Origin of the sequence: Neobacillus sp. YIM B06451, from assembly GCF_032667185.1 — a bacterium.
In the GTDB taxonomy this organism is placed as follows: domain Bacteria; phylum Bacillota; class Bacilli; order Bacillales; family Cytobacillaceae; genus Bacillus_D.
The window spans coordinates 115,344-173,014 of the sequence record NZ_JAVFKJ010000002.1 but is presented as its reverse complement, the minus strand read 5'-3'; the positions used below and the strand labels follow the sequence as shown (position 1 = coordinate 173,014).

At 40.7% G+C, this 57,671-nt stretch carries 52 protein-coding genes (2 of these 52 cut by a window edge); 46 read left to right on the top strand and 6 right to left on the bottom strand.

What is annotated here, in order from left to right:
- From rfbB to RB160_RS05280, 18 genes are all read left to right on the top strand, one after another.
- On the top strand, window positions 1–536 hold the 3' portion of the coding sequence (rfbB, locus tag RB160_RS05365) for a dTDP-glucose 4,6-dehydratase (RefSeq protein ID WP_316569204.1). It extends 502 nt beyond the left edge of the window; only the last 536 of its 1,038 coding nucleotides appear in the window; the start codon falls outside the window, past its left edge; it ends in the stop codon at window positions 534–536.
- A 94-nt stretch (window positions 537–630) separates the two neighbouring features.
- Complete coding sequence (gene galE, locus RB160_RS05360) at window positions 631–1,689, top strand: UDP-glucose 4-epimerase GalE (protein ID WP_316569203.1); 1,059 nt, start codon at window positions 631–633, stop codon at window positions 1,687–1,689.
- A gap of 1 nt (window position 1,690) precedes the next feature.
- A complete protein-coding gene (locus RB160_RS05355) occupies window positions 1,691–2,293 on the top strand; it encodes a sugar transferase (protein WP_316569202.1) in 603 nt (200 codons plus the stop codon).
- A gap of 110 nt (window positions 2,294–2,403) precedes the next feature.
- A complete protein-coding gene (locus RB160_RS05350; protein ID WP_316569201.1) occupies window positions 2,404–3,585 on the top strand; it encodes a DegT/DnrJ/EryC1/StrS family aminotransferase in 1,182 nt (393 codons plus the stop codon).
- Window positions 3,586–3,819: 234 nt separating this feature from the next.
- Entirely contained in the window at window positions 3,820–5,013 is a 1,194-nt protein-coding gene (locus tag RB160_RS05345; protein WP_316569200.1) for a nucleotidyltransferase domain-containing protein, read from the top strand.
- A gap of 60 nt (window positions 5,014–5,073) precedes the next feature.
- Window positions 5,074–6,888, top strand: coding sequence for a right-handed parallel beta-helix repeat-containing protein (locus tag RB160_RS05340; RefSeq protein WP_316569199.1), 1,815 nt, complete (start codon window positions 5,074–5,076; stop codon window positions 6,886–6,888).
- 42 nt (window positions 6,889–6,930) lie between these two features.
- Complete coding sequence (locus tag RB160_RS05335) at window positions 6,931–7,986, top strand: acyltransferase family protein (protein WP_316569198.1); 1,056 nt, start codon at window positions 6,931–6,933, stop codon at window positions 7,984–7,986.
- 36 nt (window positions 7,987–8,022) lie between these two features.
- The gene (locus RB160_RS05330; RefSeq protein WP_316569197.1) at window positions 8,023–9,285 is read left to right on the top strand and encodes a polysaccharide pyruvyl transferase family protein; all 1,263 of its coding nucleotides are present in this window, start codon (window positions 8,023–8,025) and stop codon (window positions 9,283–9,285) included.
- 35 nt (window positions 9,286–9,320) lie between these two features.
- A complete protein-coding gene (locus tag RB160_RS05325) occupies window positions 9,321–11,258 on the top strand; it encodes a lasso peptide isopeptide bond-forming cyclase (RefSeq protein WP_316569196.1) in 1,938 nt (645 codons plus the stop codon).
- A gap of 14 nt (window positions 11,259–11,272) precedes the next feature.
- A complete protein-coding gene (locus RB160_RS05320; protein WP_316569195.1) occupies window positions 11,273–11,416 on the top strand; it encodes a paeninodin family lasso peptide in 144 nt (47 codons plus the stop codon).
- Between the two features lie 131 nt (window positions 11,417–11,547).
- A complete protein-coding gene (locus tag RB160_RS05315) occupies window positions 11,548–12,417 on the top strand; it encodes a metallophosphoesterase (RefSeq protein ID WP_316569194.1) in 870 nt (289 codons plus the stop codon).
- An 81-nt stretch (window positions 12,418–12,498) separates the two neighbouring features.
- The gene (locus RB160_RS05310) at window positions 12,499–13,431 is read left to right on the top strand and encodes an HPr kinase/phosphorylase (RefSeq protein WP_316569588.1); all 933 of its coding nucleotides are present in this window, start codon (window positions 12,499–12,501) and stop codon (window positions 13,429–13,431) included.
- Window positions 13,428–13,718 carry a lasso peptide biosynthesis PqqD family chaperone gene (locus RB160_RS05305; protein WP_316569587.1) on the top strand — a complete coding sequence of 97 codons (291 nt, stop codon included), beginning with the start codon at window positions 13,428–13,430 and terminating at the stop codon, window positions 13,716–13,718. The genes RB160_RS05310 and RB160_RS05305 overlap by 4 nt, the downstream gene beginning before the upstream one ends.
- Before the next feature lie 18 nt (window positions 13,719–13,736).
- A complete protein-coding gene (locus tag RB160_RS05300) occupies window positions 13,737–14,183 on the top strand; it encodes a lasso peptide biosynthesis B2 protein (protein ID WP_396954673.1) in 447 nt (148 codons plus the stop codon).
- A gap of 46 nt (window positions 14,184–14,229) precedes the next feature.
- Window positions 14,230–16,026: an ABC transporter ATP-binding protein gene (locus RB160_RS05295; RefSeq protein WP_316569192.1), complete on the top strand. Its 1,797-nt coding sequence runs from the start codon at window positions 14,230–14,232 to the stop codon at window positions 16,024–16,026.
- 142 nt (window positions 16,027–16,168) lie between these two features.
- Window positions 16,169–17,092, top strand: coding sequence for a beta-1,6-N-acetylglucosaminyltransferase (locus RB160_RS05290; RefSeq protein WP_316569191.1), 924 nt, complete (start codon window positions 16,169–16,171; stop codon window positions 17,090–17,092).
- Between the two features lie 21 nt (window positions 17,093–17,113).
- A complete protein-coding gene (locus RB160_RS05285; RefSeq protein ID WP_316569190.1) occupies window positions 17,114–18,430 on the top strand; it encodes a type III PLP-dependent enzyme domain-containing protein in 1,317 nt (438 codons plus the stop codon).
- 23 nt (window positions 18,431–18,453) lie between these two features.
- Window positions 18,454–19,413 carry an ATP-grasp domain-containing protein gene (locus RB160_RS05280; protein ID WP_316569189.1) on the top strand — a complete coding sequence of 320 codons (960 nt, stop codon included), beginning with the start codon at window positions 18,454–18,456 and terminating at the stop codon, window positions 19,411–19,413.
- Window positions 19,414–19,698: 285 nt separating this feature from the next.
- Here RB160_RS05280 and RB160_RS05275 read toward each other — a convergent pair whose 3' ends face one another.
- Together RB160_RS05275 and RB160_RS05270 are read right to left on the bottom strand one after the other, a co-directional pair.
- Entirely contained in the window at window positions 19,699–20,526 is an 828-nt protein-coding gene (locus tag RB160_RS05275; protein ID WP_316569188.1) for a zinc ribbon domain-containing protein, read from the bottom strand.
- A 33-nt stretch (window positions 20,527–20,559) separates the two neighbouring features.
- Entirely contained in the window at window positions 20,560–22,032 is a 1,473-nt protein-coding gene (locus tag RB160_RS05270) for a zinc ribbon domain-containing protein (protein WP_316569187.1), read from the bottom strand.
- Between the two features lie 489 nt (window positions 22,033–22,521).
- Here RB160_RS05270 and RB160_RS05265 point away from each other — a divergent pair, with 489 nt between their 5' ends.
- Window positions 22,522–23,430 carry a nuclease-related domain-containing protein gene (locus tag RB160_RS05265; protein WP_316569186.1) on the top strand — a complete coding sequence of 303 codons (909 nt, stop codon included), beginning with the start codon at window positions 22,522–22,524 and terminating at the stop codon, window positions 23,428–23,430.
- A 1,928-nt stretch (window positions 23,431–25,358) separates the two neighbouring features.
- Here the strand turns inward: RB160_RS05265 and RB160_RS05260 are convergent.
- Together RB160_RS05260 and RB160_RS05255 are read right to left on the bottom strand one after the other, a co-directional pair.
- Window positions 25,359–25,754, bottom strand: coding sequence for a secondary thiamine-phosphate synthase enzyme YjbQ (locus RB160_RS05260; RefSeq protein WP_316569185.1), 396 nt, complete (start codon window positions 25,752–25,754; stop codon window positions 25,359–25,361).
- A 57-nt stretch (window positions 25,755–25,811) separates the two neighbouring features.
- A complete protein-coding gene (locus tag RB160_RS05255) occupies window positions 25,812–26,717 on the bottom strand; it encodes a DMT family transporter (RefSeq protein WP_316569184.1) in 906 nt (301 codons plus the stop codon).
- A 231-nt stretch (window positions 26,718–26,948) separates the two neighbouring features.
- Here RB160_RS05255 and RB160_RS05250 point away from each other — a divergent pair, with 231 nt between their 5' ends.
- From RB160_RS05250 to RB160_RS05225, 6 genes are all read left to right on the top strand, one after another.
- Window positions 26,949–28,589 carry a helix-turn-helix domain-containing protein gene (locus RB160_RS05250; protein WP_316569183.1) on the top strand — a complete coding sequence of 547 codons (1,641 nt, stop codon included), beginning with the start codon at window positions 26,949–26,951 and terminating at the stop codon, window positions 28,587–28,589.
- Between the two features lie 85 nt (window positions 28,590–28,674).
- Window positions 28,675–30,126 (top strand): aldehyde dehydrogenase family protein, encoded by a 1,452-nt coding sequence (locus RB160_RS05245; protein WP_316569182.1) that lies wholly within the window; start codon window positions 28,675–28,677, stop codon window positions 30,124–30,126.
- 28 nt (window positions 30,127–30,154) lie between these two features.
- Window positions 30,155–31,033 carry an NAD(P)-dependent oxidoreductase gene (locus RB160_RS05240; protein ID WP_316569181.1) on the top strand — a complete coding sequence of 293 codons (879 nt, stop codon included), beginning with the start codon at window positions 30,155–30,157 and terminating at the stop codon, window positions 31,031–31,033.
- A 16-nt stretch (window positions 31,034–31,049) separates the two neighbouring features.
- Window positions 31,050–32,243 (top strand): M20 family metallopeptidase, encoded by a 1,194-nt coding sequence (locus RB160_RS05235; protein ID WP_316569180.1) that lies wholly within the window; start codon window positions 31,050–31,052, stop codon window positions 32,241–32,243.
- 51 nt (window positions 32,244–32,294) lie between these two features.
- A complete protein-coding gene (locus RB160_RS05230) occupies window positions 32,295–33,113 on the top strand; it encodes a DUF3100 domain-containing protein (RefSeq protein ID WP_316569179.1) in 819 nt (272 codons plus the stop codon).
- A 6-nt stretch (window positions 33,114–33,119) separates the two neighbouring features.
- The gene (locus RB160_RS05225; RefSeq protein ID WP_316569178.1) at window positions 33,120–33,575 is read left to right on the top strand and encodes a hypothetical protein; all 456 of its coding nucleotides are present in this window, start codon (window positions 33,120–33,122) and stop codon (window positions 33,573–33,575) included.
- 86 nt (window positions 33,576–33,661) lie between these two features.
- On the opposite strand, the gene RB160_RS05220 is transcribed toward RB160_RS05225, so the two are convergent.
- Complete coding sequence (locus RB160_RS05220; protein WP_316569177.1) at window positions 33,662–34,531, bottom strand: D-psicose 3-epimerase; 870 nt, start codon at window positions 34,529–34,531, stop codon at window positions 33,662–33,664.
- Window positions 34,532–34,828: 297 nt separating this feature from the next.
- On the opposite strand from RB160_RS05220, the gene RB160_RS05215 reads away from it, so the two are divergent.
- The 19 genes from RB160_RS05215 to RB160_RS05125 all read left to right on the top strand — a co-directional run bounded on the left by RB160_RS05215 (window position 34,829) and on the right by RB160_RS05125 (window position 54,380).
- Window positions 34,829–35,575, top strand: a complete 747-nt coding sequence (locus tag RB160_RS05215; RefSeq protein WP_316569176.1) for a GntR family transcriptional regulator — start codon at window positions 34,829–34,831, stop codon at window positions 35,573–35,575.
- Between the two features lie 68 nt (window positions 35,576–35,643).
- Window positions 35,644–37,158 carry a xylulokinase gene (gene xylB, locus RB160_RS05210; RefSeq protein WP_316569175.1) on the top strand — a complete coding sequence of 505 codons (1,515 nt, stop codon included), beginning with the start codon at window positions 35,644–35,646 and terminating at the stop codon, window positions 37,156–37,158.
- Between the two features lie 44 nt (window positions 37,159–37,202).
- The gene (locus RB160_RS05205; RefSeq protein ID WP_316569174.1) at window positions 37,203–38,081 is read left to right on the top strand and encodes a class II fructose-bisphosphate aldolase; all 879 of its coding nucleotides are present in this window, start codon (window positions 37,203–37,205) and stop codon (window positions 38,079–38,081) included.
- A 30-nt stretch (window positions 38,082–38,111) separates the two neighbouring features.
- Entirely contained in the window at window positions 38,112–39,608 is a 1,497-nt protein-coding gene (locus RB160_RS05200; RefSeq protein ID WP_316569173.1) for a xylulokinase, read from the top strand.
- A 15-nt stretch (window positions 39,609–39,623) separates the two neighbouring features.
- Window positions 39,624–40,673 (top strand): galactitol-1-phosphate 5-dehydrogenase, encoded by a 1,050-nt coding sequence (locus tag RB160_RS05195; RefSeq protein ID WP_316569172.1) that lies wholly within the window; start codon window positions 39,624–39,626, stop codon window positions 40,671–40,673.
- Window positions 40,674–40,703: 30 nt separating this feature from the next.
- Window positions 40,704–41,630, top strand: coding sequence for a 1-phosphofructokinase (gene pfkB / locus RB160_RS05190; RefSeq protein ID WP_316569171.1), 927 nt, complete (start codon window positions 40,704–40,706; stop codon window positions 41,628–41,630).
- A 31-nt stretch (window positions 41,631–41,661) separates the two neighbouring features.
- Complete coding sequence (locus RB160_RS05185; RefSeq protein WP_316569170.1) at window positions 41,662–42,438, top strand: glucose 1-dehydrogenase; 777 nt, start codon at window positions 41,662–41,664, stop codon at window positions 42,436–42,438.
- 31 nt (window positions 42,439–42,469) lie between these two features.
- Window positions 42,470–43,108, top strand: a complete 639-nt coding sequence (locus tag RB160_RS05180) for an HAD family hydrolase (protein ID WP_316569169.1) — start codon at window positions 42,470–42,472, stop codon at window positions 43,106–43,108.
- A 262-nt stretch (window positions 43,109–43,370) separates the two neighbouring features.
- Window positions 43,371–44,435, top strand: coding sequence for a substrate-binding domain-containing protein (locus tag RB160_RS05175; RefSeq protein ID WP_316569168.1), 1,065 nt, complete (start codon window positions 43,371–43,373; stop codon window positions 44,433–44,435).
- Between the two features lie 121 nt (window positions 44,436–44,556).
- A complete protein-coding gene (locus RB160_RS05170; RefSeq protein ID WP_316569167.1) occupies window positions 44,557–46,047 on the top strand; it encodes a sugar ABC transporter ATP-binding protein in 1,491 nt (496 codons plus the stop codon).
- 6 nt (window positions 46,048–46,053) lie between these two features.
- Window positions 46,054–47,043, top strand: a complete 990-nt coding sequence (locus RB160_RS05165; protein WP_316569166.1) for an ABC transporter permease — start codon at window positions 46,054–46,056, stop codon at window positions 47,041–47,043.
- Window positions 47,044–47,063: 20 nt separating this feature from the next.
- A complete protein-coding gene (locus tag RB160_RS05160; RefSeq protein ID WP_316569165.1) occupies window positions 47,064–48,098 on the top strand; it encodes a zinc-dependent alcohol dehydrogenase in 1,035 nt (344 codons plus the stop codon).
- A 39-nt stretch (window positions 48,099–48,137) separates the two neighbouring features.
- Window positions 48,138–49,157 (top strand): zinc-dependent alcohol dehydrogenase, encoded by a 1,020-nt coding sequence (locus RB160_RS05155; protein ID WP_316569164.1) that lies wholly within the window; start codon window positions 48,138–48,140, stop codon window positions 49,155–49,157.
- 182 nt (window positions 49,158–49,339) lie between these two features.
- A complete protein-coding gene (locus RB160_RS05150) occupies window positions 49,340–50,089 on the top strand; it encodes a GntR family transcriptional regulator (RefSeq protein WP_316569163.1) in 750 nt (249 codons plus the stop codon).
- A 90-nt stretch (window positions 50,090–50,179) separates the two neighbouring features.
- Complete coding sequence (locus RB160_RS05145; RefSeq protein ID WP_316569162.1) at window positions 50,180–51,136, top strand: phosphoglycerate dehydrogenase; 957 nt, start codon at window positions 50,180–50,182, stop codon at window positions 51,134–51,136.
- Complete coding sequence (locus RB160_RS05140; RefSeq protein ID WP_316569161.1) at window positions 51,133–52,110, top strand: phosphotriesterase family protein; 978 nt, start codon at window positions 51,133–51,135, stop codon at window positions 52,108–52,110. The genes RB160_RS05145 and RB160_RS05140 overlap by 4 nt, the downstream gene beginning before the upstream one ends.
- A 16-nt stretch (window positions 52,111–52,126) precedes the next feature.
- Window positions 52,127–53,068, top strand: coding sequence for a shikimate dehydrogenase family protein (locus RB160_RS05135; protein WP_316569160.1), 942 nt, complete (start codon window positions 52,127–52,129; stop codon window positions 53,066–53,068).
- A 75-nt stretch (window positions 53,069–53,143) separates the two neighbouring features.
- Window positions 53,144–53,725, top strand: a complete 582-nt coding sequence (locus RB160_RS05130; RefSeq protein WP_316569159.1) for a glucose-6-phosphate isomerase — start codon at window positions 53,144–53,146, stop codon at window positions 53,723–53,725.
- A 13-nt stretch (window positions 53,726–53,738) separates the two neighbouring features.
- Window positions 53,739–54,380 carry a bifunctional 2-keto-4-hydroxyglutarate aldolase/2-keto-3-deoxy-6-phosphogluconate aldolase gene (locus RB160_RS05125; protein WP_316569158.1) on the top strand — a complete coding sequence of 214 codons (642 nt, stop codon included), beginning with the start codon at window positions 53,739–53,741 and terminating at the stop codon, window positions 54,378–54,380.
- Window positions 54,381–54,910: 530 nt separating this feature from the next.
- On the opposite strand, the gene RB160_RS05120 is transcribed toward RB160_RS05125, so the two are convergent.
- A complete protein-coding gene (locus RB160_RS05120; RefSeq protein WP_316569157.1) occupies window positions 54,911–56,320 on the bottom strand; it encodes a PQQ-dependent sugar dehydrogenase in 1,410 nt (469 codons plus the stop codon).
- A 183-nt stretch (window positions 56,321–56,503) separates the two neighbouring features.
- Between RB160_RS05120 and RB160_RS05115 the strand changes: the two genes are divergently transcribed.
- Both RB160_RS05115 and RB160_RS05110 read left to right on the top strand, forming a co-directional pair.
- Window positions 56,504–56,932, top strand: coding sequence for a HEAT repeat domain-containing protein (locus RB160_RS05115; protein WP_316569156.1), 429 nt, complete (start codon window positions 56,504–56,506; stop codon window positions 56,930–56,932).
- Window positions 56,933–57,092: 160 nt separating this feature from the next.
- A protein-coding gene (locus tag RB160_RS05110; protein WP_316569155.1) for a DUF4241 domain-containing protein crosses the window boundary here: on the top strand, window positions 57,093–57,671 show its 5' portion. 66 nt of this gene lie beyond the right edge of the window; the window shows 579 of its 645 coding nt (coding positions 1–579); the start codon lies at window positions 57,093–57,095; its stop codon lies off the right edge, out of view.

Here is a 57,671-nt window from a genome sequence, read left to right as displayed (position 1 = left end):
CTTATTATGAAACGTATGGGCTTCCGATGAATATAACGCGTTGTTCCAATAACTATGGACCATACCATTTTCCGGAAAAGCTGATTCCATTAACAATTTCGCGTCTCCTTAACGATGAAAAAGTTCCGATCTACGGTGATGGTAAGAATATTCGTGATTGGCTGCATGTATGGGATCATTGTAAAGCAGTTGACCTTGTCATGCACGAAGGCCGGGAGGGTGAAATATATAATGTTGGTGGTCATAATGAGCGGACAAATCTCGAAGTTGTTAAAACGATCATGACTATTTTGAGTAAATCCGAAGATCTTATTGAATTTGTTCCGGACCGTTTAGGCCACGATAAGCGATACGCTATAGACCCGACAAAATTGGAGAACTTAGGTTGGAAACCGACCTATACGTTCGAGAATGGAATTGGCCAAACGATTCTATGGTATCTTGACAATAAACAATGGTGGGAAAACATACTGAGTGGAGAGTACCAGGACTATTTCATCAATCAATACACAATAAAAAACGCGAAAAATTGTTAAAGCAAAAGGCAACTCATAAAAATGGGGTGTCCTTTTGCTTTTTTAATCTCTTTTTGTTTCGTGTATACAGAAATTTGGTGGAGGAGGGGTTCCTGTGGGCTTACTAATTACAGGTGGGGCTGGGTATATTGGAAGCCATACTTGTGTTGAACTATTGAATGCTGGATATCATATTGTAATTGTCGATAATTTTTCAAATAGTAAACCAGAATCTCTAAATCGGATTCGCAGAATCACAGGTAAAGACTTTACATTTTATAATGTTGACCTACTCGATAAAGATGGGCTGGAGTCTATTTTTTATGAAAATGAAATTGAAGCTGTCATGCATTTTGCTGGACTAAAGTCAGTTGGGGAATCCGTTGCATTACCACTTCGATATTATTTAAACAATATCACTGGAACATTGAATTTGTGCGAGGTAATGAAAGAGCATGGTGTGAAACAATTGGTATTTAGCTCTTCTGCAACCGTATATGGAAATCCAGATTCGGTGCCAATAGATGAAGGATTTACCCTCGGTGCAACGAACCCATATGGAAGAACTAAACAGATGATTGAAGAAATTTTGAGCGATTTATTTCATTCGGACAATGAATGGAGTATCGCTCTTTTGCGCTATTTCAATCCCATTGGAGCACACAAATCCGGTCTTATCGGTGAGGATCCCAATGGTATTCCGAACAATTTGATGCCGTTCATTTCACAAGTTGCTGTCGGAAAACGTTATGAATTAAACGTGTTTGGCGATAATTATCCATCAAGGGACGGAACGGGAGTAAGGGATTATATCCATGTTGTCGATCTTGCCATTGGGCATATTAAAGCGCTTAAAAAAGTCCTGGAAACTAAAGGGGTAGATGCATACAATTTGGGAACAGGAATTGGCTATAGTGTATTGGAAATGATCAAAAATTTTGAGAAAGTATCCGGGAGGAAAATACCTTGCAAAATAGTTGATCCCCGCCCTGGTGATATAGGCATCTGTTATGCCAATCCGGTAAAGGCAAAGGAGGAGCTTGGCTGGATTGCCTATAGAGGAATTGAGGAGATGTGCGAAGATACATGGAGGTGGCAGATAAACAACCCTAACGGTTATGAAGAACATGCAAATTTAACAATAACAAACAATAACATAATACAAGAGGTGTAAAATGAAAAGATTATTAGACCTCGTATTATCGATTTTGGGTCTTATGTTGTTTTTCCCATTCATATTGTTGACTGCCATATTAATAAGGTTAAAGCTAGGTTCCCCCATTATCTATAAACAACTGCGCCCGGGTCTTAATGGTGAGCTTTTTGAACTTTATAAATTTCGTACAATGACGGATGACCGAGACCAGCAAGGGATGTTATTACCAGATCATATTAGGTTAACATCATTTGGTAAACTCATTAGAAGATTAAGTCTTGACGAATTTCCACAACTTCTTAACGTTATTAAAGGTGATATGAGTTTAATAGGTCCAAGGCCCTTACTCCCTGAATATTTATCGTTATATAGTGAAGAACAGGCTAAACGGCATTTAGTTAAACCAGGGATAACCGGGTGGGCACAAGTAAATGGAAGAAATGCGATTACATGGGATGAGAAGTTTAAGTTGGATGTTTGGTACGTCCAGAATCAAAGTTTTAATTTGGATGTAAAAATTTTATTTTTGACATTTAAAAAGGTATTAATATCAGAAGGAATAAGTAATGAAAGTCATGTAACAATGCCAGATTTTGAAGGTAACTCTTCAAGCCATAACTAAGTAATTCGTATGGTGTTTGAGAAGCAGCAATTTCATCATATCCATAACAACTATCGAATAGTAATGGTTCGATAGTTTTTTTATTAGGTTCATAACGGGGGGTTGGAAAAATGGAGAATCATAATGAAAAAATCTATTTATCTCCACCGCACATGAGTGGCAATGAGCAAGTTTATATCAATAGTGCATTTGAGTTGAACTGGATTGCACCATTAGGTCCTAATGTTGATGGTTTTGAAAGGGAAATTTCCTCTTACCTGGGGGTAAATGCTGCTGCTGCAGTAAGTTCGGGGACTGCGGCGATTCATTTAGCACTGCAATTATTAGATGTAGGCCCAGGAGATAGGGTATTTTGTTCAACGTTTACGTTTGTTGCGAGTGCGAACCCAATTATTTACCAGGGTGCCGAACCGGTATTTATCGATTCCGAGCCTGAAACCTGGAATATGTCGCCTCAGGCATTGGAACGAGCTTTAAAAGAAGCAGCACTTGAAGGAAACTTGCCAAAAGCAGTCATTGTCGTTCACCTGTATGGTCAAAGCGCGAAAATGGATGAAATTCTTCGGCTATGTGACCGATACGATGTCCCAGTAATTGAGGATGCTGCAGAATCGCTCGGATCCACTTATAAAGGAAAAGCGAGCGGTACATTAGGGTCTTTTGGCATCTACTCCTTTAATGGCAATAAAATTATCACGACATCAGGAGGTGGGATGCTCGTATCCAATGATGTGGATCAGATAAATAAAGCTCGTTTCTTATCTACACAAGCAAAGGACCCTTTCCCATATTATCAACACAGTGCGGTTGGATTTAATTATCGGATGAGCAATATCCTCGCTGGGATTGGCAGAGCTCAATTACAGGTTTTGGAGGACAGGGTAACCGCGAGGCGATACATCTTTAACGAATACGTTTTGCATTTAAGTGAATTGCCTGGAATTACATTCATGAGTGAGTTGGAAAATTCGCGTTCCAATCGCTGGTTAACGACATTATTATTGGATGAAAAGGAAGCGGGAATTTCAAATGACAAATTAATAGAGTTGTTGACAGCAGAAAATATTGAAGTTCGGCAGGTATGGAAACCACTGCATTTACAGCCTCTTTTTAATGGATGTTTATATTATTCTCATTGTGAAAATCACGATGTGGCAGAAAAATTATTTACAAAGGGCCTCTGCCTTCCTTCTGGTTCAGCCATGACAAAGGAACAACAGATGAGGGTCATAAATTGTATAGGTAATTGCTTACAACCTAATGTTTATAAACAAACCCGCTTATTAGGATAATAACGATTCATTGATGGATTGATTTTAAAGAATATTGGAGAATGAGGAAATATGGACAATTCCGATAGATTTGACCTACAGCAGTTCAAAGAAATGTTAATCAAATTTATGAAATGGGAGAAAACAACGAAGATACCAATGTAGTGGAAGTAATTGGTGAAATAAAATCTAAAATCAACATGATTTTGGGTTTAAACCATAAAAGGTAACCAACATTTACAATGGGAGAAATATATGACAAATAAGTTAAGCATCGATTGGGGCAGGCTTCCCAAGGAATTATTGCTAATGCTTGAGTTGATAAGGAATGAGGAGGTAGAAAAAAGTCCATTAAAGGATACACAAAATTACAATAACATTGATTGGGCTCTTTTTTTGGATTTGGCTATGCATCACCGGCTTTATCCATTATTGTATTCCAAAATAAAAATAATAGATGAAAACATAATTCCCAAAAGTATTGTCCAAACGATATCTGAGGAATACAAAAAAAATACGTTTGAAATGCTTCGCATCAGTGCAGAAATGGTTCATATCAGCAAACTATTTGCTAAAAACGGAATCCGTTTGCTTGTTTTGAAAGGCCCTATCCTTGCTGTAGATCTGTACGGAGATCTTTCGCTTCGCACTTGCAATGATTTAGATTTACTCGTGCCAATAAATGATTTGGAAAAAATAGATAAACTTCTTTTATCAATGGGTTATGAGAAAGATGACTCCTTTCAAATTGAAACTGTATTGAATGATTGGAAATGGAGACACCATCATATTTCATTCATTCATTCCAATAAAAGGATAAAAATTGAAATTCACTGGCGACTGAATCCTGGTCCTGGAAAAGAACCAACTTTTGATGAAATGTGGGAAAGGAAAAGAACTAGTTCTCACCAGAACCTATCTGTAAATTATTTAGGGCGGGAAGATTTATTTTATTTTCTTACAACACATGGTGCACGGCATGGGTGGTCCAGGCTCCGTTGGTTGGTTGATATAAATAGATTATTGAACCAAGAAATTGATTGGAATAAGGCGAAAAAAATCTTAAATGGCTCTGAATCCTTACATATAGGCGGGCAGGCATTGCTCTTAGCTTCTGAATTGTTAAAAACACCTCTGCCTAGGAAAATGATGCCATTCATTTCTAGCAAATATAGTGGCAGGTTAGTACAAAGTACCATGTTTTATTTAGAAAATATGGTTAATCTTCATGCGAGTTCACTTCCATTGAAAGTTGCAAAGTATCATGAACGTTATTTATTCTCACTTATGTCCTACAGTCAAAAATGTATATACATTCTTAGTATTTTTTATCCATCCATTACGGATGTAAAAACACTGAAATTACCAAAATACTTATATGTTTTATATTTTCCTTTAAGGCCATTTTTATTGATTATGAGAAAAACTAGAAAGCAAACCATTTTGTAATATGTTAAAAGGAGTATTCATTTAACCTTAACAATCATTTAAAAAATGGGAGGTGGAATATTGCCTAGGAAGAATCATGCAACCCTATTTTTATTTGTATTGCTAACGCTGATGCTTGTTTTTAAGGATTACCTTCACTTTAAGGAGGATGACGGACAGGATTCGTTGAGTACATTGAATCAGTCTCCAGACTATCGTAATCCTAGCAACTCTCGCCTCTCTTTAACTTTGGATGCAACTAGTTATAACATAAAAAATGGGGAAAAGATTCGACCAGCTGTAACAGCTCTATACGCTGATGGATCTAAAATAAATGTTACACAGAAAAGCAGTTATTCCACATCGAACGAAAAAGTTGCTGCTGTAGATAAAAGTGGATTTATTTCGGCAAAGGGACCTGGTTTTGCGACCATTACGGTAAAATACGAAGATGTGGTTAAAGCCATTTCAGTAGCAGTTAATTGGTCACTCTTACAAGTAAATGTTAAAGACTATGGAGCTTACGGAGACGGGAAGCGTGATGATACAACGGCCTTTCAAAAAGCGGTTGATTTTGTTGCCAAAGAAGGCGGAGGGGAAGTTTTTGTACCTGAAGGAACTTACATTATTAATCCAGTATTTATCAAGTCGAATGTCAACTTAGTCGGGGAAAGCCGTGATTTGGTCGTTATAAAATTATCTGATCAAGCTCTCGATGATTTTACAAGGATGGTTAACCTGGAAAGCATAAGCAACGTGAAGATTCAAAATATTACATTTGATGGAAATGCCGAAAATCATCCAAATGGAATTGAGCATATGCATGCTATTTTCGCTTGGGACAGCAAAAATATCTTAATTGATAGCAATAGACTAATTAATGCAGTAGGGGATGGAATTTCCATCTCGGGTTCTACTGAGACAAGTGATAATGTCATTATTTCTAATAATATTCTAGAAGATAACCGACGTTCAAATATTGTTCTTGAACAAGTTAACAATCTGCAAATTTTCAATAATGTCAGTACGTCAAAGACCGGGCGCCCGGCTCTTCATTTTGAGCCTTGGGAAGAAATGTCTTTTTATAATGCGAAGATTTGGGATAACACCTTTACCTCGAATACTAAAGGATATTGTGTCCAACTTGAAGGCGGGCAGGAGGATGGCAACTTCTTTCATGACGTTGATTTTTACAATAACGACATAAATTGCCCTTCTGGACAGTTTCTTGTTATGGAAACAAAAAAGGCAAGCATCCATCATAATACATTCAACGTTTCGTCTATATTTGTTTGGATTAAAAATGAAGATCTAAAAATTTATAACAACAATATAAATTCCGAAAGTGGAATTACGATTGAAGGAACATGGGGTGTTCTCTCAAAAAGAACCCAGATTTTTAAAAATAATATTTCTACAATTGGAAATGGAGTCCACATTGTAGCGGGGGCATTTGAAACAACCATTACAGATAATAAGTTTCAAGGTTCGGGATATTCCGGAATTCGATTATCTGCGTCTGAAACAGATATTACGAATACAACAGTTGCAAATAACTTATTTAATGAGTTTGAATACGGTATTTTTACAGATTATAACTATTATGATGACAAAAGAATTGATGGTCTGAATGTTCATCATAATAGATTTACCAATTTCAATGAGTATGCACTCTATATTAAAGGAATAACTCGAAACGTAAAAATAAATAACAATATTGTGAAAAATGCTTCGGGTGTTGATATTGTTGCAAATGATCGTCTAATGGAAAATATTGAAATCAAGAATAACATAATTTCAGGAGGAAAAAGAGGGATAACCAAAACTGAATCCGGAACTGGTGTTATAAAGGGGTTAATCATTTCGGGAAATCAAATTTCTGAGCTGACAGAATAAAACCAAAGATTCTTCTAGCTGTATGAATATATGGAGGATTATATGAGAAAACGCTTAAACTTGATACAGTTCTCAAGAGCATTAGTACCACTTCTTGTTGTATTATTTCATGCTAATGCTTTTATGAAAGTGTATTTTCAGTATGATTTCCTGAGATTGCCAGATGTAACCAAATCAGGTGGAGTTTATTATTTCTTTGTCCTTTCAGGATTTATGATCTATTACCTATATCATGAGGAATATGGGAATCAAAAAATCATTAAACATTATTTATCGAGTCGATTTAAAAGAATATATCCGATTTACTGGATACTAACACTTTTAATCATCCCTATTTATTTTATTTTTCCAAGTTTGGGTAAGGGTTACGAGAGAGAAATTGGAGAGATTATAAAATCTTTATTTCTTTTGCCAAGTCAAAATAAACCTATCATAGGTGTTGCTTGGTCATTAGTGCATACTGTGTTTTTTTATCTGATATTTTCCCTTTTCTTTCTTAAAAATAAATCCTTTTCGTGGGGAGTAATCATCATTTGGGGGTTAATGTCGGTTGTTTTTAGTGTAAATCTACTGACAAGCTCAGATTACTTGATGAACTTCTTTTTCAACTTTAATAATTTACTTTTCTTATCCGGAATTGTTAGTGCATATGTTGTTACCAGGCACAGAATACCCTATGTCTTATCTTTATTATTTGTCATAATCGGTTTTCTCGTATTTCCTTTGTCTTGGATTAATGAACAATTTCATTTTGTTACAATTAGTCTTCAAATTACGACAGGCCTGGCATCCATCATCTTAATTCTAGGATTATCTTTTATAGATTTACAAAAAGATATTACGATACCAAAGTTTGCAAATTATTTTGGGAATGCTTCTTTCAGTATTTACCTTACCCACTATTTGTTCATGTCTGGATTTAGTAAAATCCTTAGTTCAAACCTATTTCTATCCTTCAATAAGATGGCATTAAGTATATTATTAATTCTTTTATCTATCATTAGCGGTTGTTTTGTCTATTCATTCATAGAGAAACCAATCAATCAAAAATTACGATCGAAAAATAAAAAAGTTGTGAGTCATCATAAGATTGCATAATCGAAGGAATATCTAGCGATTAGGGTGGGAATCGTAATGTATAATAGTTTGAAAAGATTTATGTCCATCAAATATACACAACAAGTCCCTTTCAAGTTGAAAATAGTGATTAAATACTTACTTTTTAACAAAGAGGATTTTCCACCTCTTTCGAAAAATGACGAAAAAATAATTGTGGCCATTGCTGCCGATTATGGAAACCTTGGTGACATCGCCATCACTTATGCACAAGTAAAATATTTAGAAGAACATTTTCCCAATCACAAAATAGTGACCTTGTATGCCAATGATATTTATCTGCTAAGAAAATATAAAAATTGTATTCAACCATCCGATTTGATTACGATTATTGGCGGAGGAAATATGGGGGATTCTTATAAGGTATTGGAGGAAAGCAGACGATACACTATTAAATTATTTCCTCATAATAAAATTATCTCATTTCCTCAGTCGATTGATTTTAAGAACAGCAAATCGCTAGACCAAAGTATAAAAGTGTACTCTAAACATCCAAATTTACACATTTTCGCTAGAGAGACTCAATCCTTTGAAAAGATGAAAGTAAGTTTCAGGAATAATCAGGTTTATTTAGTTCCTGATATTGTTTTATCCCTAAAGAATATGGATTCTAAAACAGAGAGGAATGGAATAATCCTGTGTTTACGAAGTGACTTGGAGCAAAAGTTATCAAATCAGCAAAAAGACAGTCTCCTACTTTCGATTAAACAGAAATACGCAAACGTAATAGCTTACGATACGTATATTCCTAACTTGCCAAAAGAATTGGGCGAACAAGAATTAACTAAACTATTGGATGTTTTTAAAAAGTCAAAAGTTGTAATTACTGACAGGCTGCATGGGATGATTTTTTGTGCTATTACAAAAACTCCTTGTGTCGTATTACCAAACAGTAATCATAAAATTGCAGCAACGTATAACAACTGGTTTGCCGATTTAAAGTTCATTACTTTTGTAGAGGAATTCGAGCCAAGTAAAATTTTAGAGTTTATAAATACCTTATATAATCGTAAAAGTGATGACCTAAAGCTCAGCGTGGATTTAAGTGATAAGTTTGGACCACTTTTCGATGCTTTAAACAGTGAAAAAGTCTACGTTAAATCCTTTTCAAGAATGTTAAGGAAATTTAGAGAAGAAGCTATAAGGAAATCCACGGAATTTGTGAATACGATTCTTGGGCCAATCTATTACAATCTTCCTATTGGGAAATTAGCTATAATGATTTATTTCCTCTGCATGGATTTGGATTTTGTTATCTTTATATCAATGGGTCTTAAATAAATTTCCACCGAATATTAGCACTTAGGGAGGTACGAATGAGTGCAATAACTGGCATCATTCATTTTAATGATGAACCCGTAAATGATAGCAAAAAAATGATGAAGGCATTAGATCATTTTCCTGTGGATACGATCCAAACATGGAATGATGGAAATGCCTTTTTTTGTTGCCATTCTCAATGGATTACACCAGAATCTGTTGGCGAGACGCTGCCTTACTATGATTGTAAGGCACAATTAACTATTACAGCAGATGCGATTATCGATAATCGGTATGAATTGTTTGAAATGTTAAACATAAAGCCATTTGAACAAAAAAATATAACAGATAGCCAATTACTGTTACATGCATACAAAAAATGGGGTGAGGAATGCCCAAGGTTTTTAATTGGTGATTTTGCTTTTATGATTTGGGATAAAAAGAAACAACTCCTCTTTGGGGCAAGGGACTTTTCCGGTGGCAGGACCCTTTATTACAACTCCTGTGGGCAGCGTTTTGCTTTCTGCACAACGATAGAGCCTTTATTCACATTACCTTATGTCCGGAAAGAATTGAACGAGGGATGGCTGGCTGAATTCTTAGCAGTATCCTCAGTGGTCGATACAGTAGATGTCTCTTCCACACCTTACAAAAATATTGCTCAATTACCACCTTCACACAGCATTTCAGTGGCTGGAGGAAAAATTAATCTAAAAAGGTATTGTACATTAAACGCTGGAAAACCTTTGATTTTACGGTCTAGTGACGAATATGTAGAAGCCTTCCAAAGTGTTTTCAATCAAGCGGTTCAATGCCGTTTACGCACATATCGTGCTATTGGATCACATTTAAGCGGTGGCTTAGATTCTGGGGCTGTGGTTAGCTTTGCGGTAAAGCAGCTTAGCCTGGAAAAGAAACCATTACATACATTTAGTTATATTCCACCAAGTGATTTCAACGATTATACCCCTAAGTACCTGCTGCCTGATGAAAGACCCTTCATCCAATCAACCGTTCACTTTTTAGGAGGAATTAAAAACCATTATTTAGACTTTGATGGCAGGAATCCTTTTTCCGAAATTAACGATTTCTTAGAAATACTTGAAATGCCTTATAAGTTTTTTGAAAATTCCTTTTGGATCAAAGGGGTGTTTGAGAAAGCGCATCAAGTAGGAGCGGGCGTCCTGTTAAGTGGCGGAAGAGGAAACTTGAGCATATCCTGGGGTTCAGCATTGGACTATTATGCTGTTCTTTTAAAAAGAATGAAATGGATTAAACTGTTTAAAGAATTAAATCACTATAGTCAAAATGTGGGTGGGGCCAGATTACGCCGAATCCCTGGTATAGCGAGGTTGGCCTATCCATTCCTTGATCGCATCTTTCCATCAAACCCGCAGGATCCTTTTTCTGTAATGATAAACCCTGATTTTGCCAAGAAAACAAATGTCCACACAAAACTTAAAGAACATGGAATGGATTCAACCGGCTGGCTGTCCACCTCAAATATTTTTGAACATAGAAAAAATCATTTTGAAGAACTATTTCATTGGAATGCAACCAATACGCTCGCGACAAAACTATCAGTCCGTTATTCATTATGGAAACGCGATCCAACCAATGATTTACGTGTTATTCGTTTTTGTTTATCTGTTCCGGAAGAACAATATGTGCAAAATGGAATGGACCGCTCGTTAATCCGGAAATCCACAAAAAACTATTTGCCAGATAAGGTAAGGTTAAACCAAAAAATAAAAGGGGTCCAAGGTGCTGATTGGTTACATAGGATGGGTCCTTATTGGAATAACTTTATAGATGAGTTAGAACAACTTACTAAAGATGAAAGGATTTTAGAATATATAGATGGTCAAACCTTTAAGAAGGCGTTTGAAAGGGCTAAAAAGGAAGGACCACGGCCTGAAATGGCACCTGCCGGGGAATACAGACTATTAATGCGAAGCTTAATTCTATTCCGATATTTAAAAAGGTTTAATTGAGAGGAGGTGATACGATGAAAAAGGAATGGAAGCAGCCTGTATTGGAAATTCTTGAAGTGAACATGACAATGGCAAACACTAAGCCGGGAGATTTTCTTGATGATAGTTTTCCAGCAAACACCCGATACAGTGACTTAACTTGGGGATATGATAGCTGATAAACATAACAAATGCTTGGCATTCTGCTGGGTAGTAATGTAAAGGTGAGGCACCTCTTTTAGATAAGGGGTGTCTTATTACTTTTTTTAAGTGACTAAAACCATGAGGTATACCACTGGAGTTTTTATCAATGAAGATATTTAAGAAAAACCATTCATTTGCCTTAATTATCATTGTTTTTACCCTCATTACTTATACATTTGTAGACAATCAGCGTATCAAAATCGCCAAGCAGGAAGTGGTTATCGGTCACTTGCCTAAGGAGCTAAATGGTTTCACCATTCTGCAAATATCAGATTTACATGAAAAAGAATTTGGAAAAGATCAAGTTAGGTTGATAAAGAAGATCAATACGTTGTCTTATGATGCCATTGTGTTCACGGGAGATATGTTAAAGAATAGCGAAAGCACGAATTATAAGCCATTTTATGATCTGTTGGATGGTATTGATAACAAGGAAACCGCTTTATTTGTTCCTGGTAATACCGATCCCGAAAGTTATGACAATTTCAATCATAAAACAGATTTTGTTGTTGGGATCGAACAAAGAGGCGTCAAACTGCTTGAATCCAATTATCGTGTTGAAAAAAATACTGGCAAAGTAATTTTCGTGAGTTTTGAAAATGCATTAGAAGGCTCCTCAGAATCAAAAGATGTCTTGATTGGATTAACTCATTATCCGGTCGTGGATGCTAAAATAGACTTCATATTTTCAAAACCAAATCATATAGTCAGGGATCTTGATTTGCTTATGGCTGGTCATTACCACGGCGGGCAAATTAGATTACCGTTGTTCGGCGCCATCTTTATTCCTGAAGGCTCGTATCCAATGGATGGGCTATTCCCTCCACAAGATAGAGTAAAAGGTTTATGGGAGTATCGAAAAATAAAACAATATGTGAGTACTGGATTAGGCAGTAGTGATGCTATACCCTTATTGGATTTTCGATATTTTAACACTCCGGAAATTAACTTACTTATATTGAGAGGCCCTAAGTAATTTTTTTATTGCTTAAACATTATTTAAAATTTCCTGATAACGAAATGTTACTATTTTTACGCCTTAGCTTTTGGAGGGGAAATCATGCAAACGATTGATAAAAAAGTGGTTTACAAGGGGTTTGGATTCATTATTGATAGTGATTTCTTGCTGCCGGAATTGCCGGAATACGAAAGCAAAGATGAACAGATCGATATTGTTTTCGAGTTAACGGATTTGACTGATTTATGGGCTCATCTAAGGGAACAACACGATAGTCCTTTTATTATGAAAGAGAATTTCACAATGTTCCAGGTTCCCAATGTTGCCATCTATCTAATTCAAAATGGTAATCGGGTATTCGTTTCTCCTTTGACTGGCTCCAACGAAGACCTAGTCCGTCTGTTCTTACTAGGAACTTGCATGGGGGCTTTGTTGCTGCAGCGGCGAATTCTTCCTTTACACGGAAGTGCAGTCGAAATAAATGGAAAGGCGTACGCCATTGTTGGTGATTCAGGTGCAGGTAAATCGACGTTGGCTTCAGCTTTTTTAAGGAAGGGATATCGTCTAATTAGTGATGATGTCATCCCTGTGTCTTTTACTAGTGCAAACACACCGGTTGTCACGCCCGCATATCCCCAACAAAAACTTTGGCAAGAAAGCTTAAAGGCGTTTGGCGATGTTTCCGACCATTTACGTCCTATCGTCGATCGCGAGGACAAATTCGTGATACCGGTCCATGACCAATTTGCCACCAAGCCATTGCCACTTGCAGGAATATTTGAACTAGTAAAAACAGAGGAAACTGATATCGGAATTCAGCCATTAACAACTCTTCACAGTTTGCAAACAATCTTTCATCATACATATCGTCATTTTCTTTTGGCTCCTGCAAGACTGATGCAATGGCATTTTCAATTTACTGCTGACCTGGTAAATAGTTTTAAAAGTTACAGAATAAGTCGGCCAGGTTCATACTTCTCAGCACATGATTTAACAACATTAATTTTAAATACAGTTAAAGGGGAGGAATAAAAGTGGATAAACTTATTTCGTTAGACGAGACGGTTGTTCAAAGGAATGGGAATATCACGAGTGATATGGGTGGAGAAAAGGTGATGTTAAGTATCACGAATGGAAAATATTATAACCTGGGTGAAATCGGCGGAGAAATATGGGGGTTAATAGAGTCACCTATTCAAATAAGAAAAATAGTGGATCAATTAACAGATAGCTATAATGTGGAAAACTCCGTATGTCAGGAGCAGGTGTTAGTCTTTTTGGAACAGCTTTTTAATGAGGGATTGATTGAAAAACGTTAAGGAGAACAATCGATGGTAATGTTTTTACGGAAGGTAAGTCGTTTTTTTACGTTACATTCCATTACCCGGAAAACAATGATGGAGGCGTTCCTATTTTTAGGCTGGGCCCGGATTGTAAAGCAATTTCCCTTTAGTAAAATAACACCTTCGCTCGGGAACCACATGGAGGAGACTCCTTTTCATGGAAATGAACATCATGGTGAGATGGTCAAGGATATTTCCTGTGCCATTCATACAATGAGCCGTTATACATTTTGGGAAAGTGAATGTCTTGTTAAAGCACTCGCTGGCATGAAAATGTTAGAAAGGCGCAAAATAGAATGTACGCTTTATTTAGGTACCGGAAGAGATGGGTCTGGGAAAATGATTGCTCACGCCTGGCTGCGAAGTGGCTCCATTTATGTATCAGGTGCAGAAGGAATGGAGAAATTCACAGTAGTAGGAAAGTTTGCGAAAAAGATGTAAATAGATAGCCAGTTATTTCACCCCAAAAAAACTTAGGGGGTAAAAAATGAAGCACCTTTTGTATTTTTTAAAACAGATTCATGTGTATTCTGGAATAAAATTATATATTAATCTTTTATTAATGACTGTTATGAGTTTGCTTGAAGGGATCGGTATTCTATTACTAATCCCAATGATTAGTATGATCGGTATTGCTGATCTAGATGCAGGAGAAAAGCATGTTGCGGCAATCGTAATGTGGTTGAGAAATTTTCCAACCGCAGTTAGTTTGGCAATTATATTAGCTATTTTTATACTCATTGTGATTGTTCAAAATCTAATACAGCATCGTGTCTCAATTCAAAACGCAATGATTCAACAAAGCTTTTTCCGCTATATGAGATTGGAAACATACCGGGCTATCCTTTATGCCAACTGGGATTTCTTTGTAAAAAAAAGAAAGTCCGATCTAATAAATATATTGACAACCGAAATTGTTCGGGCGAGTGGAGGGACGATATCTTTTCTTCAATTTCTTACCGCTCTGATCTTCACATTTATACAAATTACATTTGCTTTCTACCTTTCACCCTATATAACAAGCTTTATATTGGTATTTGGATTCATACTTATTTTTGTCAATCGTACCTTTCTACGGAGGTCATTAACATTAGGTAACAGAAACTATGAATTAGGCAAAGGGCATCTCGCCGGCATTTCTGATCAGATCAATGGTATCAAAGACATTAAATGCAATACTTTGGAAGAGTCGCGAATTGAATGGTATGAATCCATCACCAAGCAAATGCAGGAGGAGCAGTTTGAATTTACAAAGCTAAGAACAAAATCACAATTCTATTATAAAACAGCTTCTGCGATATTAATTGCATCATTTATTTATCTCGCTATAAACCTATTTCAGGCACAGTCGGGTCAGCTGATGCTAATTGTTGTCTTATTTTCAAGACTGTGGCCGCGAGTAGCAGGGATACAATCTTCTATGGAGCAAATTGCTGCAACGCTTCCAGCCTTTAAAGCAGTATGGGTTTTGCAAAATGAATGTAAAGCCGCAAAAGAATTTGAAAGGCGAGGTACGGAGCTTAAGGAACGCCTCAATATTTCGAATGGGATCGAATGTAGAGGTGTTTATTTTCGCTATAACCAAAGTAACTTGGCCTTTGCTTTGCGGAATATTCACTTGAACATACCTGCAAATCAAACGACAGCGATTGTTGGGCGTTCCGGTGCAGGGAAAAGCACGTTAATCGACATAATTATGGGGCTTAATCAACCGGACAGTGGTGACGTTTTGGTTGATGGTGTTCCTCTTACAACTCAAAATCTAATTGCTTTAAGGAATTCTATCAGTTATGTTCCTCAAGATCCGTTTCTTTTCAATGCCAGCATAAGAGAAAATCTGTTATTAATGTGTGAACATGCAACTGATGCGGACATATGGCAGGCACTTGAATTCTCGTCTGCAGCTGAATTTGTACAAAAACTTCCAGAAGGCCTTGATACAATTATTGGAGACAGAGGCATTGTTCTGTCTGGGGGAGAGCGGCAACGGGTTATCCTGGCACGTGCGATATTACGCAGTCCATCAATCTTGGTATTAGATGAGGCAACAAGTGCACTGGACACTGAGAACGAATTGAATATAAAAGAGGCATTAGATAAGTTAAAAGGTAAAATGACGATTATTGTTATTGCCCATCGGTTGTCAACGATTAGAAATGCTGACCAGATAGTGGTTCTGGAAAAAGGAAAAATCATTCAAAATGGTAGATATCTTGAACTTGCAAGTGAAAAACAAGGTATGTTTAGCCGTCTATTAGGAAAGCAGTTAGAAGCAAGCGTATGAACATATTGTGTTGAGAAATCAATTGACTTGAGCGTAATAAAGAATTGAACTTTAGGTAAATTATTTATCTAGCTTATAATCTAAAAATTTTTAGAGTGTTTGTTCTTTTTATAGAACTTTTTCATAAAGGAGATAATAGCGAATGGTAAATGCCTCACGTACCGCATATATTCTACAAATTCATAAAAATCCTGATCAAGTGAATAAGTTCATTCATCAATTAATTGCTGATGAGCAGGCAGATGTCTTTGTTCATATCGATAAAAAAAGCTATGAAAATCTGAATGGGAAAATAGTGATCAATCCGCATGTGAAAGTATTAAGACAAAGTGTCAATTGTGAATGGGGAGATATTGGCCAGGTTGATGCAACGCTCCTCCTGTTGAAAGAAGTGGCAGCGTCACAAAATCATTATGATTATGTTTGTTTAAGAAGCGGCCAGGATTTATTGGTGAAAGATGGATTCAAAAGCTTGTTAACAGAAAATCGCGAAAAAATATATATGAATTATAGAAAAATGGATGATAAACACTTAGGTTTCATGAAGATTAATTGGCCTAAAGCAGCGAGGAGGAGATATACTGCCGCCCACCCTATCCGGATGTATAGAAGAATCCTGCTAACCTTTTATGGCAAGGGTATAAATCTTTCACCGAATACTAACAGTTGGCCAAAAGAATTCTCGTTCTATAAAGGTTCGCAATGGTTTTCCATTCCATTCGAAGTAGCCAAGTACATTATTGGCTTTTTAAAAGATAACCCGTGGTACTATAAATTTTTTGAAAATACGTTGGTTCCGGATGAAAGTTTTTTTCAAACATTAATTATGAATTCCCCTTATAAACATGCTGTCATCAATAACAATCAAATGTTTTTGAAATGGGGAGAAACATTAGGCGAGCGGAATTCTCCTCAAAATTTAACAATGGAAGATGTTCAATCAATCGAGAAATCGAATTGTTACTTTGCTAGAAAATTTGACGAAAACATTGATTCTGAGATCATACAGTATTTTACGGAAAAAGTTAAATTTGAAAATGATAAAAAAAAGGAACTAGTCTACTAAATTTTTGGAGGATACAGGTCCATGAAAAACCTGGTTAATCATAATGAAACCGAGAATAAATCCATCCCTTATCGGATAAATAATTTTTCATTTGAATATAAGAAGGTGTGGGAATTAGAAAGGGACTTTGGTTCCTCTTTTTTTTTACTGGATGTCAATAAATTGAGGAAAAATTATCAGAAAATCGAGGATGCATTTAAAAGCAGGTATGAGAACTTTATTATCGGCTACTCCTATAAGACTAACTATCTTCCTTATTTGTGTAGAGAATTATCCAAATTAGGTGCATATGCAGAAGTGGTTTCACGGTTGGAATATGACTTAGCGATTAAAATTGGCGAGGATCCAAAACGAATCATATTTAACGGACCAATTAAAAGCAGGGATGATATTCAATATGCCCTGAATAATGAAAGTATCATTAATATTGATTCTTTTTATGAGGCTGATTTTGTAAAAGAATATGCTCGAGAGCATCCGGTGAAACAAATAAAAATTGGTATAAGATTGAATTTTGATATCTCCGAAAATGGAATCAGCCCCCATCAAGAAGGATATGAAATTGGACGGTTTGGAATCTGTGTAGAAAATGGGGATTTTCATGATGTAATAAAACAGTTAAAAGAACAAAAAAATATCAAGATAGTAGGTTTACATGGTCATTTTTCCACAAGGGAAAGAAAGGTGGAAACATATGGGAAAATTACCGAAAGACTATGTCAAATTGCAAAAGAATCAATTATTGATAGTTTAGAGTACATTGACATCGGAGGCGGTATGTATGGTGAATTGCCTAAATCCTTTAATACCGTTGTCCCGACTTTCAATGAGTATGCACATTCAGTCTGTGAAGTAATGAATAAAGAATTTAGTGGTCACGAAAATAAACCCACTCTAATATTAGAACCTGGACTAGCGATGGTTGCAAATGTTTTTATTTTCATTACAAAAGTCATTGATACAAAAACAATTCGAGATAAACATTTTGTTCTGGTAGATGGCAGTGTTCATAATATCAAACCGACTATGCATAAGAAGAATTTGCCGATGAACTATATTCGTCAAAATGAGGAACCTGGAAAAGCAAAAGAAATTTTTAATATTGTCGGGTATACCTGTATGGAAAAAGATTATTTAGCCCATGAAATAGTCGATGTATTGCCTCAAAAAAATGATTATATACTTTTCGAAAATGTTGGGGCCTATACAATTGTTTTCAATCCTCCATTTATAAAAGAACGTCCAAGTATTATTGCAATGGATCAAGATGAGTTAATTGAAGTTAGACGTAAGGAAACGTTCCGCCAATTTTTTAATGAAGAAATTTATTGTTTTTAGTAAATATGGAAAGGAATAAACCTATGAACATCTTAATTTGCAGTGCTGGGCGACGTGCAAAATTAGTAGAGTATTTTAAAGAAGAGCTTCATAAGATTGGCGGAAAAGTGGTAGCGGTAGACTGTGATCCAACAGCTTCTGCTTTGTATCATGCTCATATTCATGAAGTAGTACCACGTATAGATGACCCAAATTATATCAATCACATCCTTGATTTATGCGGAAAATACGATATCACAGGTGTCTTGTCCTTGATTGACCCTGAATTAGCAGTACTCGCGAATTCTAAAGAGGAGTTTGAAAGAAATTTAATCCAGGTTATTGGATGTGACAAAACGGTTGTGGATATTTGCTTTGACAAATATCTCACATATCAATTTTTGCATGAACATGAAATCCCTTGCGTTCCAACTTACGTAGATATCAATAATGTTTTCGATGATTTAAATAGTAATGAAATAGAATTCCCGTTAATTGTAAAGCCGAAAAAAGGAAGTGCAAGTATAGGTGTTAACAAGGTAACAACCATTCAGGAGCTTATCATGTACCAAGATAAAGCTGAAGAAATCGTTATACAACCCTTTATTTCAGGTGAAGAATTTGGTGTAGATTGCTATATAGATTTTATAAATAATGAAGTTATTAATATTTTTATGAAAAGAAAAATTTCAATGAGATCAGGTGAAACGGATAAATCAGTTTCCTACAAAGATCCCTTATTAAAAGAGCTTATTGAAAAACTAGTAATTGCTCTTAAACCCATAGGCCCAATAGATATAGATTGTTTTAAAACTGAAGATGGTTATATGATATCGGAAATAAATCCAAGATTTGGTGGCGGGTATCTACATGCCCATGTATTAGGCCAAAATTTTGTTAAAAATATAATTAATAATTTAAAAGGTTTGCAAAATGTTTCCAATGATTGTGATTATGAAGAAGGTAGAAGATTAGTGAAATTTGATAATTTTATCGTATTATAACCTAATCTTGATTCACACGAGATAAGCGGGAAATATTGTGAGTTTTTTCGATAACCTAATAAAGACTTTATATTGATTGGGAAGCATATCAAGTCACTTTTCACCCCTTCGTCAAAACAGAACAATTGGGCCTTATTGTCACCTAGAGTGACAGCAAGGTCTAGTTCATTTAAAGGCCAGACCCGGGTTTAAATGGCCATGTTTTTATTCAGCTAGACAATGAATAACGCCCCCGTTATAACCGCTGTAGCGGATTTAACGGGGGCGTTTTTGGGGTGGACCCTTTTATAAACCAAAAATATCCATATATTCTTCAAGGCCTGAAGCAATTGCGTCAAATAGAAATTCACCCATAATCATTAACGTGATAAAGGTTAAAACGTATGTTAGCAGCGAGCCATATGCGATATCCAGCCCATTGTTGAACGGGCTTTTATAACTGGAGATTACAAGGGCGGGCACTAGGAAAATTAAGCCTATTAAACTGATTATCAGCAAAACAAAGGCGAAAGAAATCTTTAGCAAGCTAAACAATACCGCGACTAGCATAAGTGCCGTAAATGGAACGAGAAGCGTGCCAAAACGGGAAGCTACTTCCTTGAAGGTAGCATTGACCTTACCCAATTTTACTGCTGCAAACGTGAATGCCGAAATCAGAAGAACAAATACGATAAATCCGAAAAATGGCTTTATGACAACTGAGCCGAAAGGAGGGGTAATCTCTCGAACGGCGTTTCCGAAAAGTCCTCCACCAAAGTTGCCCATGTCTGAAATAATGCCTTTTAATACGAAATAGGACATTAGCGGGACGAAAAGGGAAAACAAACAGACCGTGATGATTGCGTTGATGAATTGTTCCCCGCCAACCTGTGTGCTGGTGGAGAAAGGTTTCTTCAACACCTCAAGGACAAATTTAATGTATTGCCGGGAAATGGCTTTTGTTGTTTCAAGGTATTGGTTCGTTGCGGTTGAACCATTTGCCGTTTGGGTTGGCGCTGCGGTAAATTCCACTGTTGCGGCACTTTCATTTTGTGCCCCGGTTGTCAGGTTTGTTCCGCATTTTTCGCAAAACTTGCCGCCAGAATTATGATGATTGCAATTTGGACAATTCACTTTATGAATCCCTCTTTCCTTTATAAATGGTTATTACTTGCTCCAAGCAGTTGTATATCGTTTTGGATCCGTTTCTTTAAACTCTTTTGCATTCTCCTCGCTGTATCCCCAGGCATTGGAGTAATCGGCGACTGTCCATTTCTTCGCAGTCTCATCGTAGACAAGTTTATAGTTCCAGTGCTCGATTTCCTCACTTAATTCAGGCTCTTCTTCTCCATAATAATAATCGGAGCTGTATGTTTCCTTTACTTTTACATTGGCGATCCAATTGTCGCCATCATGGGACAATCGGAATGAATCCAAATCGACAGTTGTGCCCAAAAACGTGCCTGTAAACAATCGCCCGTATTCTTTGTCCCTAGCAATTTCGGAAGCGAGCTCGTCCCTTTTTTCAGGCGTATAGGTTGTCATTATGTTTGCATCCCCGGCCGTATAGGCTTGTATCCATTCGCGGGCATTCAATACAACCGTATCAATAATTGACTTTTGGAAAGCGTCGTCCTTGGTAAAGTCGAAAGTAATCCAATCGCCATCGACGGCTATTTCATCGGACTTTGTTTCTCCCCATGGGAAATTGCCGATAGCCTGTATCCGAAGCGAACCGTCCGTCACAACTGGGCCAAACGTTGCATCAGTGAACGGATTCACACTGATTTCTTTTCCGTTTAACAACGTCTTTCCGGTAAGCCCGGTATCGACATAATCAGAATTAAGCCTGATATTATGCCCTTCAAGATACATGTCTATTTCATGAGTTTCGGGATTTAGTAAATGAACTTCCCGTTTGTCCTGCAGCGTGACATAATCGTTTTTTAGGATGGCTTCCACTGTATAAACGCCCGGAACATACGGTCCGACCATTTTCGAGTAATTCGGTGAGTCGGCCGTCGCGACTTTTTTTCCATTTACTTTTAAAACTGTGTCTTCGTAATTCGTTGATAAAGTGACATAGGTTGGTTTAATGGTTATGTTGTAATCATCGAAAAGGAAGGAGCCTTTGCCCTTTTCCAAATTGAATAATCCTCTTGGCATCGTATCTTTTATGTATTGGTCCGCTGACTCTGAATCGCTTTTTACTTTATCGTAGTAGGCTGCCTGATCCTTCAGCGTTTGTATGAAAGTTGAGACTGAATCTGGATTGTCATCCAGGTATTTAACAAGGCCATTCAGCGATTTCGCATCAATTTTTAATTTCTTATCCGTGGAAACAAGCAAGTCGGCCAATTCATCTTTATCTTTATCGATCAAAGCAGTTTCAAACTTTTCAATTTTGCGTTCTTTGCTTGTCATTGCTTCCCCTGTTTTAAAAGCTCCAAAAAAGAGCGCTCCACAAACGGCTCCCGCAATGATAAACTTTTTTGTTTTGGGGTTCATTGGCTTTGATGGCTGCTGTGGTGCGGTTTTTTCTGGATTGTTTGTTGCGGCGGCCGCCGATGGTGTCCCGCATTCCTTGCAAAATCTCGTTTCAGCGGATAAAGACGCCCCGCATTCTTTGCAGTACTTCATGTAAACATTCCTCTCTGTAAAATTGGTATGCTGTCGGAAAATTAATAGGCTTTTAGTCACGCCCTTTCAGACTATTTTAATAGCAAAAATAGTAGAATAGACTGATTTTATCCTATTTTGTCGAAAAATGGAATAGTAAAATAACATCATTCCCTTGTTGTTTTGGAAAAAGTTTTCAGTGCTTTACTAGTTATTCGTTTTGGTAACGGTGGCGGGAAAATACAGTTTGAAGATGGGTATTAAGAGAGAATTTATGCGATTCGTGTACGAATTGAATGTGCCGTTTTGAAACGCTTTGCGGACTTTCTAGCTGGATGGCGAATGGGGTGTATTTGGCGGCGGAGTGGTGATGGGCTGGGCTTGGTGTATGGGCCAATTTTTCCAAAAAGAATCTTTAAAAAAGTTAACGGAATATTCACATTCGTTTGTTGGGGGGATAATCGGATTCTGTAGAATTAAGGGGAGAACATATGAAAGGAAGCTGAGTTTATGATACTGAAGGAACGAACGGAGTCCGCGGATTTGCTTTGCATGCGGTCTTTGAATGGGCGTATGGAGCTGTCTGAGAGCGAAAAGTTTTATTTATCGATTCTGGAAGCGGGGTTCGAGGGGGAGGTGGCATTCGACAAGCTTTCGGCAAAACTTAAGGAAGAGAGGTATATTTTGAATAATTTGTTGCTCGAGGCGAACCGCTCTGATTTTCAAATCGATTCAACTATCATTTCCGAGGGAATCATTGACGCGATTGATGTGAAATATTACAAGGGCGATTATGTATGGAAGGATGGCGAACTTTACACAAAGCAGACAGGCAATAAATGCAAGAATCCTTTCGAGCGGCTTAACAGAAGCAATTATCTTTTCAATCAATTCCTCCGCGAGAACAAGCTGAATTTCCTCGTTCGATCCACTCTGGTCTTCATCCATCCTGAATTCACCTTATACAATGCTCCCGAAGACGGATCTATTATTCACCCGACCCAGGTAAACCGATTCTTGGCTGAAATGGACAGCCGTCCTTCCAAACTGCATGATGGCCATAAGAAACTGGCTAATATTCTATTAACGTCCAATAAGGATGACAGCAACTATTCCAAGTTGCCGGCGTATACGTATGAGGGGGTGAAGAAGGGGATATTTTGTGGGAAGTGCCTATCTAGGATGACTACTTTGAACAAGTATTTTTTGATTTGTATTAATTGCGGTAGCAAGGAAAGGGTTGAGACCGCAATTGGAAGGAGTGCAAAAGAGTTAAAATTGTTATTTCCACAACGAATAATGACTACAAAAAGTCTTAGAGAATGGTGCGAAGCTGATTTTAACAGCCGTACATATTTAAGGGTTTTGCAGAAGCACTTTAATATTATAGGAGAAAAAAAAGGGGCACATTATGAATGAAGAGTAGCTATGGATACCCGTCTTCTAGTGGTGGACATGTTGTTCCAATATGGAATAATCCAGTTGACTAAATTCGGAGTGACATTGTTAGGGTAAAATTCGAAAAGGAAGTCACTCAAATCCGGATAAGTGACATTGATTGGGCAAAATCAGTAAAGGAAGTCACTCAAATTCGGATAAGTGACAATGATTGGGCAAAATTCAAAAAGGAAGTCACTCAAATTCAGATAAGTGACTTTGATTGGGCCAAATCAGAAAAGGAAGTCACTTAAATCCGGATAAGTGACATTGATTGGGCCAAATCAGAAAAGGACGTCACTTAAATCCGGATCAGTGACATTGATTGGGCAAAATTTAAAAAGGATGTAAGTCAAAGTCAGATGAGTGACAATGAGTGGGCCAAATCAGAAAAGGAAGTCACTGAAATTCAGATAAGTGACTTTGATACGGAAAAAACAGAACAGGAAGTCACTTAAATCCGGATAAGTGACATTGATTGGGCAAAATTTAAAAAGGAAGTCATTCAAATTCAGATGAGTGACAATGATTGGGCCAAATCAGAAAAGGAAGTCACTTAAATCCGGATAAGTGACATTGATTGGGCAAAATTCAAAAAGGAAGTCACTGAAATTCAGATCAGTGACATTGATTAGGTAAAAACCGAAAAGGAAGTCCCTTAAATCCGGATGAGTGACATTGATTGGGCAAAATTCAAAAAGGAAGTCACTGAAATTCAGATCAGTGACATTGATTAGGTAAAAACCGAAAAGGAAGTCCCTTAAATCCGGATGAGTGACATTGATTGGGCAAAATTCAAAAAGGAAGTCACTGAAATTCAGATCAGTGACATTGATTAGGTAAAAACCGAAAAGGAAGTCCCTTAAATCCGGATGAGTGACATTGATTGGGCAAAATTCAAAAAGGAAGTCACTGAAATTCAGATAAGTGACATTGATCAGGTAAAAACCGAAAAGGAAGTCACTTAAATCCGGATAAGTGACATTGATTGGGCAAAATTCAAAAAGGAAGTCACTGAAATTCAGATAAGTGACATTGATTAGGTAAAAACCGAAAAGGAAGTCACTTAAATCCGGATGAGTGACATTGATTGGGCAAAATCAGAAAAGGAAGTCACTTAAATCCGGATAAGTGACATTAATTGGGCAAAATTCAAAAAGGAAGTCACTCAAAATCAGATAAGTGACATTGATTGGGCCAAATCAGAAAAGGAAGTCACTTAAATCCGGATAAATGACATTGATTGGGCAAAATTCAAAAAGGAAGTCACTTAAATCCGGATGAGTGACATTGATTGGGCCAAATCAGAAAAGGAAGTCACTTAAATCCGGATAAGTGACATTGATTGGGCAAAATTCAAAAAGGAAGTCACTGAAATTCAGATAAGTGACATTGATTAGGTAAAAACCGAAAAGGAAGTCACTTAAATCCGGATGAGTGACATTGATTGGGCAAAATCAGAAAAGGAAGTCACTTAAATCCGGATAAGTGACATTAATTGGGCAAAATTCAAAAAGGAAGTCACTCAAAATCAGATAAGTGACATTGATTGGGCCAAATCAGAAAAGGAAGTCACTTAAATCCGGATAAATGACATTGATTGGGCAAAATTCAAAAAGGAAGTCACTTAAATCCGGATGAGTGACATTGATTGGGCCAAATCAGAAAAGGAAGTCACTTAAATCCGGATAAGTGACATTGATTGGGCAAAATCAGAAAAGGAAGTCACTCAAATCCGGATGAGTGACAGAGATTTGCCCATAAGCCGAAAAGGTGTCACTCAAATCAAGGGACGGTTCCTTATGAACTACCGAGTGAAACTAGTTTCTTCCTATTATTCTGGTTCAGCCGACCAATGCCAGCCAGATTTTAAAAGAAGCCGCTCGGGTTGCCCGGGCGGCCTTTTTGATTTATAGGACTTTTACGAAAAAGTGCCGGTTCCTGGGTCCGTCAAATTCGCAAAAATAGATGCCCTGCCATGTTCCGAGCAATAGTTGGCCCTCATTGACGATTACGAGTTGGGAGGAGCCGACTGTGCTGGCTTTCATATGCGCGGCGGTATTGCCTTCCATATGCCTGTCGGCTTCATGGTGCCACGGATAGACTTCATCAAAGCGGCGGATCATGTCGCGTTTTACGTCGGGATCGGCATTTTCATTAATGGTGATGCCGGCTGTCGTGTGTGGGCAATAGACGATGACCGCCCCTTCCTCCAAGCCCTGGTCTGATACAAAGTTTTGAATGAGTTCGGTCACCTCAAGCATTTCGTCACGGTGATTCGTTTGCAGCGTGAATTTTTTTAACATGCAAAACCTCCCCTTTCTCTTAGTGTCTACTTTACTACAACGAAGTGGAGGCTGTCTTTAACGGTGAAGGGGAGTTTCTTCGGGCAATGTTGCTTCATTTTTTTCCTTGCGTGTTATAAGGGCAAGGCTTCCCAAAATGATTAACAGGCCGGCGAACATTCCGGAAGTAATTTGTTCATGCAGGACGATGGCTCCCCATACCATGCCGAACGGCGGAATCAAAAATGTCACGGTAACGGTTTTCGTTGGGCCGACATGCTCGATTAGGTAGTAATAAAGGAGATACCCGAAGGCAGTCGAGAAAACAGCGACTCCAAGCACGGAGTACAAAACGACTGGTGCCAGGTAGATTGTTTGCCCCGGAAAACCGGCTGTAGTTACCGGAATCAATAACAGTGTGGCGCCCATCAGCTGGCCAAATGATACCGACAACGGAGAGCAGTTCTTGAACGTTTTTTTCGCATAAACACCACCAAAAGCATAGGAAACAGTCGAGAGAAGCGAGCACAAACTCGCCAGAAAAACCTCCAGGCTCGGCTCAACTGGACTCCAGCAAACGGTAATCACAACGCCGGCCAACCCGAGCATAATCCCGAGGCTTTTAGAATAAGTGAGCCCTTCCTTCATCCAAACCCAGGCCGCTATCGCTGTGAAAAAGGGAGTCATGGCATTGATGATTGCTAATATAGACGCATTCAAATGAACGGCCGCCAGGGAAACGAGCGTGAAGGGGATGGCGGAATTCAGTGCGCCGATGATGAAATAGTGTTTCCATCGCTGCCTGAGATGGACCGGTTTTTTGAAAAAAAGAGCGATCGCCAATAAAGCGAGAGCCGCAAAGGTAACCCGCCCTTGGGAGGTAAGGAATGGCCCGATCGCCGGGGAGGCAATCCGCACGAATAAGAAGGATGACCCAAACAAAGCCGCCAACGCAAACAAAACAGCTAGTTCCTTAATTTTCACACGCTTCGCCTCTTAATCTTTTACTTATTCCTTTTTTCTAATGTATTCCTGCCGGGGAAAACGGTGATGTGCGGCTTGCCGCCCGGGGCGTGAGTGATTGAAATTCGATTTACATAGGTCCTCATCACCAAAAAGGAGAGAGTACAGGAGGATTCGCACGCTTTTTGTTGAACCTATTACTAATAACATAGGTAACCATAGTGTTATCCATATGAGAAAGGGGGCTTCCCTATGACCTTCAGTCAAACCGAGACCTTTTTTCTCGATTCACATAAGGCTATGAAGCTATTGGAAATTAATAAGTTGCTGACTAAATCGTTGCATTTGCATGAAGTACTTCAAAATTTAATTACTGCCGCAAGTGAATTGGTCAGCACTACCGACACTTTTATTATTTATTTGTTTGATGAGTCCACTCAAAGGCTTAAGTTTGTGGAAGGCAAAGGAGTCGATGCAGAAGCATTGCAGGAGATAGCCTTTTCTCCAGGTGAATCGATTACGGGGCGTGTATTTTCTGAAAAACAAGCGATTCTTTTTAAATCAGAGCAGGAAATAGATGATTTCATGTGTACGATGTCACCTGATAACTATCGTGCTTATTTGAAAGGGGTATATGGAAGGAAAATCAAAAGTGCTTTTTGTGTCCCGATTATTTACAACGATTGCTGTTTTGGGGTGCTGGTCGTTGATAGTTTTAATCATGATGGGCTTTTTTCCATGGAGGATATGGAAGTGATTAAAATTATCGCGGATCAAAGTGCGATTGCAATTGAACATTCCAGGGTTTATAACGATTTGCTAATGCAACATAAACTGCTTATGGATTCTATCTCGATCCATAAAAAATTCTACCAGCTTATTATCGATGGGAATGGAATTGAATCCATTCTCTCTTTACTGGAAGAACTGATTCAATCTTCGGTTATCTATCACGAAACATCAATATATGAGAAAAGAGAAAGGTATTTTCCAATCATCCGTAATCAGGAGATTTTGGGAGTGCTTGAATTGGAAAAGCCTTTTGCGGAATTTCATGAGAATGAACAAATGATTATTGAGAATGCAAGCCTTACGATGGCGCTTGAAATCACAAAGGATAGTGCTTTGATCGAACAGGAACTCCATTTTCGCAATGAGGTTTTTAACCAGTTAATTAATGAGCAGAACCAATATGATGTTAATCGTCTCCTGCATTATTTGAAGTGGGAACGGACGAATGACATTCAATGTGTGATTATTGAAGGTGCCGACAAGCCTTTATGGGAAAATAATAAGATAAAGGAAAAACAATGGATTGTTCTTTCGATTCAGAAATTGCTTGATAGCTTCTGTAAAAATAGTTTTGTCGTGACGCACACATACCAGCTTATTCTTTTGATTCCAGGAGGGGTTACTGAGGATGTAGTGAAACAACTACTAAACGAAATGGACCGGATTTTAAGTGGACGGAACATTTTAATTGGAATTGGCCGGCAAACAACCATACCCCAACTGGCCACCTCCTACCAGGAAGCGCTTCGTTCCATCAGCTTTGGAAAAACTTCTAAGGCGTCAAATGTAATTGAATATTCAAAGCTCGGCATGGAGCGGTTATTCCATGAAATTGAACAGCAGACCATCGACATGTACATCCACGATAAAATCGGGAAACTGCTGGAAGCTGATCCGGTTTTGCTGCATACATTGCTTTGTTTTATCCGGAATAATAAAAACCATAAAGACACGGCGGCAGAGATGCATATCCACGGAAACACGTTGTATTACCGTTTGAAAAAGATTGAAGACGTGCTTCAGTTAAGCCTGAACAATGAAAAAGAATGGGTTGATCTTATGATTGCAACCCAATTATATGTGGTGACCCACAAGGTTTGAGTAAAAACTTTGTGGGTTGCCACATTTTTATTTATTATTTGGAATATTATAATAAATTTTAATCAAGAGAAGAGGTGAGGAAGAAATGGCTCAAACGTACTTTAATTACATCAATGGCGAATGGGTGCCAGCTCAATCCGGAGGGGTATATGCGAGCGTCAACCCGGCTAATACGGAAGAAGTGCTGGGGTTTTTCCAAAAGTCCGATCAACGTGATGTAGAGGATGCGATTACAGTCGCGGAACAGGCGTTCAAGACATGGTCGCAGGTTGCTGTCCCGGAGCGGGGGGACGTATTGTTCAAATTGATTTACTTGCTGGAAGAGCAAAAAGAGGAATTAGCAGCGATTATTACAAAGGAAGTCGGGAAGACGTATAAAAACTCTTTGGCGGAAGTCAACATCACGATTGATGCGATGAAGCAATTCAGCGGGGAGGCGACCCGTTTAAAAGGAGAAACCGTCCCTTCCAAGAATGCGGACATTTTTGCCTACACGGTCAGGGAACCACTAGGTGTCGTTGGGGTCATTGCTCCTTATAACTTTCCGCTTGGTATTGGAATATGGAAGATTGCACCTGCCATCGTTGCCGGGAACACGGTGATTTTTAAGCCGGCGAGCAATACATCACTGATTAGCGTGAAAATCATTGAGCTTTTTGAAAAAGCGGGTGTGCCAAAAGGGGTTGTGAATATGGTGACGGGCCCTGGCGGTGTGATTGGCGGTGCGATCGGCGCTCATCCGAAAATAAAAGCCGTTTCGTTTACCGGTTCAACAGAAGTCGGTCTGGCACTGGGAAGGGCAGTAGCGGTCCGCGGCGGAAAAATGCAGGCTGAAATGGGCGGAAAGAACGCCTCAATCATTCTTGAAGATGCGAATCTTGATGAAACGATCCGGAATGTTGTCACCAGCGGATTTTTTGATAATGGACAACGCTGCACCGGGACGAGCAGGTTAATTGTGCCAAGAAGCATATCGAAAGAGGTTATTGCTAGATTGGTTGACGCTGCGAAAGCCTTACATATTGGCGATGGCTTTGATGAAAAGGCGGACAACGGCCCAGTCATTGATGAAAGCCAAATGAATCTTTATTTAAAACATATCGATCTCGCGGTGGAAGAGGGCGCCGTCCTTGAATGCGGCGGCAAGAGGCTGACGGATCAAGGCAGGGACAAAGGCTATTTTGTCGCCCCGACCGTCTTTAGCGGCGTCACGCCTAAAATGACGATTTTCAAGGAGGAAATCTTCGCGCCCGTCATCGCGGTTAGTGAAGTCGATTCCTATGAGGAAGCCTTGGAAGTAGCGAATGACAGCGAATTTGGCTTGTCCTCTACCATTTATACAAAAGACCTTGAGAAAGCGATGCACTTTGTGAAGCATATTCAGACAGGCGTCACACACGTAAATATTCCTTCGAATTATTTTGAAAACCAATATCCTTTCGGTGGTAAAAAAGCATCCAGCCTAGGTCCAAGAGAACAAGGCTCGACAGCCCTCGAATTTTGGACAGAATATAAGACCGTTTATATTAAAGCTTGAAAAATTTTAACGAGGAGGGAGTGGGCGCATGGCCAAGGTTGGTGTAATTGGATGCGGACTGATGGGAAGCGGAATCGCTAAAAACTTGCTTAAGCATCACTATCACGTGCTTGCCTATGATATTAATCCGGATGCGGTAAAGGAATTAGCCAGTCTTGGCGCGATTTCCTGTACAAGCCCTGAGGAGATGGCAAGCGAGGTTGACTATTTAATTTTATCCCTTGCCTCACCAGAGGTCATTCGCGATACTCTTTTGCATGGCCAAAAAGGCGTTCTTTTTAAAATGAAAAAAGGATCGTTCATTTTGGACATGAGCACGAATGACGTAAAGCTGACAAGGGAAATCCATGGGATTGCTACGGGGATGGGTGTTTCGTTTTTTGACTGTCCCTTAAGTGGAGGCCCAGAAGGAGCTGCAAACGGGACATTGACGATTATGGTTGGAGGAAAGAAAGAGGATTATCCAAGCATTCTCCCGGTTTTGCAGGCAGTTGGAAAGCATATCGAATATGTCGGGAAGAGCGGAGCGGGGCAAACCGTCAAGCTTTGCCACAATATGGTCGTGGCAGGTGTTATTACTTTATTAAGTGAAGCTTTTCTTACTGGTGAAAGATCAGGAGTTCCAAAGGAAAAGCTTGCTGGTATCCTTCAAAAAGGGTCGGGGCAGACGCGGGCGATGGATGTATTCGGGGTCAATATATTGGATGAATCGTTTGATAATGTGAAGTTCTCCCTTGCAAATATGGCGAAGGATATCCACTTGTATCGCCAATTGGCAGAGGATTCGAGCATTCCCACCTTTGTCAGTGATATGACCCATCAGCTATTTCATTTAGGCAGGAACAAAGGAATGGGCCAGCAGGACTCATCAGCGGTTTATCGTGTTTTAAAAGAGATGATGGAATAACTGGGAGGAATGTTGTATGCAGGACTTTTTTGAAAAGCTGGATGAAATTTATGATGAATTAGTTTGCATTCGCAGATATTTGCATGAATATCCGGAGTTATCTTTTGAGGAAGAAAAAACAGCGGAATACATTGCTAATTACCATCGTGGACTTGGCCACGAAGTCCGGACAGGCGTTGGCGGCAATGGTGTTGTAGCCTATTTAAAGGGAGACCGTCCTGGTCCGACTGTGGCATTGCGGGCAGATTTTGACGCCCTTCCGATTGTTGAACAAACAGACCTGCCATTTAAGTCTAAAAATGACGGGGTGATGCATGCTTGCGGCCATGATGGCCATACTGCTGCATTACTCGGCCTGGCTAAGGTTTTAAATGGGATGAAGCAGGAATTGGAAGGCACGGTCGTCTTTATCCATCAACATGCGGAGGAGTTGCCTCCAGGCGGTGCGATTTCGATGATTGAAGATGGCTGCCTGGATAGGGTGGATGTGATTTTCGGTACGCATTTACAGGCGCAAATGCCCCTAGGTGAAATAGGGTATCGAGTGGGAGCTATCCAAGCCGCTCCCGACCGGTTTGATATTAAAATTCAGGGGCGCGGAGGACATGGCGCTTATCCGCATCAAACGATTGATAGTATCGTAGTCGGAGGCCAGCTCATTAACAATCTCCAGCAAATTGTAAGCCGGAAGGTGGACCCTTTGGATTCCGCGGTTGTATCAGTCACTTCATTCGAAGCAAAAAATCCATACAACGTCATTGCGGATACTGCCGAAATGATTGGCACAGTCCGGACCTTTAAGGAAGAGACCCGTACTTTTATAGAAAAAGAAATGGAAAGAGTTGTTCGTGGAACGTGTGAAGTGAGCGGTGCGGACTATGAGTTTACGTATACACGCGGCTATCCAACCCTTGTGAATCATAAGGAAGAAACAGAATTTGTTGCCCGTTTGGCGGAAGGCGTGCCTGGTGTGGAGAGGGTGGCGGAAACGGAACCGGTCATGGGCGGGGAGGATTATGCTTACTACCTGCAGCATGTTAAAGGCACGTTCTTTTTTACCGGGGCAAAGCACCCGGAGTGGAAGGAATCATACCCGCACCATCATCCAAAATTCGATATTGATGAGCGCGCCCTGTTAATAGCCGCAAAAATACTTGGAAAAGCAACATTGGAATATGTGAAGGTTCATGCGAAAGAGGCGGTAGGCTGATTTGTTTTTGCCAAAAGCCTAAATCCAAATGCGAAAAAGGGGGAAGGGAACATGAGTGAAAATGCTGTGAATCTATGGAAGGATTGGCGCTTGCATCTTACTGTACTCGCCATTGTCGTTGTTGCTGAACTTATTGGCACACATCAAATTCCAGTTGGAGCAGGGGTTATTTTATTGTTGCCGATGCTGTATGCAGTCATCATCGGTATTGCCGTTTATTTTACGCCGGCTGTTACCAAAAAACAGTCCGAGAATGCTGAAAATCTCGTGTTTATTACCCTAACTCTATTAATCGCAAAATTCGGGGTTCAAGCTGGCCCCGCTCTGCCCTTGCTAATAGAAGCAGGTCCGGCACTCATTCTCCAGGAGATTGGAAACCTGGGTACAATTATACTCGCATTGCCGATAGCGGTTTTACTAGGTTTAAAGAGAGAAAGCATTGGGATGACACATTCAATTGGCCGTGAACCCAACCTGGCGCTTATCACGGATAAATACGGCCTTTCTTCTCCAGAGGGACGCGGTGTGATGGCCATTTATATTTTCGGTACAGTCTTTGGATCGATTTTCTTAGGACTCATTTCAGGATTTTTAGCGACAGCCACTCCTCTTCATCCCTACTCATTTGGGATGGCATCCGGTATTGGAAGCGGCAGTATGGCGGCTGCTTCCCTTGGGCCTTTAGTAGCAGCTTATCCGGAAATGGCGGACGAAATTGCTGCCTTTTCCGGAGCAAGCAACCTTTTAACATCTGTTACTGGATTATACGCAAGTATATTAATCGGTTTGCCGTTAACTGAAAAACTGTATAATGTTCTATCGAGAATGAGAAGCAAAAAAGAAGTTGAAGCGAACACAAAGGGGGCATAATAACCAATGTTAAAAAGCATACAAGAATGGGCCGTTTTATTCATCATTGTTTCATTATTAGTTCTTGTAGGGAACTGGATTGGTTATGAAGTGATGCCGCTTGCCGCACTTCCAGGACTGCTCGTGTTGGTGGGACTTGGTATGATTGGGCTAATTATTCATAAAGCCCTTCCGTTTAAAAAGATTCCGAGCGTTGCCTACATCGGAATTCTCGGATTTATTATCACGATTCCGGGCATGCCATTTCAGGAAAAGATTGTGGAGTGGACAGCTCAGGTAAATCTGTTAGCCATCGCTACACCTATTCTTGCCTATGCAGGCATCTCCATTGGCCGCTCATGGACAGACTTCGCAAAGCTTGGTTGGAAAACCATCATCGTCGGCATGTGTGTCCTAGTAGGCAGCTATCTTGGATCTGCCATTATTGCAGAAATTATTTTACGGATACAAGGGGTTATATAGTAAGTGCCTGAAACAGAGGTACAATTGAAATGAAAAGACGACACCCGCTAACTGCTTAAACAGAGATGCGGGTGTCGTCATTTAAACTATCCTAAAAATTCTTTTTTTACAAATTGCAGCGATTCCTGGATGTCTTGGTCCAGTTTGGCCTCGTCGGCATTGTTGGATAAGTCTCGCCAGACTTTAATATCGGAACCTACGATGCCTCCAGGGCGGACAAATGGTTCCATGACGACATAGCCTTGATATCCAATGTCGCGGAGTGCTTGTCCGATTTCTGTCCAAGGCATATGCCCTTTGCCTGGTACTTTACGATTGCATTCCCCGATATGCAAATGGCCTAAATAGTCACCCGTATAACGGATGGCATCTCCAATATGGTCTTCTTCAATGTTCATATGGAAGGTATCCAACATGACTTTAACGTTGTCTTTATCAATATCCTTCACTAATGCCACTGCTTCTTTAGCATCATTTACAAGGAATTGCTCAAATCGATTAAGAGTTTCTACTAATAGTGTTATATCATACTGTTTTGCATAGTCCGCTAATTCTTTCATGCTTTTGATACTTTGTTCACGTGTAGCTGCTTTATTAATTGGTACGCTGTAATCAACCGGCCAATAGGAATAGATTGTCCCGCCAATGTGGTGAATGCCAGCTTTATGAAGATTGTCGAGGATTTTTTTCATAAAGGCAATTCCATGCTGCCGGACGGTTTCATCTTGGGAGGATACGTCATATTCCTTTGGAAGCCCGATGCCGGCAGTTAATTTTATATTGTATTTTTCTGCCTCGGCCTTTAAAGCAAATAACTCTTCATCAGACATTTTTACAATTCCAGCAGCTCCTACTTCCAATACTTCAAAACCAAGGTCAGCCACTTTTTTAACATACTTTAAATAGTTCGTATCCCAATTTTGTTCCCAATACGCAAAATAAGTTCCAAACTTCATTTCTAGCGCCTCCAATAGTTTGTAATGATCTGAATAGTAACCTCGCCGTATAGGGAAGGGTTTCAACTATTCAAGTGGATTTTAACTAGTTTTTTTTGCAGTAATTGAATTAGGTAATGTTTTATGTTACTATGTAGTTACAATACAATATTAGTATGTATGATTAATAATCAATATGCAAGGGATTTAATTCAGATAAAAGATTGATAAATTAAAATGTAAGTGGTTACAATGTTTCTGTACCGGAGCTTTAGGTAGTCCTAAAGTAATTCGTTAACAGTGAATGGAGGGTTTAAGTTGGAAAATGCAAAATTGGATAAGTCAGTTCCGATCCCGCTTTATTTTCAATTGAAAGAACTGATTCTTAAGGAAATAAAAGCTGGTTTGTATAAAATCGGTGATCCTATTCCGACAGAAAATGAAATTAGTGAAATGTTGCAAATCAGCCGAACTACAGTGAGGCAAGCTATCTCGGAACTTGTGCAAGAGGGTTGGCTTTATCGTGTGAAAAGTAAAGGGACATTTGTGACGAAACCGAAAATCAATCAAAGCTTTGTTCAGGCATTGGGGTCATTTAATGATCAGATCGCTCAATTGGGAAGAAAGCCGAGCACAGAACTGCTTGATTTTGAAGTGGTAACCCCGAGTGAAGATGTTGCCGAGGAGCTCAAGCTTATAGAGGGCCAACAGGCCATCTATATTCATCGCCGGCGTTTTGCTGATGAGGATCCAATTGTGATGGTAAAGACATATCTACCTTATGACAAATGTAAATTCGTTTTGGATCACGATTTAGAAAAGGAGTCTTTGTATCCTGTTTTAGGGTCACGTAATGAGACAAGGATTTATAAAATTCGCCGTTATATTGAAGCGGTAAATGCGGATGATTACGATATAAAAAATCTGAATGTTGAAAAAGGTAAAGCAATTCAACAGTTTATTTCAATTGGTTACAACATGTACGACGAGCCGATTGAGTATTCAGTCTCTCGATATCGTGGGGACAGAAATAGATTTGAAGTAATCATTTCTGCTAAACCTTAAAAAACTTCAATCTAAAAAGAGTAATGCTGCGGAATTTGCTATCAACTAGAATGGGGGGCTTGGGGAAATTGAAATATATATTGGCTCATGATTTGGGGACATCAGGAAATAAGGCAACTCTTTTTTCCGAGAATGGTAAATTGATTGGCAGTTATGTTGCTTCCTACCCAACGAATTATTTTAACGGCACATATGCGGAACAAGATGCTGAGGATTGGTGGAATGCAGTCTGTACGACAAGCCGCAATTTAATCAACTCCTTGGAGATTGACCCTGAGGATATTGCTGTAGTCAGCTTTAGTGGACAGATGATGGGCTGCTTATGTGTCGATATAGACGGCAATCCACTAAGGAAGGCGATTATTTGGGCCGATCAGCGTGCCCAAAAGCAGGTTGCGCAAATTGAAGAGCATATTTCACAAAAAGACTTCTATCATATTGTGGGCCATCGGAACACGGCATCTTATGGAATTCAAAAGTTAATGTGGGTCCGTGACAATGAACCGGACATTTATGAGCAAACATACAAAACGTTAAATGCCAAGGACTTCATTGTCGCCCGCCTTACCGGCAAGTTTTATACCGACTACTCAGATGGCAACAGCAATGGCTGTTTCGATTTAGTCAATTTAAAATGGTCCGATGAAATCATCTCCTACGCGGGCATCGATCCTGACAAACTCCCTGAATTGAAACCGTCAACATTTGTTGCCGGAGGGGTGACAAAGAAAGCAGCTGAAGCTACCGGTTTAGCGGAGGGTACACCGGTCGTTATCGGCGGGGGCGATGGTGTAACCGCAAGTGTCGGGGCAGGTTCCATCAGTCCGGGGAAAACGTACTGCTCGCTCGGGACATCCGCCTGGATTACAACGGCATCAGAAAAACCGATTTTTGATGAGGAACTAAGAACGGTTACTTGGGCGCATGTCGTACCAGGATTATATGCTCCTAACGGAACGATGCAAACCGCCGGCGGGGCCTACAGCTGGGTAAAGAACACCATTTGCCAAGCCGAAATCCAGCAAGCGGAACAGACTGGAACTTCTCCATACGATTATATGAATGCCCAAATTGAACAATCGCCAATTGGTTCCAACGGTGTTATCTTCTTGCCGTATATGCTTGGGGAGAGAGCGCCAAGATGGGATGTACACGCCAAAGGTTCGTTTATCGGCTTGAAGCCTGAAAACACAAAAGGAGATATGCTCCGCAGTGTGTTGGAGGGAGTTACGATGAATCTCTCAATTATATTGGATATCCTTCGCACTCAGGTAGATATTGATGAATTGATGGTCATTGGCGGTGGTGCAAAAGGGGAGATTTGGCGGCAGATTATGGCAGACATCTATAATGCCAAAGTCCTCGTCCCTAACGTGTTGGAAGAAGCTGGCAGCATGGGGGCTGCGGTAACAGGCGGCGTTGGGGTTGGTTTGTATAAAGACTTTGATGTGATTGACCAATTTATCCAGGTGAATTCTGTTCAGACGCCTAATCCGGAAGCTGTTTTAGCGTATGGGCCAGTGAAAGAGCTGTTTGACAGCTGTTACTATGGCTTAAAAGATGTTTTTGTGAAAATGGCCTAGACAATTCAAGACAAAACGAGAATAGTGAGAGGACGGAAAAACATATGCCTTTAGTTACACCGGAGAAAATGTTAAAAGATGCGCAAAAAGAGGGGTATGCCGTAGGAGCATTTAACGTCGAAAATTTGGAAATGATTCAGGCAGTCGTAGCGGCAGCGGAAGAATTAAACTCTCCTGTCATTTTGCAAACTTCTGCAAGGGCGGTTCAATATGCAAACGTTGATTTGTTTTACGCACTTGCAAAAGCCGCGGCTGACCAAGCAAGCGTTCCAGTTGCTCTTCATTTGGATCATGGGGATAGTTTCGAGCTTGCCATGAAGGCATTACGCGCCGGATATACATCTGTAATGATTGATGGTTCCAAAGGCTCCTTCGAGTACAATATGAATCTATCAAAAAGAGTAGTGGATGCATGCCTTCCTTCCGGAGTTTGTGTAGAAGCCGAGCTTGGCCATGTTGGCGGCAAGGAAGAGGATGATGATGTTGAGGGTGAAGAAGGATTAACAAAACCGGATGAAGCAAGGGAGTTTGTAGAGAAAACCGGGGTAACCTCTTTAGCGGTGGCGATTGGAACAGCCCATGGTGTGTATAAAGGAGAGCCGAAACTCGATTTGGATCGTTTAAGCAAGATTCGGGAAGCAGTAGATGTTCCATTAGTGCTTCATGGTGGATCTGGTCTTCCCTTAGAAGATATTCAAGCCTGCATCAAACGGGGGATTGCCAAGATAAACTACGCGACTGAACTAAGAATTGCCTTTACTGAGGGTGTCAAACAGGCATTGGCGGACATACCAAACATTATTGACCCGAAAAAATTCACCTCTGTCGGCAGGGAAAAAGTAAAGGAAATGGCGATTGAAAAAATCAAAGAATGCGGTTCGGTTGGCAAAGCCTTCGCTGTTAAAGAAAATATAACTGCTTAAAGAACCGCTCTTTAGAGTGAGGGTGTAAGCATGGAAAAATTATTACTTGGACTTGATATTGGAACATCTTCATGCAAGATTGCGATTTTTACAAAAAGCGGAGAGGTGTTAAGCCAATCCAATCAAGCATATAAGCTGTATTACCCAAACCCGGGGTGGGTTGAACAGGATCCGGAAGAATGGTGGAACGGGGTTTGCCGCGGAATTCGCGAATGTATCCTAGAGGCCGAAATTAACCCTCGGCAGATTGCCGGAATTGGTATTGCCGGGCAAGGATGGTCCGCCATCCCGGTTGATGAACAAGGAAATTGTTTGGCTAAAACACCGATCTGGATGGATACCCGCGCAAAGGATATTGCGGAGCGGGTAATAACGGAAATTGGCGAGGAGAGAATTTTTGAGGTTGCGGGCAATTCCTTTTTGCCATCCTATACGACGCCCAAATTGTTATGGTTCAAGGAAACTATGCCTGAACTCTATGAAAAAACGTATAAGTTTTTGCAGAGTAATAGTTATATTGGCATGAAACTGACTGGAGCCATGTCTTCCGATAAATGCCAAAACTACGGATTGCATTTTTACAATACGAAGACGGGCACATATGATGAAGAGTTGGCGAGTGCTTTAGGGTTATCAATTGATAAGGTCCCGGATATTTTCCAGTGCCATGATATTATTGGAACCGTGACAAAAGAGGCAGCGGCCTTAACAACCTTGGCTGAAGGGACGCCGGTTGTCGCCGGCGGGCTAGATGCCGCATGTGGTACTTTAGGTGCCGGTGTCTACCTGCCAAAACAGACCCAGATCCAGGGAGGCCAGGCTGGGGGGATGAGCGTTTGTGTTGACGAGCCTTTTGTTCATCCGAAATTAATCTTCAGCCCCCACGTCGTTCCGGATCTATGGCTGCTGCAAGGCGGAACTGTTGGCGGCGGTGGCGTTTTGCGCTGGTTTAAACAAGAGTTCGGTGCAGGGGCATCATTTGATGAGTTAACTGCTTTAGCAGCGGAGATTCCCCCAGGGTCAGAGGGAGTAACATTCCTGCCATACATGGCCGGTGAACGTTCGCCAATTTGGAACCCGGATGCGAAAGGGGTCTTCTATGGCCTAAGTTTTGACAAAACAAAAGGACATCTAGTACGGGCGGCTTTGGAAGGCGTTGTATTCTCTGTGTACCATAATCTGAAAGCGGCCGAGGAAGCGGGGGTAAATTTACACGAACTGGATTTGCGGGCAATGGGCGGAGCGGCCAATAGCGAGTTATGGATACAAATTTATGCTGATGTGACGGGCTGCCAAATTAGTGTCCCAACATCTGATACAGCCACAACCCTTGGCGCTGCGCTGCTGGCTGGAGTCGGTACAGGATTATACCGTGATTTTGCCGACGCTGTGGGTGAAACCGTGAAAATAACACGGGTGCAGTCACCAGATATGAATCATCATCAACAGTATCAAAAGTCAATGGACTTATATTTGGAACTATATGAAAGCTTAAAGAATACTTTCAGTTCCTATAATCGACAGTAGGAAGGGCGAGACATCATGAAAGCAGGAGTACTTCATGCAAGAGAGGACATTAAATATGAGGAAATCCGAACCCCCTCTCCGAAGGCAGGTGAAGTATTAATCAAGGTGAAATATACCGGAATCTGCGGTTCGGATATCCCGCGAGTAAATGGAAATGCATCCCACTACTATCCCAATGTGTTGGGGCATGAATTTTCCGGTGTTGTGGCGAAGCTCGGCGAAGGTGTGGAAACATTAAAAGTGGGCGATAAGGTTGCCGGCGTTCCGCTCGTTCCATGTATGGAATGTGAAGACTGTGAAAAAGGGGATTACGCGCTTTGCAAGCATTATAGTTTTATAGGATCAAGGCAATTTGGCAGTTTCGCGGAATACGTCGTTGTCCCGGAAAAAAACGCGGTAAAATTTGATGATTCCATTAGCTTTGAACATGGAGCTTTTTTTGAACCGATTACAGTTGCCTTGCATGGCTTAAATCGTTTGGACTATAAGCCTGGAGGTACGGTAGCGATTTTGGGCTGCGGCACGATCGGATTATTTACGATGCAGTGGGCTAAGATTTTTGGCGCCAAGAAGATTGTGGTCTTTGACATTAACGAGGAGCGTTTGGTACTTGCAAGGAAATACGGTGCGGATGAAGGGATTAATACACTTAGCGAAGGCTTTATTGAACAGGCCAAAGCTCTGACGAACGGAAGAGGGTTCGATTATGTTTATGAAACGGCCGGTAGTACGAAGACAATAAAGATGGCGTTTGATTTAGTGGCCAACAAAGGCGGGGTTTGTTTGATTGGAACGCCTACGACAGAGCTCTCATTTACGGTTGAAGAGTGGGAGCAATTAAATAGGAAGGAATTTAATTTAACCGGATCCTGGATGTCCTATAGCAATGAGTTCCCTGGCAAGGAATGGGAGTTGACGGCCCAATATATCCGAGATGGAGAATTTAAGCTGGATGAATCGCTTGTTTTCAAAAAGCTTCCGTTAAGTAAAATTGATGAAGCTTTTAACATGTACAAAACCCCTGGTGTTGTAAAAGCAAAAATCTTAATTGACAGTGAACAATAAATTGGTTTTAGGAAGAAGAAGGGGTTAAAAATGATTACAACCGTTACGTTAAATGTGGCTATTGATAAGTCATACGTCATCGACGAGTTAAAACCGGGGCAAGTGATGCGTGTACAACAGTGCACGAAAACGCCCGGCGGAAAAGGCTTAAACGTTGCGAGGGTCATTAAACTTTGCGGTGAAGAGGTGTTGGCAACGGGATTTGTTGGCGGACATGCCGGTGCCTATATCGAGGATTTGCTGCGCGAACAACAAATTCGCTTCGACTTTTCCCACACTGCCCAAGAGACGAGAACATGCATCAATATTTTGGACAGCAACTGGAATTCAACAGAGTTTTTGGAACCGGGAGAGCCTGTTACCGAGGCGGAACTGCAAGATTTTCTTGGCAAATTTGCCGCAGTGATTGAAAAAAGTGATGTAATTACCATCTCCGGAAGTGCGCCCAAAGGGGTAGGAACAGATATTTATGCCAAATTAGTGTCCATTGTGAAAGAAAAAGGGAAAAAAGTGATCCTTGATACGAGCGGTGGCTTGTTAAAAGAAGGGATTAAAGCCTGTCCTACGATCATCAAGCCGAATCGTGAAGAAGTCGAGGCGTTATTAAACATTTCAGTCGATGACTTTGTAGCGCTAGTGGATGGGGCAAAAAGGCTACAGCAGAAGGGAATTGAAATGGTTGTTGTTTCACTTGGCAAGGAGGGGGCATTACTGGTCACGGAAGATGCTGTTTACCATGGTAAACCTCCTAAGTTAAACCCTGTCAATACAGTGGGTTCAGGGGATTCGATGGTCGCAGCTTTTGCGGTTGGGCTGGCACGAAACCTTCCTGTAGAAGATATGCTTCGATATGCCATTTCGGTGTCGGCTGCCAATACACTAACAATGACAACCGGCAGTTTTAAGGAAGAGGATAGGCAAAATCTTTATCACCAAGTAACCATTAACCGGTTATGAGAAATATACCGTTTGAAGGGGGATGTTTTCCATGGATATGTTGAAAAAATTATTCTCACTAGAAGGCAAGGTTGTCTTAATCACCGGAGGAGCACAAGGAATTGGGAAAGCAGTAGCAGAACATATTGCCGCAGTTGGGGCAGATCTTGTTATTTTTGACAAGCAGGGTGAAAAGGCACAGGCTGCAGCAAAAGCGATTTCCAAGGAATATCAACGGAAAGCAATCGCCTTCGAAGTAGATGTGACGAAACCGGAAGAGATTGCTGCTGCGATTGAAAAAGCCGATGCTGAAATGGGAAAACTGGACCTGCTGTTTAACAATGCAGGAATTGTTTTGCAAAAGCCTGTTGTTGATTTAGAGCCAAATGAGTGGCTGAAAGTTATCGATGTCAATTTAAACGGTATTTTCTTTGTAGCCCAGGCATTTGGCCGATATTTGATTTCCCGCAATAAAGAAGGTGCGATTGTCAATACAGCGTCCATGTCAGGAACGATTGTCAATTATCCGCAGCGCCAGGCTTCTTATAATACTTCTAAAGCAGCTGTCGTTCAATTAACGAAATCGTTGGCTGTAGAATGGGCAGATAAAGGGATCCGCGTCAATTGCATCAGCCCAGGTTATATCTTTACCGAGTTGACATCATTTGTTCGCGAGGATTGGCAAGATTTATGGAAAGAATTAACGCCAACGAAACGGATGGGTAAGCCGGAAGAATTAGCAGGCGCGGTCATTTACTTATTATCAGATTCGGCTTCTTTTGCCACAGGTACTGATTTGATTATTGACGGCGGTTTTACGATTGTGTAACAGGTCAATCCTCGATAAAGGAGACTAAAAAATGGTTGATAGTATTATATTCGACTTGGATGGTACTCTTTGGGATACTACCCATGTCGGAGCTATGATTTGGTCGGAATCGGCTGCCCGGCATGGTGTCGACTTGCAAGTGACGGTTGAGCAGTTAAAAGGCTTGTATGGATTACCGACAGAAGTGATTGCGAAAGAACTATTTCCAGATGCTCCGGAGCAAGTCGCCTTGGACATCATGGCAGAAAGCTGCGAAAACCAATGTCCTTATCTTGAAAAGGATGGCGGTATTCTCTTCCCGTATTTCTTTGAGACACTCAACGATTTGCGGAAAAACTATCGTCTCTTTATCGTTAGTAATTGCCAGGAAGGCTATATCCAATGCTTTATTAAAGGGAACCGCTTGGAAGGGTATTTTGAAGACTTTGAATATCCAGGCAGGACGGGCCAGTCAAAAGCAGAGAATATCCGTCTAATTATGAATCGTAACCAATTAAAGAAATCGATCTATGTTGGCGATACGGCAGGAGACAGCCATGCGGCAAAGGAAGCCGGTATTCCGTTCGTGTTTGCCAGATATGGATTTGGTACTGTAGAGAAGTTCGATGCCGTGATTGATTCTTTGAAGGAATTGCCAGGCCTTCCGTTGCTTCGCCAAAGATTTTTGTGACGAAGTTTTAAGGTATTGTAAAATAGCAACTCAGGACTATGGAAGTATAACAATAAATGGTTTTTAATAAATAGAGCAAATATCAAACGTTTATTATGATATTTTGATATAATGAATGTAAGCGCTAATAAGATTAAAATTTTTTTGAAATCAGAATATTGATAACGGTAACAATTTCATGTATAGTATGTATAAACATAACATTGTAATGTAGTAACAATATTATGTATGTATCTAATAACTTTCATAGGGGGAATAACAGATGAGACAGAAAGGTTTATTTAGGTTTATTCTTGTTCTCGCAATGGCAATGTTGGTGGTAGCTGGATGTTCATCAAGTGATTCAGCATCCGGGAAGTCGGATAACGAGTTTAAAGTAGGATTTGCTATTAAAACTCAAGACTCACCATATTTTGTATCGCTTGTAAACGCTGTCAAGGAATATGGAAAAGCTGAAGGTTGGAAAGTTACGGTTCTTGATGCAAATGGTGATACAGCTAAAGAAGCTGAAAACATGGAAACTCTTATTGCTCAAGGAATGGATCTTATTTTCTTAGATAGCGTTGAACCTGATGCAGCGGTTCCAAGCATCAATAAAGCCGCTGACGCTGAAATCCCTGTTATCAACCTTGATAGCGGTGTTGGAGAAGGAGCCAAGGACGTTACAACTGTATACTCAGACAACAAGCAAAACGGCCGCTTAGTCGGGCTTGCATACGCTGAAAAAATGGGTGATGAAGAAATCAAGGCTATTATCCTAAGCGGTGCGAAAGGTAACGTAGCGGGTGACGAAAGAAGAACTGGATTATTTGCCGGCATCATTGAAGGCAGAACCGGCGTATCCGAAGAAGAAGCATGGAAACAAGCGGATGCATTGGATGATGAATTAGGGAAAAAAGGTAAAGCGACACATGAGGCTGCCAAATTTACACTAGCTGGACAAGGCTGGGGCGCTTGGACAGCGGAAAAAGGCCTGACAGCAGCAGAGGACTTAATCACTGCAAACCAGGACTTGACTACCGTATTAGGTGAAAATGACCAAATGTTGTTTGGTGCAATGACTGCTCTTAGCAATGCCGGCATCGAAGGCGTTGATATCGTAGCGGCTGCTGATGGTGCTAAAGAAGCTTATGACTTAATTAAAGAAGGCAAATATTTTGCAACAGGTGAAAACAGCCCAACTAAAGTTGCACAGTTAGGCGTTCAAATTGCAAAGGAAATTCTAGTAGATGGAAAAGATCCTTGGGGCTATCCGGATATCTCGTTAACTGAGCCGGCAGCTGTTACACAAGAAAACGTCGATGAATACTATGAATACGGTTTCTAATAAAAACTTAGATTGGTAGATTAGGAATTGAAAGACGTTAAGCTGAAAAAATCCTCCTTGGCACAAAGAGGAGGATTTTTTTCTACTATTATTACTGCTATAGAAAGGAGAGAACCAGAGGATGCAGAATGATTACATCGTAGAAATGAGTAATATTTCAAAACATTTTGGTGGGGTTAAAGCATTGACAGATGTTTCGATGGGCATTAAAAAAGGAGAAATCCATGCTCTGATTGGTGAAAATGGCGCAGGTAAATCCACTTTAATGAAAATTCTGGCTGGTGCTTATCAGAAAGATGAAGGCCAGATATTAATCGAAGGTAAAGAAGTGAAGATCGCATCACCTAAAAATGCAATGGATCTTGGTATCTCAGTTATCTATCAAGAGTTCATGCTCGCACCGGACCTTTCAGTAGCAGAGAATATTTTTATTGATAAACTCGTTGAATCAGGAATGTTTATCAATTGGAAATCTTTGAAGCGCAGAGCAAAGGAACAATTGGTTAAATTAGGATTCGAAGATATCGATCCTGATGCAAAAGTAGGAAGTTTAAGTGTAGCTTATCAACAGATAGTTGAAATTTGTAAATGTTTAACTAGAAATTCCAAAGTTTTGGTTTTTGATGAACCAACGGCGGTTTTGACTTTTTCAGAAATTCAAAAGCTGTTTGATATTATAAGGAAGTTGAAAAATAACGGTGTAAGTATTGTTTACATATCGCACCGTTTGGAAGAATTGCTTGAATTAAGTGATCGTATCACTGTACTAAAAGACGGAAAATATGTGGACACAGTTGTCACTTCATCTATAAATAAAGAACAATTGGTTTCCATGATGGTAGGCCGCGAAATTACTCATTTATTCCCTGAAAGACATGCGAAAATCGGCGAGGAAATTTTAAGAGTAGAAAACCTCTCAGCCGGCAGTATGGTGAATGATGTGAGCTTTTCAGTCAGAAGAGGAGAGGTTGTTGGGTTTAGCGGTTTAGTGGGATCCGGCCGAACAGAGACGATGCGGGCCATTTTTGGAGCAGATAAAAGGGATTCTGGCAAAGTTATTTATTTTGGCAAAGAAGTTCATTTCAAAGACCCTAGAGAAGCAATTAAAAATGGGCTTGGCCTTCTTACTGAGGATCGGAAAAAACAAGGCTTGCTGCTGGAACAGAGCATTCGAATCAATACAACTTTAGCTTCACTGTCTAAAGTCAAAAAACTGGATATTATTAATCATAAGAAAGAAAAAAGCTATGTAAAGGAATTATTGGCAGACATTTCAACGAAGTACGGTTCGACCGAGCATAATGCCAATAGCCTGAGCGGGGGGAATCAACAGAAAATCGCTCTTGCTAAATGGCTTGCTGCCGACTGTAAACTGATTATTTTTGATGAGCCGACTCGCGGTGTAGACGTTGGGGCAAAGACAGAAATCTATAGGATTATCAACCGAATTGCCGAAGAAGGGGTAGGCGTTATCGTTATTTCTTCTGAAATGACGGAAATTATTGGGATATGTGACCGTGCGATTGTTATGCGCAATGGATCTGTCGAAGGGGAAGTAAAAAAATCAGACTTAAGTGAAAATAACTTAATTAAACTGGCGATGGGGGTTTAAACGATCATGGCTAACTTAGAATTGGGACAAGCACAGTCAGTAAGTACAAGAAAGCGATTCGATTTTAAACAATTTTTAATCGATAACAATACTTATATCATCTTGCTAGTGTTAGTGATTATCAGTAGTTTACTTTCGGACACGTTTTTAACTTCGATGAATATACGGAATATCTTCCTACAACAAGCTGGGCCAATTTTAGTCGCAGTTGGTATGCTTTTCGTCATCATGACCGGAGGCATTGACTTATCCGTTGGTTCCGTTATGGCCGTTGGGGCAACCGTTTCCTCGATTTTGATTACCGATTTCGGAATGCACTTTTTACCAGCGATGCTAGTGGCGATGACAGTTGGATTGGTTTTTGGAATTTTCTCGGGAGTGTTGGTTGCATACGGAAATTTCCAAGGTTTCGTGGCAACATTGGCAACGATGGTTATCGCTCGGGGGGTCTCTTTTGTATTAACAAATGGAACCCCAGTTAAATTACAAATCGGCACTTTGGACAAGCTTGTCAGCCGTGAATTTTTCTTTCCTATTATTATTATCGCAGCAGCTTTAGTGATTATTTTTGCCTTAATCCAAAAATTTACCGGATGGGGACGACTCGTTATCGCCATTGGTAGTAACCCAACAGCGGTTCAGCTTGCTGGTATCCGTACGAAACGTTATATCACATCAACTTACGCGGTTGCAGGTGTACTTTCAGCTTTAGCTGGAATCTTTATTGCAGCAAGGTCGTCAACTGGTAGCGCAACAGTCGGTATGGGACAAGAGCTCGATGCAATTGCAGCTTGTGTAATTGGTGGTGCAAGCCTTGCAGGAGGTAAAGGATGGGTTACCAAAACGGTAGCGGGTGCCCTTATCCTTGCATTGATCGGTAATATTATGAACCTAATGGCAGTCCCTTCGTATCCGCAGGATATTATTAAAGGTTTAATCATTATCGCGGCTGTTTTCTTGCAAATCCTTACAGATAAGTCTGAAAAGGCAGTTTAATTGCCAAAGGAGAAGATTAGATGAAAACCCTTGTGGTAGATGCTCATGGCAAGTTAGAGGTAAAGGAAGTTCCGATTCCCCGTTACCACTCGAAACAGGCACTCGTGAAAACAATTAGCTGCGGAATATGTGGTACGGATGCCACCATTATTAAAACTGCCTTTAAAGGATTTTCAAAGGAAGCGTATCCGGTCATGCTCGGTCATGAAGCGGTAGGTGAAGTGGTTGAAGTGGGTTCCGAAGTTACCAGCTTTAAAGTTGGCGATATTGTCTTGCTTCCGTTTACGGATGCAGATCCCGAACTTTATGGTTCTTTAGGTTCCGCATGGGGTGCCTTCAGTGAGTACGGTGTCATCCATGATAAGGCAGCCTATAAGGATGAGCCCATCCCGGAAGCGGCTTATGCGCAGCAGATTGTTCCTCAAGATATTGACGCTTTAGATGCTGCCATGCTTGTTACCTTGAGGGAAGTATATAGTACACTTACCTATTTTGGCATTCAGCCACATGATAGTGTTGTCGTATTCGGCAGCGGTCCCGTCGCCACAACTTTTATCAAGCTAATGAGTTTAATGGGTAATCAGTCCGTGATTGGCATTGCCAGAAGTGAAGAAAAGAAACAAATTTTATTGGATAGTGGGGCCGCAATTGCCTTAAACAGCCGTGAATGCGACATCAAAAATGAAATTCGAAAAATCCACCCGGATGGGGTCAAGTATGTGCTCGATGCCGTCGGTTCTACGGAAATCATCAATCAGGCAATGGAATTGCTCGCCGATCGCGGTGAAATTCTTTGTTATGGCGTACCAAGAACGGACAACATGCAGTTAGATTGGAAAAAAGCCCCATACAATTGGAAGCTTAACTTCCAACAAATGCCTTCTAAATTGGAGGAAGGTGAAGCTTACGAACAAATTTTAACTTGGATTAGAGAAGGTAAGCTGAACCTGAAAGAATTTATTTCAGATTACTTCCCATTCGAAAACATATTGCAGGCCTTCCAGCAGTACTTGGAACATAAGGTGCAAAAGAAGGCTGTGATTACTTATCGCTGATAGTTTGAAATGATTTCATAATAAGGGAGACGAAAAACAATGCTTCAAGCGATTATGGTTGAACCAGGGAAGATTGAATTTAATGATGTTCCGGTACCGGAAGTGAAGCCAAATCAAATCAAAATTAAGATGAAACGCATTGGGGTTTGCGGCTCTGATATTCACGTCAATCATGGGAAACATCCATTTACCAGTTATCCGGTTGTTCAGGGGCATGAGGTTTCTGCAGAGGTTGTCGAAGTTGGAAGCGAGGCAACGAATGTAAAAGTAGGAGACAAGGTTACCATCCAGCCTCAAGTGGTCTGCGGTACATGCTATCCATGCACACACGGCCTTTATAATGACTGTGAAGAATTAAAAGTAATGGGTTTCCAGACTACCGGTATGGCGAGTGAATATTTTGTTGTCGATGCCGATAAAGCGCTGGCTTTGCCGAAAGAAATGAGCTGGGATCACGGTGCGATGATTGAGCCGCTTGCTGTCGCTGTTCATGCGATTAGACGCGCAGGTGATGTAACAGGCAAAAAAATAGTCGTGTTGGGCGGCGGCCCAATTGGCAACTTAACAGCCCAAACAGCGAAAGCGATGGGAGCAGAAGCTGTTCTTGTGTCTGAATTAAGCCCATATCGCCTTGAACTGGCACAAAAGTGTGGCCTCGGAATTGTGGATGCCAAAAACGAAGATTTAGCTGAAACTATCCTTAAGCATTTTGGAACTGACCGGGCTGATATTATTTTTGAATGCATTGGAATTAACGCCACCATTAACCAAGCCATCGAAACTGCCCGCAAAGGCAGCACAATCGTCGTTGTCGGGGTAGTCGGTGAATTAGGCAAAGTGAATATGGGGATTGTTCAAGACCATGAACTTTCCTTACTCGGCAGTGCGATGTATCGTGAAGAGGATTATATCAAAGCAATTGAGCTTGTAAATGCTGGCCTGATTGAATTTGAATCGTTAATCACCCATCGTGTAAAATTTTCGGATTATCCGGAAGCATATAGGATTGTTGATGAGCAAAAAGATTATGCGATGAAGGTTATGATTGATATGGAATAATGCTGAATATCCACGTTTTTACGTGGATTGTTTTTTCAAAAAGCTGTTTAGCGAGGAGCTCCAGGCATACACATCCTGCTGAATGTTAAAATTGACAAATAATTTGGTTAGCTTTAAGATAAAGTTGTCATTATGTTGTTATGTTACTACATAATAGAATCGAGTTGATCAGGAGTATAGGTATGTCTATATTATTTGAAAAAACATTGAATAAAGCGATTCCAACTCCCTTATATTTTCAGTTAAAAGAAATTATGTTGGATTATATTCTCCATAACCATGATAATTTGGAAGTGCCGATCCCAACCGAGCATGAAATCAGCCAGCACTTTCAAATCAGCCGCCCGACGGTCAGGCAGGCTATTAATGAATTGGTGTTTGAAGGATACTTGTATCGAATAAAAGGGAAGGGGACATTTATTTCCCGCCCGAAAATCCAACAGGAATTTCTGAAGGTGTTAGACAGTTTTAATAATGAAATTAAAAGTAAGGGCATGCTCCCATCAACGAAAGTTCTTGGCATCACAACAGTAACGAGTGATAAACCGGTAAGTAAGGCTTTAAGGATACCGGAGGGCGAAAAGGTCATCAAGCTGCAAAGATTGCGGTTTGCCAATGAAGATCCCATTGTATTTGTCGACACCTATTTGCCATACACTTACTGTCAATTCCTTCTTAATAAAAACCTGGAACAGGAATCTTTGTATGAGCTTATTGAAAGGAAATTAACCTGCCGTATTTCAAAGGCGACGAGAAAATTGGAAGCGACCTTGGCAGGTGATTACGAAGCACAATTGCTCAATGTAAAACATGGAGCGCCCATCCAGTTAATTAAAAGTATTACGTTTTTATCGAACGGAATCCCGATTGAATATTCACATGCTAAATATCGCGGGGACCGCAATAGCTTCACATTTGAAATGAGCCGTTAATATTTTTTTATGGTCTTATGTAATGACATAATTACATAATTACAAAATTATGGAATAGATTCATAAATAACCTGATGGGGTGAGGATGACATGGCAGAAAAAATTTTAATTACGCCAAAATCATTTAAGAACTACAAAGAAAAAGCCCATAAAATGCTGCAGGAACATGGTTATGAAATCATTGAAAATAATTTAGGCAGAACGATGACGGAAGAAGAAATCATCGAAGCGGCACAAGACAATGTTGTCGGCATTATTATCGGTGTCGATCCGCTTTCAGCTAATGTTCTGGAACAATGTAAACACCTCCGTGCCATCTCAAAATATGGAGTAGGTATGGACAATATAGACTTAAAACGGGCGGCAGAGTTAGAGATTCCTGTGAAAAATGCTGTCGGCACCAATTCGATTTCCGTAGCTGAGCACACAATCGGGCTCATGTTTGCAGCCGCAAGACATATTCCATCAGTAGCTGCCGGCGTGAAGGCAAACGGTTGGAATCGCACGATTGGCTTTGAATTAACTAATAAACAGCTGGGCATCGTCGGTGGCGGGCAAATCGGAAAAGAGGTTGCCAAACGGGCTGTTGGACTTGGAATGAAAGTAACAATTTATGATCCATACTTCAATGATCAGGAATTTCTTGAAGCCTATGGGGTAGAAAGGCAATTGGATTTGGATGAATTATTAAAATCAGCAGATATTGTTACTCTTCATTTGCCGGCAACCGAAGATACGAAAGGCCTGATCAATTCCGAAACGTTGAAACTGATGAAACCTTCCGCGGTTCTTATTAATACTGCACGCGGAGAGCTGGTCGATGAAGCTGCCCTTTACGATGCTCTAGCCAACGGAAAACTGGGCGTGGCGGCGCAGGATGTGTACTCGATGGAACCTCCAAAACAGGGTGATCCATTAGTAGCTTTGCCGAATTTCATCCTGACACCACATGTCGGTGCTTACACGCATGAGGCGGTTGAACGGATGGCAATGGTTTCAACGGAAAACCTGCTCAACATGCTTGCACAAAAGGAACTTGTTAAATGAAAAAGGCTGTCATAAATACAGTCACTGGGCCGATTGCACCGGAGGATATCGGTTTTTGCCACAGTCATGAGCATCTTTTTCTAAAGGATGGAGTATCAGCTACAATCGACCCGGCATTGCGAATAGATGACTTTGATAAAACGGTTGAAGAATTACGATTGTTTAAAGCGGTCGGCGGAAAGACGATTGTCGACGCCCAACCGGTAGGAAGCGGCCGCCATAGCCAATGGCTGATGGAAGCATCAAGGCAAACGGGTGTGCAAATCGTTGCCTCCACCGGTTTCCATAAACTGATTTTTTACCATGAAAACCACTGGATCCGGACGGCGGACGCCGATAAACTAACACAATTATTTATCGATGAATTGGAAAATGGGATGTACACAGATGGCGAGGAAGCATGGCCGGAGGTACAAATAGCGGCCAAAGCCGGGATTATCAAAACGGCATCTGATTTAGATGGTGTAGGCGGGCCGCTCTACCGGCTTTTCAAAGCAGCTGCTCAAGCTGCGGTGGAAACCGGTGCACCGATCATGAGCCATACGGAAATGGGGCGGGCAGCCCTTGATCAGATCAAGCTTTATACCGATCTTGGAGTCGCACCGGACAAATTAATCATCTGCCATTTGGACCGGAAGATGGACAATATCGATTATGCGCTCCATGTAGCTGGGACAGGGGTTTATGTGGAACTGGATACGATTGGCCGCTTTAAATATCATTCCGATGAAGAGGAAGTACAGTTTATTTTAAAACTACTGGAGGCAGGCTTTGAGGATCAGCTGCTGCTCGGGCTCGATACGACTCGAAAACGATTGAAAAGCTATGGCGGTGAACTTGGTTTGGATTATTTAACAACCTCGTTTTTGCCAAAACTCGAACAGAGCGGTGTTTCAAAAACCGTTATTAACAAAATGATGCGCGACAATCCTGCAAAAGCATTTAGCAATAGTTGTGAACACAATCATTTATAAGGAGAGGAATCATTCTATGAAACTACCAGAGAAAGCAACCCTGCCTACGATGTATTTTATTGGTGTCACCACAACGAAATCTTCCATCATGAAGCTTTTCCCACGCTGGGCAGAAGCATTGGAGCTTGGAAATGTCGTCTTAAAAGGAATTGACATCGAGATTCATGCTGAACCGCAAGTTTATCGGGATGTCGTGGAATTTATTAAAAATGATGAATTATCACTTGGCGCGTTGGTCACCACACATAAAATCGACCTATACGATGCGGCCAAGGATTTGTTTGACTATCTTGACCCATATGCCACAATGTTTGGTGAACTTTCTTCGATATCGAAAAAGGATGGCAAGCTGGAAGGCTATGCAAAAGATCCAATTTCCAGCGGCTTGGCTATGGAAGCCTTCATACCGGAAAACTACTGGAAAGATCATGGCGGCGAACTGTTCCTAATTGGTGCGGGGGGAAGTGCGATTGCCATCAGTTCCTATTTACTGGATCCGAAAAACGGGGAAAACATTCCTTCTAAAGTTGTGGTAGCAAACCGCAGCCAAGGGCGCCTTGATGAGATTGCCCGAATCATTAAAGAAATCAATCCGAATGTTGAAGCTGAGTACCATTTAACACCGGAACCAACCCAAAACGATGCCCTTTTGGCACAATTGAAACCACATTCGCTTGTCATTAATGCGACCGGATTGGGTAAGGATCGCCCAGGTTCACCTTTAACGGATGATGCCATCTTCCCGGAAGAAAGCTTGGTTTGGGAGTTGAATTATCGCGGCGAACTTGATTTTATGCATCAGGCGATTCGTCAAAAGGAAGCGCGGAAGCTGTATATAGAAGACGGCTGGATTTACTTTATTCACGGCTGGACACAGGTTGTTGCCGAAGTATTCCACATTGATATTACCGGGAAAGTGTTTGACCGGATTGAACAAATTTCCAATCAAATGAGATAGAGTTGAGGGTTTATAGGTTCAAAAGAGGGATGGTAGGACCCATTTTTTAAAAATAAAATTTATGAGGTGGAAAGAATGAGTGTAAAAGATATTGTAAGACCATTTACGGTTGATTTTGACCTTGTGACCGGTTTATCGACATCAAAGGAATCGACGAAGCGCCACCTTTCGAAAATGAAAGGCATGTATGCAGATGAAGAAGCATTTAATGCCGCGCTTGAAAGTGGCGACCCGCTTACGTATGAGTTTTATGAACTGGACTTGCCGGAAACTTCAGGGGATTTGTTATTCGGAACAAGCATCCTTTACCCTGGAAAAGTCGGAAATGAGTACTATATGACAAAAGGCCACTTCCATACCATTTTAGAAACGGGTGAGGTGTATTACTGCTTAAGCGGCAAGGGTGCAATGATGATGGAAAATCCAGAAGGGGATTGGGATATCCAGGAGTTCTCCCCTGGAAAGGCTGTCTATGTTCCACCACGTTATGCCCACCGCAGCATTAACCTGGGTAATGAACCGCTAGTAACGTTCTTTACTTTCCGTGCCGATGCCGGCCATGATTATGGCACCATTGAAACAAAAGGATATAGAAAGCTTGTAGTAGAGATAGATGGCAAACCTGAAGTCATTGATAATCCAAAATGGAAAGCGTAAGGGGTATGTGGAAATGAGTAAAAAGTGGAAAGTTCTAAACAAAATAACAGAATCCGGCTTAGTTGTCGTTGTCCGGGCGAATGATGCCGATGAAGCGAAAAGAATTACCGACGCCTGCCTAAAAGGCGGAGCAGCCGCGATTGAAATTACCTACACTGTTCCAGGCGCGACTAAGGTCATCGAAGAGCTGGCAAAAGAATATCAAAATGAAATCATTATCGGCGCAGGAACGGTTCTGGACTCCGAAACAGCAAGGATTGCCATGCTTTCCGGAGCGGAATATGTGGTCAGCCCGTATTTGGATGAAGAAACACTGAAGCTTTGCAATCGGTATCAAATTCCATATATGCCGGGTGTCATGACGATTAAGGACGTTGTCAAAGGAATGGAACTCGGTGCTGATATTTTAAAAGTTTTCCCGGGAGAAGCTTTCGGTCCAAACATCATTAAATCGATCAAAGGCCCACTGCCACAGGCAAATCTCATGCCAACAGGCGGCGTAAGCATCGACAATGTCGATCAGTGGATCAAAGCAGGGGCCGTTGCTGTAGGTGCTGGAAGCAGTCTTACAGCAGGCGCCAAAACAGGGGATTATCAATCCATCACCACATTGGCCCAGCAGTTTGTTGAAAAAATTAAAAGTGCACGTGCGTGAAAATAATTGGAAGCATGAGGAGGTTTCCCTCATGCTTCGGTTAATTTGAAAAGTATGCTTTCTTATGGGGTGGTGGTTTGGCGTACCCCTTGGAGCATACTTTTTTTTTGAGCGAGAGACTGTTTTTGAGCCATGGTGATAGCGATTAGTGACAACCAAGGAGGAAAATCCGGTTCGGTTGTCACGCAAGTTCTTGATTCGTGACAACCGAGTGCGAAAATCCTGTTTAGTTGTCACGCAAGTTCTGGATTCGTGACAACCAAGAGTGAAAATCCTGTTTAGTTGTCACGCAAGCTCGCGATTCTTGACAACCGACGGTGAATGTCCGGTTTGGTTGTCACTCAAATCCCGTTGAGTGACATTGTCCTGCCAAACTCCCAAAAGGAAGTCACTCAAATCCTGTTGGGTGACAATGACGGTGTAAATATATCATAATCCCAACTTGATTAATGATTGAAGCCCCCGTTGCTGCCGCTGGAGCAGTTTTAACGGGGGCGTTTTTTTGTTTGCTTTAAGTTCGGTCCCTCGCTTCAAGGTAAAATTTCAAAAACAGTGCCTCGGTTAAAGTCGGTTACTCTCATCGAGCCATAAGCCCCTAGATAGAGCCGGGTTTGGTTCTGGTTGGTTCCGAGGCTGACATAGTAGGCGGATTGGGAGCCAAAAGGATTATCAGTTTCTATGACAGTATAATCATTCAGTTTCCGGTCGGTTCTTGCGCTGGAATAAGCTAAAACCCCTCGGACAGGGGAGGATTCCTTGCGGGCAAGGTCGGTGAATATGACGCCTCCGGTTAAGGCGGGAATGGCAGTTCCCATGTAGGCTTGCACGCCAGTGAGGGCTGTCCCTCCGAACTTACCAGGGCGGTTATCGCTGTGGAGATAAGTGACGAAAGGCGGAATGCGTGTCTCGGACGTTTTTACTGCGTCGTTGTAATAGGCAAATGCATGTGTAGCTGCAGCCGGATTTCCGGGACAGCTCCTTATAGCCGGGGTGGGAAATGCGCCTTCCCAACCGCGCCAGCCAAAGTCAATTAACCTTTTTTGTCCAATTTCAGCGGTTGTTTGGGCGGCCTCAACCAACTGAGTAACCGGGATTGGCTGAAATTGAACGAATGAGAAAATGGACTCCGCGAAATCCTGTCCGACGATTCCCACATATTTCGTGAACCGCTGCTGGATCCGCTGATATGAAATGCCTGGTATATTCCGGACTCCTTTGGCAATCACGGCCAGTGTTTCCTGGATAGGGCGGGGAAGTTCATTAAAACGTGTGACGATGGGAGGATTATTGAGATTCGTGTTTATGCTTACATCGATTTCAATTATTTTGCCAGCCATTTCCATGTCGTCCTGGGCGAGATTGAATGGATCATAGCCTGAACCGCCATCACCTGTTGTTAAAACCAGCTTGCCTGTTTCAGGCGAAAAGTTCAGGCTGTTAACGCCATTATGATTAAAAAATGGCCTCCGTATGTTCAGTAAAGTGCGCCGTTTTTGGGGTAGGCCATTGGATGGCAGCATCCATTCCTCGACGGTATCGATATGGTCAAAGCGCGCTTCTCTGTTTGTCCATCTTAGGTTTAACGTCCCCGGATTGCATGGGTCGGGCTTAAATTCTTCAGTAAGTGCGCCGGGTCCTTGTGTTCCAGCTGCTGAATAATGAAGATAAAAGAGGCCGTTGGTGGGAAATTGAGGATGAAACGCGAGCCCCACCAACCCCCGTTCGTCATATCCGCCACCCGCATAGCCCAGCTTTATAATACGCGGGCGAATGTCCAAAAACGTCCTTAACCCACCGTCTCCTATGTAAAAAATCTCCCCCACCTGGGTGGCGATGAATAATCGTTCAACGGAGTCCCCCGGGAGGAATGCTGTTTTCAACACAGTCGGTAAATTTACATTCCGTACAATCGGCTGCAATCCAACCCTAATATTTACCAAAAAATTCACCTCCCTTTCTAATTGTTTCCTTATAATAAGAATATGGAGAGGACTGGTGCGTTAGTACTGGAATAGGGGGGCGCGGGGGCGGATCTCGCGTTTTACTTCTTAAAGGAGTGCGAGTTTCTTCTATATATAATTTTCTCAATTAATGATGGAGCTTTAGCGAACAGGGGGGAAAGTATGATTGAATTGCTTTCAGAGATTGAAAGATTTAGGAATTGGGCTGCCACGGCAGATAAATCCTTTGGGGAGTGGGAAACGGAGTATCCGGATTGGGAAAAAATCTATCTCTTTGTTAATAGGTTAATTAAGGAAACCCCTGTTGAAAAGTGGAATAAAGGGCTTCTTAATGAATTTCTATATATTTTAGCGAGAGACAATGAGTGCGAAATTATTATTGATGCATTAATAGAAAATCCAAAACAGTTCTTATACATTGCTAAACAAGCAGTAAGGTTCCCGGACCCGGATGCCCGCTGGCAAATTGCATATGGACTTGGCGAAATACATGTAAATAATGAAGAGAAACAAACTCTTCTCAAGCAATTTTTACATGACGAAGATGAATATGTTAGGAGAAGGGCACAGGTGGCTTTTGAAGTTGAATGAAGTATGGGGTTTTTAACGTAGTGTAGTAGTCTAACTGGTCTTTACTGATTTATATGAATTAAAACGAGAATTGATAAATAAAATCAAGTTGATTACTGAACTCCTGAATGAGGAATGAAATTTTCGAAAAAAGATTAAAAGTTTTTGAGAGGCGGGCTAAATGGTGTATAAAATGAACCCTGCATTTTTGTTGTTTCATGATGGAGAAAAACGAGCGATGTCAGAAGAAAGGGAAATGTTTTGTAAAAAAATTGGTGAAATAGAACTGATGAGTGGACGAATCGTAGCTTGTGATCCTTTTACTGGAATGGATGATGAGCCTTTTACAAAACAAGTTACCCCAGGAAAATATCCAGTCCTATTTAGCATTATTCGATATGAAAGTAAAGATGAACGGATTGCTTTTGCAATGATTAAATTCAGCAATAACAAAGTTTCTGCTTGGGAGATGGCATTGCAACCAGGACAGAATATAAATGAGTTGGAAGATGATGACGAATATTTTGGTTATGGAGTGGACTCTGGAACAGGCTGTTTCATGGATATAGAAACTAAGAATACTTTTCTTTCTTATGAAAATGAACCGCAAGATGAGGATCCAGGTTATGAGCTTTATCTCGATTTAGAAGACGAGTTTGATAAAGCATACAAAGCTACAAGAAGTTGGATAGTAACAACAATTAAAGACAAAGCAAGCATTGCAATGTTTTCAAGTGGATGGGGAGATGGCAATTATCCA

Excerpts from the sequence above, each read along its gene's own strand:
- RB160_RS05300 (WP_396954673.1), top strand. The coding sequence starts at position 13,737 with ATGTTTTTACGGAAGGTAAGTCGTTTTTTTACGTTACATTCCATTACC.
- RB160_RS05350 (WP_316569201.1), top strand. The coding sequence starts at position 2,404 with ATGGAGAATCATAATGAAAAAATCTATTTATCTCCACCGCACATGAGT.
- RB160_RS05170 (WP_316569167.1), top strand. The coding sequence starts at position 44,557 with ATGCAGAATGATTACATCGTAGAAATGAGTAATATTTCAAAACATTTT.
- RB160_RS05345 (WP_316569200.1), top strand. The coding sequence starts at position 3,820 with ATGACAAATAAGTTAAGCATCGATTGGGGCAGGCTTCCCAAGGAATTA.
- RB160_RS05235 (WP_316569180.1), top strand. The coding sequence starts at position 31,050 with ATGCAGGACTTTTTTGAAAAGCTGGATGAAATTTATGATGAATTAGTT.
- RB160_RS05145 (WP_316569162.1), top strand. The coding sequence starts at position 50,180 with ATGGCAGAAAAAATTTTAATTACGCCAAAATCATTTAAGAACTACAAA.
- RB160_RS05225 (WP_316569178.1), top strand. The coding sequence starts at position 33,120 with ATGTTAAAAAGCATACAAGAATGGGCCGTTTTATTCATCATTGTTTCA.
- RB160_RS05175 (WP_316569168.1), top strand. The coding sequence starts at position 43,371 with ATGAGACAGAAAGGTTTATTTAGGTTTATTCTTGTTCTCGCAATGGCA.
- RB160_RS05295 (WP_316569192.1), top strand. The coding sequence starts at position 14,230 with ATGAAGCACCTTTTGTATTTTTTAAAACAGATTCATGTGTATTCTGGA.
- RB160_RS05195 (WP_316569172.1), top strand. The coding sequence starts at position 39,624 with ATGAAAGCAGGAGTACTTCATGCAAGAGAGGACATTAAATATGAGGAA.
- RB160_RS05205 (WP_316569174.1), top strand. The coding sequence starts at position 37,203 with ATGCCTTTAGTTACACCGGAGAAAATGTTAAAAGATGCGCAAAAAGAG.
- RB160_RS05265 (WP_316569186.1), top strand. The coding sequence starts at position 22,522 with ATGATACTGAAGGAACGAACGGAGTCCGCGGATTTGCTTTGCATGCGG.
- RB160_RS05335 (WP_316569198.1), top strand. The coding sequence starts at position 6,931 with ATGAGAAAACGCTTAAACTTGATACAGTTCTCAAGAGCATTAGTACCA.
- RB160_RS05240 (WP_316569181.1), top strand. The coding sequence starts at position 30,155 with ATGGCCAAGGTTGGTGTAATTGGATGCGGACTGATGGGAAGCGGAATC.
- RB160_RS05200 (WP_316569173.1), top strand. The coding sequence starts at position 38,112 with ATGGAAAAATTATTACTTGGACTTGATATTGGAACATCTTCATGCAAG.
- RB160_RS05330 (WP_316569197.1), top strand. The coding sequence starts at position 8,023 with ATGTATAATAGTTTGAAAAGATTTATGTCCATCAAATATACACAACAA.
- RB160_RS05160 (WP_316569165.1), top strand. The coding sequence starts at position 47,064 with ATGAAAACCCTTGTGGTAGATGCTCATGGCAAGTTAGAGGTAAAGGAA.
- RB160_RS05320 (WP_316569195.1), top strand. The coding sequence starts at position 11,273 with ATGAAAAAGGAATGGAAGCAGCCTGTATTGGAAATTCTTGAAGTGAAC.
- RB160_RS05135 (WP_316569160.1), top strand. The coding sequence starts at position 52,127 with ATGAAACTACCAGAGAAAGCAACCCTGCCTACGATGTATTTTATTGGT.
- RB160_RS05250 (WP_316569183.1), top strand. The coding sequence starts at position 26,949 with ATGACCTTCAGTCAAACCGAGACCTTTTTTCTCGATTCACATAAGGCT.
- RB160_RS05230 (WP_316569179.1), top strand. The coding sequence starts at position 32,295 with ATGAGTGAAAATGCTGTGAATCTATGGAAGGATTGGCGCTTGCATCTT.
- RB160_RS05285 (WP_316569190.1), top strand. The coding sequence starts at position 17,114 with ATGAAAAACCTGGTTAATCATAATGAAACCGAGAATAAATCCATCCCT.
- RB160_RS05130 (WP_316569159.1), top strand. The coding sequence starts at position 53,144 with ATGAGTGTAAAAGATATTGTAAGACCATTTACGGTTGATTTTGACCTT.
- RB160_RS05115 (WP_316569156.1), top strand. The coding sequence starts at position 56,504 with ATGATTGAATTGCTTTCAGAGATTGAAAGATTTAGGAATTGGGCTGCC.
- RB160_RS05270 (WP_316569187.1), bottom strand. The coding sequence starts at position 22,032 with ATGAAGTACTGCAAAGAATGCGGGGCGTCTTTATCCGCTGAAACGAGA.
- RB160_RS05355 (WP_316569202.1), top strand. The coding sequence starts at position 1,691 with ATGAAAAGATTATTAGACCTCGTATTATCGATTTTGGGTCTTATGTTG.
- RB160_RS05155 (WP_316569164.1), top strand. The coding sequence starts at position 48,138 with ATGCTTCAAGCGATTATGGTTGAACCAGGGAAGATTGAATTTAATGAT.
- RB160_RS05315 (WP_316569194.1), top strand. The coding sequence starts at position 11,548 with ATGAAGATATTTAAGAAAAACCATTCATTTGCCTTAATTATCATTGTT.
- RB160_RS05165 (WP_316569166.1), top strand. The coding sequence starts at position 46,054 with ATGGCTAACTTAGAATTGGGACAAGCACAGTCAGTAAGTACAAGAAAG.
- RB160_RS05185 (WP_316569170.1), top strand. The coding sequence starts at position 41,662 with ATGGATATGTTGAAAAAATTATTCTCACTAGAAGGCAAGGTTGTCTTA.
- RB160_RS05245 (WP_316569182.1), top strand. The coding sequence starts at position 28,675 with ATGGCTCAAACGTACTTTAATTACATCAATGGCGAATGGGTGCCAGCT.
- RB160_RS05140 (WP_316569161.1), top strand. The coding sequence starts at position 51,133 with ATGAAAAAGGCTGTCATAAATACAGTCACTGGGCCGATTGCACCGGAG.
- RB160_RS05290 (WP_316569191.1), top strand. The coding sequence starts at position 16,169 with ATGGTAAATGCCTCACGTACCGCATATATTCTACAAATTCATAAAAAT.
- RB160_RS05325 (WP_316569196.1), top strand. The coding sequence starts at position 9,321 with ATGAGTGCAATAACTGGCATCATTCATTTTAATGATGAACCCGTAAAT.
- RB160_RS05180 (WP_316569169.1), top strand. The coding sequence starts at position 42,470 with ATGGTTGATAGTATTATATTCGACTTGGATGGTACTCTTTGGGATACT.
- RB160_RS05125 (WP_316569158.1), top strand. The coding sequence starts at position 53,739 with ATGAGTAAAAAGTGGAAAGTTCTAAACAAAATAACAGAATCCGGCTTA.
- RB160_RS05260 (WP_316569185.1), bottom strand. The coding sequence starts at position 25,754 with ATGTTAAAAAAATTCACGCTGCAAACGAATCACCGTGACGAAATGCTT.
- RB160_RS05220 (WP_316569177.1), bottom strand. The coding sequence starts at position 34,531 with ATGAAGTTTGGAACTTATTTTGCGTATTGGGAACAAAATTGGGATACG.
- pfkB (WP_316569171.1), top strand. The coding sequence starts at position 40,704 with ATGATTACAACCGTTACGTTAAATGTGGCTATTGATAAGTCATACGTC.
- RB160_RS05150 (WP_316569163.1), top strand. The coding sequence starts at position 49,340 with ATGTCTATATTATTTGAAAAAACATTGAATAAAGCGATTCCAACTCCC.
- RB160_RS05280 (WP_316569189.1), top strand. The coding sequence starts at position 18,454 with ATGAACATCTTAATTTGCAGTGCTGGGCGACGTGCAAAATTAGTAGAG.